At 64.2% G+C, this 52,452-nt stretch carries 66 protein-coding genes and 5 tRNA genes (1 of these 71 only partly in view); 11 read left to right on the top strand and 60 right to left on the bottom strand.

Annotation, left to right across the window (positions count from 1 at the left end):
• Positions 1–411 carry the 3' portion of an ORF6N domain-containing protein gene (locus tag EL388_RS02445; RefSeq protein ID WP_126459075.1) on the top strand. It extends 141 nt beyond the left edge of the window, so 411 of the gene's 552 nt are visible here — the last part of the coding sequence; its start codon lies beyond the left edge, outside the window; it ends in the stop codon at positions 409–411.
• The gene (locus tag EL388_RS02440; protein WP_126459072.1) at positions 404–1,135 is read left to right on the top strand and encodes a pseudouridine synthase; all 732 of its coding nucleotides are present in this window, start codon (positions 404–406) and stop codon (positions 1,133–1,135) included. The genes EL388_RS02445 and EL388_RS02440 overlap by 8 nt, the downstream gene beginning before the upstream one ends.
• Here EL388_RS02440 and EL388_RS02435 read toward each other — a convergent pair.
• From EL388_RS02435 to rpoB, 36 genes are all read right to left on the bottom strand, one after another.
• Positions 1,132–1,881: an SAM hydrolase/SAM-dependent halogenase family protein gene (locus tag EL388_RS02435; protein ID WP_126459069.1), complete on the bottom strand. Its 750-nt coding sequence runs from the start codon at positions 1,879–1,881 to the stop codon at positions 1,132–1,134. The genes EL388_RS02440 and EL388_RS02435 overlap by 4 nt on opposite strands.
• Before the next feature lie 57 nt (positions 1,882–1,938).
• Positions 1,939–2,328: a 50S ribosomal protein L17 gene (gene rplQ, locus EL388_RS02430; protein ID WP_126459066.1), complete on the bottom strand. Its 390-nt coding sequence runs from the start codon at positions 2,326–2,328 to the stop codon at positions 1,939–1,941.
• A 30-nt stretch (positions 2,329–2,358) separates the two neighbouring features.
• On the bottom strand, positions 2,359–3,348 hold the full coding sequence (locus EL388_RS02425) for a DNA-directed RNA polymerase subunit alpha (protein ID WP_126459063.1): 990 nt from the start codon (positions 3,346–3,348) through the stop codon (positions 2,359–2,361).
• A 26-nt stretch (positions 3,349–3,374) separates the two neighbouring features.
• Positions 3,375–4,001 carry a 30S ribosomal protein S4 gene (gene rpsD / locus EL388_RS02420; protein ID WP_126459060.1) on the bottom strand — a complete coding sequence of 209 codons (627 nt, stop codon included), beginning with the start codon at positions 3,999–4,001 and terminating at the stop codon, positions 3,375–3,377.
• A gap of 16 nt (positions 4,002–4,017) precedes the next feature.
• A complete protein-coding gene (gene rpsK / locus EL388_RS02415) occupies positions 4,018–4,410 on the bottom strand; it encodes a 30S ribosomal protein S11 (protein WP_126459057.1) in 393 nt (130 codons plus the stop codon).
• Between the two features lie 11 nt (positions 4,411–4,421).
• Entirely contained in the window at positions 4,422–4,784 is a 363-nt protein-coding gene (gene rpsM / locus EL388_RS02410; protein ID WP_126459054.1) for a 30S ribosomal protein S13, read from the bottom strand.
• A gap of 63 nt (positions 4,785–4,847) precedes the next feature.
• Positions 4,848–4,961 (bottom strand): 50S ribosomal protein L36, encoded by a 114-nt coding sequence (gene rpmJ, locus EL388_RS02405; protein WP_126459051.1) that lies wholly within the window; start codon positions 4,959–4,961, stop codon positions 4,848–4,850.
• A 20-nt stretch (positions 4,962–4,981) separates the two neighbouring features.
• The gene (infA, locus tag EL388_RS02400; RefSeq protein WP_126459044.1) at positions 4,982–5,200 is read right to left on the bottom strand and encodes a translation initiation factor IF-1; all 219 of its coding nucleotides are present in this window, start codon (positions 5,198–5,200) and stop codon (positions 4,982–4,984) included.
• Between the two features lie 5 nt (positions 5,201–5,205).
• Positions 5,206–6,501 carry a preprotein translocase subunit SecY gene (gene secY / locus EL388_RS02395; RefSeq protein WP_126463977.1) on the bottom strand — a complete coding sequence of 432 codons (1,296 nt, stop codon included), beginning with the start codon at positions 6,499–6,501 and terminating at the stop codon, positions 5,206–5,208.
• 42 nt (positions 6,502–6,543) lie between these two features.
• Positions 6,544–6,981, bottom strand: coding sequence for a 50S ribosomal protein L15 (gene rplO / locus EL388_RS02390; protein WP_126459042.1), 438 nt, complete (start codon positions 6,979–6,981; stop codon positions 6,544–6,546).
• On the bottom strand, positions 6,982–7,164 hold the full coding sequence (gene rpmD / locus EL388_RS02385; RefSeq protein WP_126459039.1) for a 50S ribosomal protein L30: 183 nt from the start codon (positions 7,162–7,164) through the stop codon (positions 6,982–6,984).
• A 3-nt stretch (positions 7,165–7,167) separates the two neighbouring features.
• On the bottom strand, positions 7,168–7,680 hold the full coding sequence (gene rpsE, locus EL388_RS02380) for a 30S ribosomal protein S5 (RefSeq protein WP_126459037.1): 513 nt from the start codon (positions 7,678–7,680) through the stop codon (positions 7,168–7,170).
• A gap of 12 nt (positions 7,681–7,692) precedes the next feature.
• Positions 7,693–8,046: a 50S ribosomal protein L18 gene (gene rplR, locus EL388_RS02375; RefSeq protein ID WP_126459034.1), complete on the bottom strand. Its 354-nt coding sequence runs from the start codon at positions 8,044–8,046 to the stop codon at positions 7,693–7,695.
• A gap of 15 nt (positions 8,047–8,061) precedes the next feature.
• Positions 8,062–8,595 (bottom strand): 50S ribosomal protein L6, encoded by a 534-nt coding sequence (rplF, locus tag EL388_RS02370; RefSeq protein WP_126459031.1) that lies wholly within the window; start codon positions 8,593–8,595, stop codon positions 8,062–8,064.
• Between the two features lie 8 nt (positions 8,596–8,603).
• Positions 8,604–8,999 carry a 30S ribosomal protein S8 gene (gene rpsH / locus EL388_RS02365; protein ID WP_126459028.1) on the bottom strand — a complete coding sequence of 132 codons (396 nt, stop codon included), beginning with the start codon at positions 8,997–8,999 and terminating at the stop codon, positions 8,604–8,606.
• Positions 9,000–9,011: 12 nt separating this feature from the next.
• Positions 9,012–9,317, bottom strand: a complete 306-nt coding sequence (rpsN, locus tag EL388_RS02360; RefSeq protein ID WP_126459025.1) for a 30S ribosomal protein S14 — start codon at positions 9,315–9,317, stop codon at positions 9,012–9,014.
• A gap of 7 nt (positions 9,318–9,324) precedes the next feature.
• Entirely contained in the window at positions 9,325–9,864 is a 540-nt protein-coding gene (gene rplE / locus EL388_RS02355) for a 50S ribosomal protein L5 (protein WP_126459022.1), read from the bottom strand.
• 10 nt (positions 9,865–9,874) lie between these two features.
• Positions 9,875–10,189: a 50S ribosomal protein L24 gene (gene rplX / locus EL388_RS02350; protein ID WP_126459019.1), complete on the bottom strand. Its 315-nt coding sequence runs from the start codon at positions 10,187–10,189 to the stop codon at positions 9,875–9,877.
• An 11-nt stretch (positions 10,190–10,200) separates the two neighbouring features.
• Positions 10,201–10,569, bottom strand: a complete 369-nt coding sequence (gene rplN / locus EL388_RS02345) for a 50S ribosomal protein L14 (protein WP_126459016.1) — start codon at positions 10,567–10,569, stop codon at positions 10,201–10,203.
• Positions 10,570–10,721: 152 nt separating this feature from the next.
• A complete protein-coding gene (rpsQ, locus tag EL388_RS02340) occupies positions 10,722–10,994 on the bottom strand; it encodes a 30S ribosomal protein S17 (protein WP_126463976.1) in 273 nt (90 codons plus the stop codon).
• Between the two features lie 10 nt (positions 10,995–11,004).
• Positions 11,005–11,205, bottom strand: coding sequence for a 50S ribosomal protein L29 (rpmC, locus tag EL388_RS02335; protein WP_126459013.1), 201 nt, complete (start codon positions 11,203–11,205; stop codon positions 11,005–11,007).
• 2 nt (positions 11,206–11,207) lie between these two features.
• Positions 11,208–11,624, bottom strand: a complete 417-nt coding sequence (rplP, locus tag EL388_RS02330) for a 50S ribosomal protein L16 (protein WP_126459010.1) — start codon at positions 11,622–11,624, stop codon at positions 11,208–11,210.
• Entirely contained in the window at positions 11,608–12,315 is a 708-nt protein-coding gene (rpsC, locus tag EL388_RS02325; RefSeq protein WP_126459007.1) for a 30S ribosomal protein S3, read from the bottom strand. Before rpsC ends, rplP begins: the two co-directional genes overlap by 17 nt.
• Before the next feature lie 9 nt (positions 12,316–12,324).
• Entirely contained in the window at positions 12,325–12,654 is a 330-nt protein-coding gene (rplV, locus tag EL388_RS02320; protein ID WP_126459005.1) for a 50S ribosomal protein L22, read from the bottom strand.
• A gap of 11 nt (positions 12,655–12,665) precedes the next feature.
• Positions 12,666–12,944 (bottom strand): 30S ribosomal protein S19, encoded by a 279-nt coding sequence (gene rpsS / locus EL388_RS02315; protein ID WP_126459002.1) that lies wholly within the window; start codon positions 12,942–12,944, stop codon positions 12,666–12,668.
• 13 nt (positions 12,945–12,957) lie between these two features.
• Entirely contained in the window at positions 12,958–13,785 is an 828-nt protein-coding gene (gene rplB / locus EL388_RS02310; RefSeq protein WP_126458999.1) for a 50S ribosomal protein L2, read from the bottom strand.
• A 3-nt stretch (positions 13,786–13,788) separates the two neighbouring features.
• Positions 13,789–14,100, bottom strand: a complete 312-nt coding sequence (gene rplW / locus EL388_RS02305; protein ID WP_126458996.1) for a 50S ribosomal protein L23 — start codon at positions 14,098–14,100, stop codon at positions 13,789–13,791.
• A complete protein-coding gene (rplD, locus tag EL388_RS02300) occupies positions 14,097–14,720 on the bottom strand; it encodes a 50S ribosomal protein L4 (protein WP_126458993.1) in 624 nt (207 codons plus the stop codon). Before rplD ends, rplW begins: the two co-directional genes overlap by 4 nt.
• On the bottom strand, positions 14,720–15,364 hold the full coding sequence (rplC, locus tag EL388_RS02295) for a 50S ribosomal protein L3 (protein WP_126458990.1): 645 nt from the start codon (positions 15,362–15,364) through the stop codon (positions 14,720–14,722). Before rplC ends, rplD begins: the two co-directional genes overlap by 1 nt.
• Positions 15,365–15,475: 111 nt before the next feature.
• Entirely contained in the window at positions 15,476–15,787 is a 312-nt protein-coding gene (gene rpsJ, locus EL388_RS02290; protein ID WP_126458987.1) for a 30S ribosomal protein S10, read from the bottom strand.
• An 11-nt stretch (positions 15,788–15,798) separates the two neighbouring features.
• Positions 15,799–16,989 carry an elongation factor Tu gene (gene tuf / locus EL388_RS02285; protein ID WP_126458950.1) on the bottom strand — a complete coding sequence of 397 codons (1,191 nt, stop codon included), beginning with the start codon at positions 16,987–16,989 and terminating at the stop codon, positions 15,799–15,801.
• Positions 16,990–17,001: 12 nt separating this feature from the next.
• A complete protein-coding gene (gene fusA, locus EL388_RS02280) occupies positions 17,002–19,092 on the bottom strand; it encodes an elongation factor G (RefSeq protein ID WP_126458983.1) in 2,091 nt (696 codons plus the stop codon).
• 17 nt (positions 19,093–19,109) lie between these two features.
• Positions 19,110–19,580, bottom strand: coding sequence for a 30S ribosomal protein S7 (gene rpsG / locus EL388_RS02275; protein ID WP_126458980.1), 471 nt, complete (start codon positions 19,578–19,580; stop codon positions 19,110–19,112).
• 23 nt (positions 19,581–19,603) lie between these two features.
• Positions 19,604–19,981, bottom strand: a complete 378-nt coding sequence (rpsL, locus tag EL388_RS02270; protein WP_126458978.1) for a 30S ribosomal protein S12 — start codon at positions 19,979–19,981, stop codon at positions 19,604–19,606.
• 125 nt (positions 19,982–20,106) lie between these two features.
• A complete protein-coding gene (gene rpoC, locus EL388_RS02265; RefSeq protein WP_126458975.1) occupies positions 20,107–24,303 on the bottom strand; it encodes a DNA-directed RNA polymerase subunit beta' in 4,197 nt (1,398 codons plus the stop codon).
• Positions 24,304–24,370: 67 nt separating this feature from the next.
• Positions 24,371–28,480 carry a DNA-directed RNA polymerase subunit beta gene (gene rpoB, locus EL388_RS02260; RefSeq protein WP_126458972.1) on the bottom strand — a complete coding sequence of 1,370 codons (4,110 nt, stop codon included), beginning with the start codon at positions 28,478–28,480 and terminating at the stop codon, positions 24,371–24,373.
• A gap of 39 nt (positions 28,481–28,519) precedes the next feature.
• Here rpoB and EL388_RS02255 point away from each other — a divergent pair, with 39 nt between their 5' ends.
• The gene (locus EL388_RS02255; RefSeq protein ID WP_126458969.1) at positions 28,520–28,717 is read left to right on the top strand and encodes a hypothetical protein; all 198 of its coding nucleotides are present in this window, start codon (positions 28,520–28,522) and stop codon (positions 28,715–28,717) included.
• On the opposite strand, the gene rplL is transcribed toward EL388_RS02255, so the two are convergent.
• The 11 genes from rplL to EL388_RS02200 form a co-directional block, all read right to left on the bottom strand.
• The gene (gene rplL, locus EL388_RS02250; protein ID WP_126458966.1) at positions 28,710–29,090 is read right to left on the bottom strand and encodes a 50S ribosomal protein L7/L12; all 381 of its coding nucleotides are present in this window, start codon (positions 29,088–29,090) and stop codon (positions 28,710–28,712) included. The genes EL388_RS02255 and rplL overlap by 8 nt on opposite strands.
• Positions 29,091–29,123: 33 nt before the next feature.
• Positions 29,124–29,621 carry a 50S ribosomal protein L10 gene (rplJ, locus tag EL388_RS02245; protein ID WP_126458964.1) on the bottom strand — a complete coding sequence of 166 codons (498 nt, stop codon included), beginning with the start codon at positions 29,619–29,621 and terminating at the stop codon, positions 29,124–29,126.
• A gap of 272 nt (positions 29,622–29,893) precedes the next feature.
• Positions 29,894–30,589: a 50S ribosomal protein L1 gene (gene rplA / locus EL388_RS02240; protein WP_126458961.1), complete on the bottom strand. Its 696-nt coding sequence runs from the start codon at positions 30,587–30,589 to the stop codon at positions 29,894–29,896.
• A gap of 1 nt (position 30,590) precedes the next feature.
• Complete coding sequence (gene rplK / locus EL388_RS02235; protein ID WP_126458958.1) at positions 30,591–31,022, bottom strand: 50S ribosomal protein L11; 432 nt, start codon at positions 31,020–31,022, stop codon at positions 30,591–30,593.
• Between the two features lie 125 nt (positions 31,023–31,147).
• A complete protein-coding gene (gene nusG, locus EL388_RS02230) occupies positions 31,148–31,681 on the bottom strand; it encodes a transcription termination/antitermination protein NusG (RefSeq protein ID WP_126458956.1) in 534 nt (177 codons plus the stop codon).
• On the bottom strand, positions 31,681–32,028 hold the full coding sequence (gene secE, locus EL388_RS02225; protein ID WP_126458953.1) for a preprotein translocase subunit SecE: 348 nt from the start codon (positions 32,026–32,028) through the stop codon (positions 31,681–31,683). Before secE ends, nusG begins: the two co-directional genes overlap by 1 nt.
• Positions 32,029–32,075: 47 nt before the next feature.
• Positions 32,076–32,151: transfer RNA gene (locus EL388_RS02220), tRNA-Trp, on the bottom strand.
• A gap of 66 nt (positions 32,152–32,217) precedes the next feature.
• Positions 32,218–33,408: an elongation factor Tu gene (gene tuf, locus EL388_RS02215; protein WP_126458950.1), complete on the bottom strand. Its 1,191-nt coding sequence runs from the start codon at positions 33,406–33,408 to the stop codon at positions 32,218–32,220.
• A 54-nt stretch (positions 33,409–33,462) separates the two neighbouring features.
• Positions 33,463–33,537: transfer RNA gene (locus tag EL388_RS02210), tRNA-Thr, on the bottom strand.
• Positions 33,538–33,561: 24 nt separating this feature from the next.
• A tRNA-Gly gene (locus tag EL388_RS02205) sits at positions 33,562–33,635 on the bottom strand.
• Positions 33,636–33,662: 27 nt separating this feature from the next.
• Positions 33,663–33,747, bottom strand: a tRNA-Tyr gene (locus EL388_RS02200).
• 279 nt (positions 33,748–34,026) lie between these two features.
• Between EL388_RS02200 and EL388_RS02195 the strand changes: the two genes are divergently transcribed.
• Genes EL388_RS02195 through EL388_RS02170 form a run of 6 tightly spaced genes read left to right on the top strand, consistent with a single transcriptional unit; the run spans position 34,027 to position 39,196 of the window.
• On the top strand, positions 34,027–35,619 hold the full coding sequence (locus tag EL388_RS02195) for a tetratricopeptide repeat protein (RefSeq protein ID WP_126458947.1): 1,593 nt from the start codon (positions 34,027–34,029) through the stop codon (positions 35,617–35,619).
• A 14-nt stretch (positions 35,620–35,633) separates the two neighbouring features.
• Positions 35,634–36,782: a hypothetical protein gene (locus EL388_RS02190; RefSeq protein WP_126458945.1), complete on the top strand. Its 1,149-nt coding sequence runs from the start codon at positions 35,634–35,636 to the stop codon at positions 36,780–36,782.
• Positions 36,783–36,810: 28 nt separating this feature from the next.
• Entirely contained in the window at positions 36,811–37,353 is a 543-nt protein-coding gene (locus EL388_RS02185) for a GTP-binding protein (RefSeq protein WP_126458942.1), read from the top strand.
• 3 nt (positions 37,354–37,356) lie between these two features.
• A complete protein-coding gene (locus EL388_RS02180) occupies positions 37,357–37,992 on the top strand; it encodes a roadblock/LC7 domain-containing protein (protein WP_126458939.1) in 636 nt (211 codons plus the stop codon).
• 44 nt (positions 37,993–38,036) lie between these two features.
• Complete coding sequence (locus EL388_RS02175) at positions 38,037–38,399, top strand: roadblock/LC7 domain-containing protein (protein WP_126458936.1); 363 nt, start codon at positions 38,037–38,039, stop codon at positions 38,397–38,399.
• 47 nt (positions 38,400–38,446) lie between these two features.
• Positions 38,447–39,196 (top strand): phosphate/phosphite/phosphonate ABC transporter substrate-binding protein, encoded by a 750-nt coding sequence (locus tag EL388_RS02170; RefSeq protein ID WP_126458933.1) that lies wholly within the window; start codon positions 38,447–38,449, stop codon positions 39,194–39,196.
• 12 nt (positions 39,197–39,208) lie between these two features.
• On the opposite strand, the gene ychF is transcribed toward EL388_RS02170, so the two are convergent.
• The 8 genes from ychF to EL388_RS02130 form a co-directional block, all read right to left on the bottom strand.
• Positions 39,209–40,300, bottom strand: a complete 1,092-nt coding sequence (gene ychF, locus EL388_RS02165; protein WP_126458930.1) for a redox-regulated ATPase YchF — start codon at positions 40,298–40,300, stop codon at positions 39,209–39,211.
• A complete protein-coding gene (gene pth, locus EL388_RS02160) occupies positions 40,297–40,905 on the bottom strand; it encodes an aminoacyl-tRNA hydrolase (RefSeq protein WP_126458927.1) in 609 nt (202 codons plus the stop codon). The genes ychF and pth overlap by 4 nt, the downstream gene beginning before the upstream one ends.
• A 12-nt stretch (positions 40,906–40,917) precedes the next feature.
• Complete coding sequence (locus EL388_RS02155; protein WP_126458925.1) at positions 40,918–41,538, bottom strand: 50S ribosomal protein L25/general stress protein Ctc; 621 nt, start codon at positions 41,536–41,538, stop codon at positions 40,918–40,920.
• A gap of 144 nt (positions 41,539–41,682) precedes the next feature.
• Positions 41,683–42,633 (bottom strand): ribose-phosphate pyrophosphokinase, encoded by a 951-nt coding sequence (locus tag EL388_RS02150; RefSeq protein WP_126458922.1) that lies wholly within the window; start codon positions 42,631–42,633, stop codon positions 41,683–41,685.
• Positions 42,634–42,724: 91 nt separating this feature from the next.
• Positions 42,725–42,799, bottom strand: a tRNA-Gln gene (locus EL388_RS02145).
• 24 nt (positions 42,800–42,823) lie between these two features.
• Positions 42,824–43,678: a 4-(cytidine 5'-diphospho)-2-C-methyl-D-erythritol kinase gene (ispE, locus tag EL388_RS02140; protein ID WP_126458919.1), complete on the bottom strand. Its 855-nt coding sequence runs from the start codon at positions 43,676–43,678 to the stop codon at positions 42,824–42,826.
• Positions 43,663–44,232 (bottom strand): lipoprotein insertase outer membrane protein LolB, encoded by a 570-nt coding sequence (gene lolB, locus EL388_RS02135; protein ID WP_126458916.1) that lies wholly within the window; start codon positions 44,230–44,232, stop codon positions 43,663–43,665. Before lolB ends, ispE begins: the two co-directional genes overlap by 16 nt.
• Positions 44,232–45,983: a tetratricopeptide repeat protein gene (locus EL388_RS02130; protein WP_126458914.1), complete on the bottom strand. Its 1,752-nt coding sequence runs from the start codon at positions 45,981–45,983 to the stop codon at positions 44,232–44,234. The genes lolB and EL388_RS02130 overlap by 1 nt, the downstream gene beginning before the upstream one ends.
• Positions 45,984–46,070: 87 nt before the next feature.
• Here EL388_RS02130 and mutM point away from each other — a divergent pair, with 87 nt between their 5' ends.
• The gene (mutM, locus tag EL388_RS02125) at positions 46,071–46,886 is read left to right on the top strand and encodes a bifunctional DNA-formamidopyrimidine glycosylase/DNA-(apurinic or apyrimidinic site) lyase (protein ID WP_126458911.1); all 816 of its coding nucleotides are present in this window, start codon (positions 46,071–46,073) and stop codon (positions 46,884–46,886) included.
• Between the two features lie 35 nt (positions 46,887–46,921).
• Here mutM and EL388_RS02120 read toward each other — a convergent pair whose 3' ends face one another.
• The 5 genes from EL388_RS02120 to EL388_RS02100 form a co-directional block, all read right to left on the bottom strand.
• Positions 46,922–47,173, bottom strand: a complete 252-nt coding sequence (locus EL388_RS02120) for a YfhL family 4Fe-4S dicluster ferredoxin (protein WP_126458908.1) — start codon at positions 47,171–47,173, stop codon at positions 46,922–46,924.
• An 18-nt stretch (positions 47,174–47,191) separates the two neighbouring features.
• Positions 47,192–47,677: a pantetheine-phosphate adenylyltransferase gene (coaD, locus tag EL388_RS02115; RefSeq protein WP_126458905.1), complete on the bottom strand. Its 486-nt coding sequence runs from the start codon at positions 47,675–47,677 to the stop codon at positions 47,192–47,194.
• 16 nt (positions 47,678–47,693) lie between these two features.
• Positions 47,694–48,302 (bottom strand): 16S rRNA (guanine(966)-N(2))-methyltransferase RsmD, encoded by a 609-nt coding sequence (rsmD, locus tag EL388_RS02110; protein ID WP_126458902.1) that lies wholly within the window; start codon positions 48,300–48,302, stop codon positions 47,694–47,696.
• Complete coding sequence (locus EL388_RS02105) at positions 48,283–49,581, bottom strand: M16 family metallopeptidase (protein WP_232019158.1); 1,299 nt, start codon at positions 49,579–49,581, stop codon at positions 48,283–48,285. Before EL388_RS02105 ends, rsmD begins: the two co-directional genes overlap by 20 nt.
• A 127-nt stretch (positions 49,582–49,708) precedes the next feature.
• Entirely contained in the window at positions 49,709–51,079 is a 1,371-nt protein-coding gene (locus EL388_RS02100) for a M16 family metallopeptidase (protein WP_126458900.1), read from the bottom strand.
• 85 nt (positions 51,080–51,164) lie between these two features.
• On the opposite strand from EL388_RS02100, the gene ftsY reads away from it, so the two are divergent.
• Positions 51,165–52,133, top strand: a complete 969-nt coding sequence (gene ftsY, locus EL388_RS02095) for a signal recognition particle-docking protein FtsY (protein WP_420856661.1) — start codon at positions 51,165–51,167, stop codon at positions 52,131–52,133.
• The last annotated feature ends 319 nt before the right edge of the window (positions 52,134–52,452 follow it).

Raw genomic sequence — 52,452 nt, 5'->3', positions numbered from 1 at the left:
CAGGTCCGGCGTAACCGGGACCGCTTTCCGCCCGACTTCATCTTCGAGCTGAGCCAGGATGAATATGCCAACTTGAAGTCGCAAATTGCGACTTCAAGTTGGGGTGGCCGCCGCAAGCCTCCGCTGGTATTTACCGAGCATGGCGCGATCATGGCTGCCACGGTGCTCAATTCGCCCCGCGCCGTGGAAATGAGCGTCTACGTCGTGCGCGCCTTCGTCCAACTGCGTGAGATGCTGGCCGGCAACAAGGAATTGGCCAAGCGGCTGGATGAACTGGAACGGCGGGTCGAGGCCAAGCTTCAGACCCATGACCAAGCCATCGCCGGTTTGATCCAGACCATCCGGGAACTGATGAAACCACCACAAACCAAGAAACGCCCCATCGGATTCGTCACGCCGAAAGATGACTGAACTCATCCGCCTGTCCAAACTCATGGCCGAACGCGGGCTGTGCTCGCGGCGCGAAGCCGACGCTTACATCGAGCGCGGCTGGGTCTTTGTCGACGGCCTCAAGGTCGACGTGCTCGGCACCAAGGTCGCCCCCGATTGCGAGATCCGGCTTGCCCAGCAGGCCGACCAACAACAGCAGCGCCGGGTAACCATATTGCTGCACAAACCGGTGGGCTATGTCTCCGGCCAGCCGGAGCCGGGCTTCACGCCCGCGCTGGCCTTGATCCAGCGCGACACCCAATGGCAGGAGAGCCGCGGCCCGGCCTTCAGCCCGGCCATGCTGAAAGGCCTGGCCCCGGCCGGCCGTTTGGACATCGATTCCACAGGCTTGTTGGTGCTCACTCAGGACGGACGCATCGCCCGGCACCTGATCGGCGACGACTCCCAGGTGGAAAAGGAATATCTGGTGCGGGTGGAGGGGCGGCTCGACGAGAAAGGCCTGGCCCTGCTCAACCACGGCCTGTCGCTCGACGGCCACAAGCTCAGGCCGGCCAAGGTCAGCTGGCAAAACCGCGACCAGTTGCGCTTCATTCTGAAGGAAGGCCGCAAGCGCCAGATCCGCCGCATGTGCGAGTTGGTCGGGCTCAAGGTGGTGGGGCTCAAGCGCGTGCGCATCGGCCGCGTGCGCCTGGGCGAGCTGCCCCTGGGCCAGTGGCGCTATTTGCGCGAGGACGAGCGCTTCTAGTGCAGCGCCTCGGCGGCCGGCCCGGCCAGGCCGACCTTGTCCCCGATCTTCAGGCCCAGCAGCTCAGCCGCGCTGGTCCGGTTGGCCGCGATCTCGACCAGGCCCGAGCTGTTCACATGCCAGAAGGCCTCGCCCTTGCCGGCCTCGCCGAAGGTGCGGAAATAGCGCAGCGCCTGCCCCTTCACCTCCAGCGCCGTCTGCCCGGTCATGAGGCCGCCACGCAGACCGGTCCAGGCATTGCCGTAATGGTCGATGTAGATGATCCGCGCCAGGTCGGCCGGGTCGAACTGCACCTCGAGCTGGGCGATGGGCTTGAGCTTGTCTTCAGGGAAACGGCCGGCGGCGATCCAGGCGGCGATCGGCGCGAACAGGTCGCGGCCGTGAAAGGTGTCGGACAGGTTTTCTGGCCGCCAGGTGATCTGCCAGTAGCGTACTTGGCGGGCCCGGGCGGCCACTACCGAGAGCAGGCCGTTGTCCGGGCCGACGAACCAGCGGCCGTCGGCATCGAGCACCACGGCCTGGCGCGGCCCGCCGACGCCGGGATCGACCACGCAGAAGAACACGCTGCCTTCAGGGAAGGCGCGACACAGGGCGTCGAGCAGCTGCGCCCCGGCATGGGCGTTGAAGTCCGGCGCGCCGTGCAGCAGGTCGATGACCGGTACAGCCGGGGCCTCGCGGGCCAGCACGGCCTTGACCTGGCCGACATAGGGGTCGGCCCAGCCGTAATCGGTGAATAGCGCAATCATCGCGGGAAATGAAAAAAGGCCGGCAATGCCGGCCTTTTTACCACAGCTTGCGCCGCTTTATTCAGCCGCCGCAGAACCTTCCTGCGCTTCGGGCCGGTCCACCAGCTCCACCAGGGCCATGGGCGCGTTGTCGCCCTTGCGGAAGCCGGCCTTGAGGATGCGCAGGTAGCCGCCGGGACGGGCCATGAAGCGCGGGCCCAGATCGTCGAACAGCTTGGCCACGATGTCGCGATCGCGCGTCCGGTCGAAGGCGAGACGGCGGTTGGCCAGGCTCGGCTTCTTGCCCAGGGTGATCAGGGGCTCGGCCACGCGGCGCAGTTCCTTGGCCTTGGGCAGGGTGGTGCTGATCACCTCGTGACGCAACAGGGCGTTGGTCAGGTTGCGCAGCATCGCGGAGCGATGGCTGCTGGTGCGGTTCAGTTTGCGGTTGGACAGGCGATGACGCATTTTGTATTACCTCTTTGTTCGAGCCGCGGCTTAGGGCTTTTCCAAGCCAACGGGCGGCCAGTTTTCCAGCTTCATGCCCAGGGTCAGACCGCGCGCGGCCAGCACGTCCTTGATCTCGTTCAGGGACTTGCGGCCCAGGTTGGGGGTCTTGAGCAATTCGTTCTCGGTGCGCTGGATCAGATCACCGATGTAGTAGATGTTCTCGGCCTTCAGGCAGTTGGCGGAGCGCACGGTCAGTTCCAGCTCGTCCACCGGACGCAGCAGGATCGGATCGATCTGGGCACCGCTGGCGGCGCTGGGCTGCTCGGACGACAGGCTGACGCCCTTCAGGTCGGCGAACGGCATCAGCTGCTCGATCAGCAGGCGGGCGGCGCCGCGCACGGCCTCTTCCGGTTCGATCACGCCGTTGGTCTCGACCTCGAGCACCAGCTTGTCCAGGTCGGTGCGCTGCTCGACGCGGGCGCTGTCGACGCTGAAGCTGACCTTCTTCACCGGGCTGTACAGGGCATCCATCATGATCACGCCGACCGGACGGGTCTCGTCCTTGACCGTGCGCGCGGTGACCGGCACATAGCCGCGGCCCGCCTCGATCTTGACTTCCATGTCGAGCTTGCCACCCTTGGTGACATGGGCGATGACATGATCCGGGTTCAGGATCTCGACATCGTGGCCACCCTGCAGGTCGCCGGCGGTGACCACGCCCTCGCCTTCCTTCTTCACGCTCAGGGTGGCTTCGTTGCGGCTGTTCAGCTTGACCGACAGGCCCTTGAGGTTGAGCAGGATGTCGACGACGTCTTCCTGCACGCCCTCGATGGTGGAGTACTCGTGCACGACGCCGGCAATGCGGATCTCGGTCGGCGCGTAGCCCTGCATGGAAGACAGCAGGATACGGCGCAGGGCGTTGCCCAGAGTGTGACCGTAGCCACGCTCGAACGGCTCCAGCGTAACCCGCGCCTGACGCGGGGAAATGCTGTTGACCTCGACGATACGGGGTTTCAGCAACTCGCCAGTGTTCGACATATGTTTTAGACCTTTAGGCGGACGGATTACTTGGAATACAGTTCGATCACGAGGTGCTCGTTGATCGTCGGCGGCAACTCGGAGCGCTGCGGGCGCGCCTTGTAGACACCCTTCATGGCCTTGGCGTCGACCTCGACCCACTCGGGGAAGCCGCGACCCTCGGCCGCTTCCAAGGCACCCTTGATGCGCAGCTGGCCCTTCGAGCGCTCGGCCACTTCGACCACATCGCCCGGCTTGACCTGGTAGGAGGGGATGTTCACCCGCTTGCCGTTGACCAGGATGCTGTTGTGCCGCACGACCTGACGGGCCTCGGAGCGGGAGGCGGCAAAGCCCATGCGATAGGTCACGCTGTCCAGACGGGATTCCAGCAGTTGCAGCAGGTTCTCGCCGGTCACGCCGCGGCGCCGATCGGCCTCTTTGTAGGTCAGACGGAACTGGCCTTCCAGCACGTTGTAGATACGGCGAATCTTCTGCTTCTCGCGCAGCTGGGTGCCGTAGTCGGACAGACGCACCTGCTTGGCGCCATGCTGGCCGGGGGCGTGCGCGCGGCGCTCCATGGCGCACTTGTCGGTGAAGCACTTTTCGCCCTTCAGGAACAGCTTCTCGCCTTCCCGACGGCACTGACGGCATTTGGGTCCAATGTAATGAGCCACTTTGCTGTACTCCTAATTAGATCCGACGCTTTTTGGGAGGACGGCAGCCGTTGTGCGGCATCGGCGTCACATCGGAAATGCTGGTGATCTTGAAGCCAAGATTGTTCAGCGCACGGACGGAAGACTCGCGACCCGGGCCCGGACCCTTGATCCGCACTTCCAGGTTCTTGACACCGTATTCCTGGGCCAGCTTGCCGGCGGTCTCGGCGGCAACCTGAGCGGCGAACGGCGTGCTCTTGCGCGAGCCCTTGAAGCCGGCCGCACCGGAAGCACCCCAAGCCAGGGCATTGCCCTGCCGGTCGGTGATGGTGATGATGGTGTTGTTGAAGGAGGCGTGGATGTGGGCGATGCCCTCAGCCACGTTCTTCTTGACCTTTTTGCGCACTCGCGTCGCTTGAGCCTTAGCCATGTCGCTTTACCTTATTTCTTGATTTGCTGCTGCTTGCGCGGGCCCTTGCGGGTACGCGCATTGGTGCGGGTGCGCTGGCCACGCACGGGCAGGCCCTTGCGATGACGCAGACCGCGGTAGCAGCCCAGATCCATCAGACGCTTGATGTTCATGGTCACTTCACGGCGCAGGTCACCCTCGACCGTGAACTTGCCCACCAGGTCGCGCAGCTTGTCGACCTCGGCGTCAGTCAGATCCTTCATTTTGGTCGACGGCACGACGCCAGCCTCGGCACAGATGAGGCGGGCGCGGGCGCGACCAATACCATAGATCGCCGTCAGGGCGATCTCCGCATGTTTGTGGTTGGGGATGTTCACCCCGGCGATGCGGGCCATGAAAAACTCCCAGCAAAAGAAAGCTAAAAATTATAACAATTGAAGCTTGCGCAATGCAAGTCTTCAGCCCTGGCGCTGCTTGTGACGCGCCTCGCTGCAGATGACGCGCACCACACCCTTGCGGCGCACGATTTTGCATTTGCGGCAGATCTTCTTCACAGAGGCTTGAACACGCATGTTCGGCTCCTTCTAAAAACTCATTTCGCCCGGAAAACGATCCGAGCCCGGGAGAGATCGTACGGCGTCATCTCCACGGTGACCTTGTCACCCGGCAAAATCCGGATGTAGTGCATCCGCATCTTGCCGGAAATATGCCCCAACACGATGTGACCGTTTTCCAACTTCACCCGGAAGGTAGCGTTGGGAAGCATTTCCAATACTTCCCCCTGCATCTGTATTACGTCTTCTTTCGACATACCCCTCAGCGCCCGACCAAGCCGCCTTTGAAGTTGGCCTTCTTCAGCAGACTCTCATACTGGTGGGTCATGATGTAGGCCTGAACCTGGGCCATGAAGTCCATGGTCACCACCACAATAATCAGGAGCGAGGTGCCGCCAAAATAGAACGGCACATTCCAGTTCACGATCAGGAACTCAGGCAGCAGACAGACCAAGGTGATGTAGATGGCACCCACCAGGGTCAGCCGCGTCATGATCTTGTCGATATAGCGGGCGGTCTGTTCACCGGGGCGGATTCCTGGCACGAAGGCGCCGCTCTTCTTCAGGTTGTCTGCCGTCTCCCGGGGATTAAACACCAAGGCGGTATAGAAGAAGCAGAAGAACAGGATCGCCGCCGCATAAAGCAGGACATAGACCGGCTGACCGGGCGACAGCGCCGCGGCGATGTCTTTCAGCCAGTACATGCTCTCATGGCTACCAAACCAGCCGGCCAAGGTAGCCGGGAACAGGATGATGCTGGAGGCGAAAATTGGCGGAATCACGCCGGCCATATTGATCTTCAGCGGCAGGTGCGAGGTCTGTCCACCATACAGCTTGTTACCGACCTGGCGCTTGGCATAGTTAACCAGAATCTTGCGCTGACCGCGCTCGACGAAGACAACCAAGGCGGTCACCAGCAGGGCGCCGACGAACAGCATCAGCACCAGGGGGATGGAGAAGGCACCAGTGCGGGTCAGCTCAAGAGTGCCGCCGATGGCATGAGGCAGGCCCGCCGCGATACCGGCGAAGATGATGATCGAGATACCGTTGCCGATGCCGCGCTCAGTGATCTGCTCGCCCAGCCACATCAGGAACATGGTACCGGCAACCAGGGTGACCACCGCGGTCAGACGGAATTCGAGACCGGGTGCATGGACCAGACCAGCCTGACCTTCCAAGGCAATGGAGATGCCCAGGGCCTGGAAGAGGGCGAGGGCCACCGTGCCGTAGCGGGTGTACTGGGTGATCTTGCGCCGGCCCGCCTCGCCTTCCTTCTTCAGCGCTTCCAACTGCGGCGACACCACCGTCATCAACTGCATGATGATGGAAGCGGAGATGTAGGGCATGATGCCCAGGGCGAATACGGAGAAGCGCGACAGGGCGCCGCCGGAGAACATGTTGAACATGCCCAGGATGCCGCCCTGCTGGCTCTTGAACAGCTGGTCCATGACAGCGAGATCGATCCCCGGCACCGGCACGAAGGTGCCGATCCGGTAGACGATCAAGGCCCCCAGCAGAAACCAAAGGCGACGCTTAAGGTCGCCCATCTTGCTGGTCATGCCGAAGAGGTTGCCTGCCGCTGTGCTCAAGGACGCTCCCGCTTAGGCCTCGACGATGCTGCCGCCGGCCGCCTCGATGGCAGCCTTGGCGCCCTTGGTCACGCCGATGCCGACGACCTTGATCGCACGCTCGATCTTGCCCGACAGGATGATCTTCACGGTGTTGGCCATCTGGGGCACGACACCGGCCTGCTTCAGCGCCAGCAGATCGACGTTGTCGATCGGCAGCTTGTTCAGATCGGACAGGGTCACCTCGGCCTTGAACGCCCGGTTCAGCGAGATGAAGCCACGCTTGGGCAGACGACGAGCCAGCGGCATCTGGCCGCCCTCGAAACCGACCTTGTGGAAGCCGCCGGCGCGGGACTTCTGGCCCTTGTGACCGCGACCCGCAGTCTTGCCCAGACCGGAGCCGATGCCACGGCCGACACGCTTCTTGGCGTGGGTGCTGCCGACAGCGGGTTTCAGATTGTTCAGTTGCATTTAGATCACCTCGCTCTTCACCAGATAGCGCACCTGGTTGATCATCCCGCGCACGGACGGGGTGTCTTCCAGGACCACGCTCTGATTCAGCCGCTTCAGACCCAGACCACGCACGCTCTCGCGGTGGTTCTGCTTGGTACCGATCACGCTCTTGACCAGAGTCACTTTGATCTTGCCGCTCATGGCTTACTCCAGGATTTCGGCCACGGTCTTGCCGCGCTTGGCAGCAACTTCACTGGGGGTCATCATCTGGGACAGACCGTCCAGCGTGGCACGCACCACGTTGTAGGGATTGGTTGAACCGATGCACTTGGCCAGCACGTTGTGCACGCCCATCACTTCGAAGATCGCGCGCATCGGACCGCCGGCGATGATGCCGGTACCTTCGGAGGCCGGCTGGATCAGCACCTTGGAGGCGCCATGGCTGCCGACCACCGAGTGGTGGAAAGTGCCGTTCTTGAGCGGCACCTTGATCATCTTCTTGCGCGCCTCTTCCATGGCCTTCTGCACGGCGACCGGCACTTCGCGGGCCTTGCCCTTGCCCATGCCGATGCCGCCGTCGCCGTCACCGACCACGGTCAGGGTGGCGAAACTCAGAATGCGGCCGCCCTTCACCACCTTGGTGACGCGGTTGACCGCAATCATCTTTTCCTTGAGGCCGTCGCTGCGCTCGTCCTGCTGCTGTTCGACTCTAGCCATCTTAATCCTCGCTTAGAAACTCAGTCCGTGCTCGCGCGCCGCCTCGGCCAGGGCCTTGACCCGGCCATGATAGGCATTGCCGCCACGGTCGAAGGCAACGGCGCTGACGCCGGCCTGCTTGGCCTTTTCGGCGATACGCTGGCCGACCAGCTTGGCCGCCTCGACGTTGCCGCCATTCTTGATCTGGCCGCGCACGTCCTTCTCGACGGTGGAAGCGCTGGTAAGCACGCGACCGCCGGTCGGATCGATGATTTGCGCATAAATGTGGCTATTGGTGCGATGCACGCACAGACGGGCCACAGCCAGTTCTGCAATCTTGGCGCGGGTTTTGCGCGCCCTGCGCAGACGCCGGATATTCTTGTCCATTTCAAGCGCTCCAGGTTACTTCTTCTTGGTCTCTTTCAAGACCACAACTTCGTCGGCATAGCGAATGCCCTTGCCCTTGTAGGGCTCGGGGCTGCGGTAGGCGCGGACATCGGCCGCCACCTGACCGACCTTCTGCTTGTCGGCGCCCTTGATCACGATCTCGGTCTGGCTCGGGGTCTCGACCTTGATCCCCTCGGGCATCACGTGCTCGACCGGGTGGGAGAAGCCCAGGCTCAGGTTCAGCTTGTTGCCCTGGGCCTGCGCACGGTAGCCGACGCCGACCAGGGTCAGCTTGCGCTCGAAGCCCTTGGACACCCCTTGGACCATGTTGGCCAGCAGGGCGCGGGTGGTGCCGGACATGGCGTTGGCCTCGCGGCTGTCGTCGACCGCGGCGACCTGCAGCTTGCCCTCGGCCTGGCTCACCTTGACGCGACCGGTCAGCGCCTGTTTCAAAGTGCCCAGCGGGCCCTTGACGGAAATCGCGTCGGCAGCGATGGAAACCTCCACGCCGGACGGCACCGCAATCGGATTCTTAGCAACTCGAGACATCGCTTACCTCACGCCACAACGCACAGGACCTCGCCGCCCACGCCCAGAGAGCGGGCCTTGCGGTCGGTCATCACACCCTTGGAGGTGGAAACGATCGCCACACCCAAGCCGTTCATCACGCGAGGCAGGTCGCCCTGGCCTTTATAGACGCGCAGACCGGGCTTGCTGATGCGCTCGATCTTCTCGATCACCGGACGGCCGGCGTAGTACTTCAGGGCCACTTCCATCTCGGGCAGGCCGTTGCTCTCGCGCACGGCATAGTCCTCGATGTAGCCCTCGTCCTTCAGAACCTGGGCAATCGCCTTCTTCAGCTTGGAAGCCGGCATCCGGACACTGGCCTTCTCAGTCATCTGGCCGTTGCGGATGCGGGTCAGCATGTCGGCAATGGGATCACTCATACTCATATCGTCTCTCCCTTACCAGCTGGCCTTGACCACACCCGGGATCTCGCCACGCATGGCGATCTCACGGATCTTGTTACGGCACAGGCCGAACTTGCGGAACACGCCGCGCGGACGGCCGGTCAGCTGGCAGCGGTTGCGCAGCCGGATCGGGCTGGCGTTGCGCGGCAGCGCGTGGAATTTCTCACGGGCAGCCATCCGCTCCTCGTCGGAACGGCTGGCGTCGTTAATGATCGCTTTCAGCTCTGCACGCTTGGCCTCGTACTTCTTGACCATGCGGCGGCGCTTGTCTTCACGGTTGATCAACGCGGTCTTGGCCATGTCAACCTCAGCTCTTGAACGGAAATTTGAACGCAGCCAGGAGCGCGCGGGCTTCGGCGTCGGTCTTGGCCGTGGTGGTGATGGTGATGTTCATACCACGCAGGGCATCGATCTTGTCGTACTCGATCTCGGGGAACATGATCTGTTCCTTGACGCCCATGTTGTAGTTGCCACGACCATCGAAGCCCTTGCCGCCGATGCCGCGGAAGTCGCGGATCCGGGGAATGGCAATGTTGACCAGACGATCGAGGAACTCGTACATCCGGTCACGACGCAGGGTCACCTTGCAGCCGATCGGGTAGTTGTCGCGGATCTTGAAGCCGGCAATCGACTTGCGGGCCTTGGTCACCACGGGCTTCTGGCCGGCGATCTTGGTCAGGTCGCCGACGGCGAATTCCATGACCTTCTTGTCACCGACGGCCTCGCCGACGCCCATGTTCAGGGTGATCTTCTCGATCCGGGGCACTTCCATCACCGACTTGTAGCCGAACTGCTTGGTCAGCTCGGCAACCACGGTGTCCTTGTAGTAATCGTACAAACGCGCCATGGCTCAGTCCTCACGCATCCACGACTTCGCCGTTGGACTTGAAGAAGCGCACCTTGCGCCCGTCCTCCAGCGTTTTGATACCGACGCGATCACCCTTGCCGGTGGCGGTGTTGAACAGCGCCACGTTGGAGATGTCGATCGGCATGTCCTTGTCCATGAAACCACCGGTCGTGCCCTTCATGGGGTTGGGCTTCACCGCGCGCTTGACGCGATTGACGCCTTCCACGACCACATGGCTCTCCAGCACGCGCAGCACGGTGCCACGCTTGCCTTTGTCCTTGCCGGTCAGGACGATGACCTCGTCACCTTTGCGAATCTTACGCATGACCAGACTCCTTACAGAACCTCGGGCGCCAGGGAGACGATCTTCATGAACTTCTCCGTGCGCAGCTCGCGGGTGACCGGCCCGAAGATACGGGTGCCGATCGGCTCGAGCTTGTTGTTGAGCAACACGGCTGCGTTGCCGTCGAATTTGATCAAGGAGCCGTCGGGACGACGCACGCCCTTGGCCGTACGCACGACCACGGCGTTGTAGACATCGCCCTTCTTGACGCGACCGCGCGGGGCCGCATCCTTGATGCTCACCTTGATAATGTCGCCTACGCTGGCATACCGGCGCTTGGAACCACCCAGCACCTTAATGCACATCACGGTACGCGCGCCGGTGTTGTCGGCCACGTCCAGCATGGACTGCATTTGAATCATGATCTAACTCCAATCCAACTTGACCCGGCGGCGCCGAGCAGTTTTGGATCCCGAAGGGTTTTGCGCCAAGGCTCTGAGAACCAACCCACAGCCCAAGACACGGTGAAAAGTCCGCGATTCTACCTGCGGACCTTCCGGTTTGCAAGCACAAATTAAACGATGCGCGCCTTCTCGACGAGCTTGCTCACAGTCCAGGCCTTGGTCTTGGACAGCGGGCGGCACTCCTCGATCTGAACCATATCGCCCTCGCGATACTCGTTCTTCTCATCGTGGGCGTGGTACTTCTTGGACAGGCGGATCACCTTGCCGTAGAGCGGGTGCTTGACCTTGCGCTCGACCAGCACGGTGACGGTCTTGTCCATCTTGTCGCTCACGACCTTGCCGGTCAGCGTGCGAACGTTCTTGGCTTTTTCCTGCTCGGCCATCATCTACCTCTCAGTTGCCGGCCTTGAGCTTCGATTCGTGCATGATGGTGCGCACACGGGCGATATCCCGGCGCACCTTGCGAAGCTCGTGGGTTTTGTTGGTCTGCTGGGTGCCAAGCTGCATGCGCAGGCTGAACTGGGCGCGCAGCAGGTCCATGAGCTCCTTCTGCAGCTCATCCTGGCTCTTGGTTCTCAACTCGTTTGCTTTCATGATCAGCCCCCGATCTGACGGGTCACAAACATGGTGGGAATGGGCAGCTTGGCAGCGGCCAGCTTGAACGCCTCACGCGCCAGCTCCTCGCTGATGCCTTCCATCTCGTACAGCATCTTGCCCGGCTGAATCTCGGCGACGTAGTACTCGGGCGAGCCCTTGCCGTTACCCATCCGCACTTCGGCCGGCTTCTGGGAAATCGGCTTGTCCGGGAAGATGCGGATCCAGATGCGGCCGCCCCGCTTGATGTGGCGGGTCATGGCGCGACGCGCAGCCTCGATCTGACGGGCGGTAATCCGGCCACGGCCGATCGCCTTCAGGCCGAATTCGCCGAAGCTCACCTTGGCGCCGCGGGTGGCGACGCCGGTGTTACGGCCCTTCTGCTCCTTGCGGTATTTCCTTCTAGCCGGCTGCAGCATGTTTCACTCCTGACTTCTTGCCACGTTTCTCGGGCTCAGGGGCGGCGACAGGCTTCTCGCCGCGGCCCATGTTTTCGCCCTTGTAGACCCAAACCTTGATGCCGATCACGCCGTAGGTGGTATTGGCCTCGGCAAAACCGTAGTCGATGTCGGCGCGCAGGGTGTGCAGGGGCACACGACCTTCGCGGTACCACTCGGTACGGGCGATCTCGGCGCCGTTCAGACGACCGGAGCTCATGATCTTGATGCCCTGGGCGCCGAAGCGCATGGCATTCTGCATGGCCCGCTTCATCGCGCGGCGGAACATGATCCGTTTTTCCAGCTGGTTGGCAATGGAGTCGGCGATGATCTGGGCATCGGTCTCGGGCTTGCGCACCTCCTCGATGTTCAGGGTCACCGGCACGCTCATCATGGCCTGCACCTGCTTACGCAGGTTCTCGATGTCCTCGCCCTTCTTGCCGATCACCACGCCCGGGCGCGCCGAGAACAGGGTGATGCGGGCGTTCTTGGCCGGACGCTCGATCTGGATGCGGCTCAGGGAAGCATGGTTGAGCTTCTTTTTCAGGAAGTCGCGCACCTTGATGTCCTCGATCAGGGTGCCGCCGAAGCCCTTGCTGTTGGCAAACCACTTGGAGGACCAGTTGCGGGTCACGCTCAGGCGGAAGCCGGTCGGATGAATCTTCTGTCCCATGTCTATTCCTCAGTCGCCGACGGTCACGGTGATGTGACAGGTGGGCTTGGTAATCCGGTTGCCACGGCCCTTGGCACGCGCGGTGAAGCGCTTGAGCACAGGACCTTCGTCGACGAAGATCGTGGCGACCTTCAGGGTGTCGATGTCGGCGCCCTCATTGTGCTCGGCGTTGGCGATCGCCGACTCCAGAACCTTCTTGATCACGCCGGCACCCTTGTTCGGGGTGAAGGCGAGAATGCTCAGGGCCTTGTCCACGGGCTTGCCGCGGACCAAGTCAGCCACCAGGCGGGCCTTCTGGGCGGAAAGCCGAGTACCGCGCAGTACGGCAGAAACTCTCATCTTTTCGCTCCTTACTTCTTCTTGGCCTTCTTGTCGGCGGCATGACCCTTGAACGTCCGGGTCAGCGAGAATTCGCCGAGCTTGTGGCCAACCATGTTTTCCGTGACATACACGGGGATGTGCTGCTTACCGTTGTGCACGGCGATGGTCAGGCCGATAAAATCGGGCAGGACCGTCGAACGACGCGACCAGGTCTTGATCGGGCGCTTGTCACCGGCGGAGGTAGCCGCTTCCACTTTCTTCATCAGATGCCCGTCGACGAACGGGCCCTTTTTTACTGAACGAGCCATATCAACTCACCCCTTACGCTTTGTGACGGCGGCGCACGATCATATTGTCGGTACGCTTGTTGCTGCGGGTACGATAACCCTTGGTCGGCTGACCCCACGGCGACACGGGCACGCGGCCCTCGCCGGTGCGGCCCTCGCCACCACCATGCGGGTGATCGACCGGGTTCATCGCGACACCACGCACCGTCGGGCGGATACCGCGCCAGCGGATGGCGCCGGCCTTGCCGTAGGAACGCAGGTTGTTCTCTTCATTGCCGACCTCGCCGATGGTGGCGCGGCAATCAACGTGGACCTTGCGGATCTCGCCGGAACGCAGGCGCAGCTGGGCGTAGCTGCCTTCGCGGGCCAGCAGCTGGACGCTGGTGCCGGCGGCACGGGCCAACTGGGCGCCCTTACCCGGCTGCATCTCGATGCAGTGGACGGTGCTACCGACCGGGATGTTGCGCAGCGGCAGGGTGTTGCCCGGCTTGATCGGGGCCTCGGCACCGCTCACCACCTGGGCGCCGGCCTCGAGGCCGCGCGGGGCGATGATGTAGCGACGCTCGCCGTCGGCGTAGCAGAGCAGAGCAATGTGGGCACTGCGGTTCGGGTCGTATTCGATACGCTCGACCTTGGCCACGATGCCGTCCTTATCGCGCTTGAAGTCGACGATCCGGTAATGATGCTTGTGGCCACCGCCCTTGTGCCGGGTGGTGATGTGGCCGTTGTTGTTGCGGCCGGCCTTCTGCTTCTGCTTCTCCAGCAGGGCAGCGTGGGGGGCACCCTTGTGCAGGCCAGGCGTGACCACCTTGACCACGGCGCGACGGCCGTTGGAAGTCGGTTTAACTTTTACCAGAGCCATGGCTTATTCCCCTGCCACAAAATTCAGTTCCTGGCCCGGCTTCAGGCAGACATACGCCTTCTTCCAGTTGTCACGGCGACCGAAGAAGCGACCGAAGCGCTTCACCTTGCCTTTGACGTTGGCCACTTTGACATCCTTGACCTCGACCTTGAACAGCAGCTCGACCGCGGCCTTGATCTCGGGCTTGGTGGCGTCCGGCGCCACCTGGAACACGACCTGCTCGTTCTGGTCAGCCACGCGCGTGCTCTTCTCGGAGATCACCGGCGCGAGGATGACCTGCATCAGGCGCTCCTCGTTCATCTTCACGGCATTCATGCGTACATCTCCTCGAACGACTTCACCGCATCGCGGGTCAGCAGGACATGGTCGAAGCGGACCAGGCTCCAAGGATCGGCCTGGTGCGGCTCCAGCACCAGCACGTTGTGCAGGTTGCGGGAGGACAGCCACAGGTTGTCATCGATCTCGGGGGTGATGATCAGCACCCGGTTGCTCATGCCCATATCCTTGATCTTGGCGGCCATCAGCTTGGTCTTCGGCGCCTCGACGCTGAAGCCGTCGACCACTTTCAGGCGACCGTCGGCAGCCAGCTTGGACAGAATGGAGGCCATGCCGGCACGGTACATCTTGCGGTTCACCTTCTCGGTGAAGTTCTCGTCCGGGCTGTTCGGGAAGATGCGACCGCCTCCGCGCCACAGCGGGCTGGAGGTCATGCCGGCGCGGGCGCGGCCGGTACCCTTCTGGCGGAACGGCTTCTTGGTGCTGTGTTTGACCTGCTCGCGGTCCTTCTGGGCACGGGTACCCTGGCGGGCGTTGGCCAGGAAGGCCTTGACCAGCTGGTGGACCAGGGCTTCGTTGTACTCGCGGCCGAACAGGGTGTCGGCGGCCGAGACGGCGCCGGCATCGGCACCCTTGGCGTTAATCAGCTTCAATTCCATTATGCGCCCCCTTTCACGGCCGGACGCACGACGACGTCGCCACCCTTGGGACCGGGCACGGCACCCTTGACCAGCAGCAGCTGGCGCTCGCTGTCGACGCGGACCACTTCCAGGTTCTGGATGGTGCGGTTGACGGCACCCATGTGGCCGGACATGCGCTTGCCGGGGAAGATTCGGCCCGGGTCCTGCGCCTGACCGATCGAGCCGGGCACGTTGTGCGAGCGGGAGTTGCCATGGCTGGCGCGCTGGGAGGCGAAGTTATGCCGCTTGATGGTGCCGGCGAAGCCCTTACCCTGGGTCACGCCGGAGACATCGACCATCTGGCCAGCCTGGAAGATTTCGACAGTCACGCTGGCGCCCGCCTGGTACTGGCTGGCGACATCAGCGGCAACGGGGAATTCGGTCATGCCTGCCGCCGCCTCGATGCCCGCCTTGGCGAAGTGGCCCGCCATGGGCTTGGCCACGCGGTTGGGCTTGCGGCTGCCGTAAGCGAGCTGAACGGCATCGTAGCCATCCGTCGCCACGGTCTTGACTTGGCTGACGCGGTTGTTCGACATGTCCAGCACGGTCACCGGCACGGCACTGCCGTCGTCGGTGAAAATGCGGGTCATGCCGATCTTGCGACCGACAAGGCCTAGACTCATTTTTCGTTTCCTCTTAAGGCGCCGACTTCAATTGGCCGGCGGTTTCAAATTCAAGCTCACCAAGACCGCCGGCCGGGAAACGGGTTCCGGCCGGCGGAAAAGCGGGCAATGTTACTGCAGTTTGATCTCTACGTCCACACCCGCAGGCAGATCCAGCTTCATCAGGGCATCCACGGTCTTGTCCGTGGGGTCGATGATGTCCATCAGGCGCTTGTGGGTGCGCATTTCCAGCTGGTCGCGCGAGGTCTTGTTGACGTGCGGCGAACGCAGCAGGTTGAAGCGCTCGATCGAGGTGGGCAAGGGCACGGGGCCCTTGACTACGGCGCCGGTCCGCTTGGCGGTGTCCACGATTTCCATGGCCGACTGATCGATCAGCTTGTAGTCATACGCCTTCAGGCGGATGCGGATTTTCTGGCTCTGCATGATTTGCCTTCTTACTCAATAATCTTCGCCACGACGCCGGCGCCGACGGTACGACCGCCTTCGCGCACGGCAAAGCGCAGGCCTTCCTCCATCGCGATCGGCGCGATCAGGCTCACCGTGATCGACACGTTGTCGCCAGGCATCACCATCTCGGTGCCAGCCGGCAGGTCGATCGAGCCAGTCACGTCGGTCGTACGGAAGTAGAACTGCGGACGGTAGCCGTTGAAGAACGGGGTGTGACGACCACCCTCTTCCTTCGACAGCACATAGATCTCGGCGCTGAACTTGGTGTGCGGGTTGATCGAGCCCGGCTTGGCCAGCACCTGGCCACGCTCGACTTCTTCCCGCTTGGTGCCGCGCAGCAGCACGCCGACGTTGTCACCGGCCTGACCCTGGTCCAGCAGCTTGCGGAACATCTCGACCCCGGTGCAGGTGGTCTTGATCGTGGGCTTGATGCCAACGATCTCGATTTCGTCGCCGACCTTGATGATGCCGCGCTCGACACGGCCGGTCACCACGGTGCCGCGACCGGAGATGGAGAACACGTCTTCCACCGGCATCAGGAAGGTGCCGTCCACGGCACGCTCAGGAGTCGGGATGTAGCTGTCCAGGGCCTCGGCCAGACGGAAGATGGAGGGCTCGCCGATCTCGGACTGGTCGCCTTCCAGGGCCTTCAGAGCGGAACCCTTGATGATCGGGGTGTCGTCGCCAGGGAAGTCATACTTGGACAAGAGCTCGCGCACTTCCATCTCGACCAGCTCCAGGAGCTCGGCGTCGTCGACCATGTCGGCCTTGTTCATGTAGACGATGATGTAGGGCACACCCACCTGGCGGGCCAGCAGGATGTGCTCGCGGGTCTGCGGCATCGGGCCGTCGGCCGCGCTTACCACCAGGATGGCGCCGTCCATCTGGGCGGCGCCGGTGATCATGTTCTTCACGTAGTCGGCGTGACCCGGGCAGTCAACGTGGGCATAGTGACGGTTCGCCGTCTCGTACTCGACGTGGGCGGTGTTGATGGTAATACCCCGCGCCTTCTCTTCCGGGGCGGAGTCGATCTGGTCGTAACCTTTCGCCTCACCACCGTACTTCTTCGACAGAATCGTCGTGATCGCCGCCGTCAGCGTGGTCTTGCCATGGTCCACGTGACCAATCGTACCCACGTTTACGTGCGGTTTCGTCCGCTCAAATTTTTCCTTGGCCATGACTCAATAACCTCACTTCTTGTTGATGATGGCATCCGCGACGTTCTTGGGCGCCTCGGAGTAGTGTTTAAATTCCATGGTGTAGGTCGCACGGCCCTGGGTCAGCGAACGCAGCTGGGTCGAATAGCCGAACATCTCGGACAGCGGCACCTCGGCCTTGATCGCCTTGCCGCCGGGCAGGTCCTCCATGCCCTGGATCATGCCGCGACGGGAGGACAGATCGCCCATGACGTCACCCATGTAGTCCTCAGGGGTCTCGACCTCGACCGCCATCATCGGCTCAAGCAGGACCGGGTTGGCCTTGCGCATGCCTTCTTTGAAGGCCATGCTGGCGGCCATCTTGAAGGCCTGTTCGGAGGAGTCCACCTCGTGGTAGGAGCCGTCGAACAGGGTGATCTTGACGTCTTCCACCGGGAACCCGGCCAGCACGCCATTCGGCAGGGAATCCCTCAGGCCCTTGTCGACCGCGGGGATGTATTCGCGCGGCACCGAGCCGCCCTTGATGGCATCGACGAACTCGTAGCCCTTGCCGGCCTCGTTCGGCTCCATCTTGATCCAGACGTGGCCGTACTGCCCCTTGCCACCGGACTGCTTGACGAACTTGCCCTCGACCTCGACCGACTTGCGAATGGCTTCGCGGTAGGCCACCTGCGGGGCGCCGACGTTGGCTTCAACGCCGAACTCGCGCTTCATGCGGTCGACGATGATCTCCAAGTGCAGCTCGCCCATGCCGGAGATGATGGTCTGACCGGATTCCTCGTCGGTGCGAACACGGAAGGACGGGTCTTCCTGGGCCAGACGGTTCAGGGCCAGGCCCATCTTCTCCTGGTCGGCCTTGGTCTTCGGCTCGACGGCGACGTGAATCACCGGCTCGGGGAATTCCATGCGCTCAAGAATGATTGGCTTGTCCAGCGAGCTCAAGGTATCGCCGGTGATGGCCTCTTTCAGGCCCACAGCGGCGGCGATGTCGCCCGCGCGCACTTCCTTGATCTCTTCCCGGTTGTTGGCGTGCATCTGCAGGATACGCCCCAGACGCTCTTTCTTGCCCTTGACCGAGTTGTAGATGGTGTCGCCCGAGTTCACCACGCCGGAATAGACCCGGAAGAAGGTGAGCTGACCGACATAGGGGTCGGTCATGATCTTGAACGCCAATGCGGAGAACGGCTCGGCATCGTCAGCCTTGCGCTCGTCCGGCTCGCCGTTTTCTTTCTCGCCCTTGACCGGCGGAATATCGACCGGCGACGGCAGGTAGTCGACCACGGCGTCCAGCATGGCCTGGACACCCTTGTTCTTGAAGGCGGAACCGCACAGCATCGGCACGATCTCACCGGCGATGGTGCGCTGACGCAGGGCCTTCTTGATTTCCTCTTCCGGCAGATCGCCTTCCTCAAGGTATCTGTTCATCAGGTCTTCACTGGCCTCAGCAGCCACCTCGACCATCTTCTCGCGCCACTCCTTGCAGGTGTCAACCAACTCGGCCGGGATCTCGCGGTACTCGAATTTCATGCCCTGAGACGCCTCGTCCCAGTAGATCGCCTTCATCTTGACCAGGTCAACCACGCCGGCAAAATTGTCCTCGGCGCCGATCGGCACCTGCAACAGAACCGGGTTGGCCTTCAGCCGGGCGCGCATCTGATCGTAGACCTTGAAGAAATTGGCGCCGGAACGGTCCATTTTGTTGACGAAGGCCAGGCGGGGCACACCGTACTTGTTGGCCTGACGCCAGACAGTCTCGGACTGGGGCTGAACGCCACCCACCGCGCAGTAGACCATGCAAGCACCGTCGAGCACGCGCATGGAACGCTCCACCTCGATGGTGAAATCGACGTGGCCCGGGGTGTCGATGATGTTGATGCGATGCTCGGGATACTTGCCATCCATGCCGCGCCAAAAGGCGGTAGTCGCAGCGGAGGTGATGGTAATGCCACGCTCCTGCTCCTGCTCCATCCAGTCCATGGTGGCGGCGCCGTCATGCACCTCGCCGATCTTGTGCGACTTGCCGGTATAGAACAGGACGCGTTCGGTCGTGGTGGTCTTGCCGGCGTCGATGTGCGCCGAAATGCCGATGTTGCGATAGCGTTCGATGGGGGTGGTACGGGCCACTTTACTTCACCTTGTTATTAGAAACGGAAATGGCTGAAGGCCTTGTTCGCCTCGGCCATACGGTGCACTTCCTCGCGCTTCTTCATGGCGCCGCCGCGGCCCTCGGCCGCGTCGATCAGTTCGCCAGCCAGACGGGCGCCCATGGACTTTTCGCCACGCTTGCGAGCGGCCTCTTTCAGCCAGCGCATCGCCAGGGCCAGACGGCGGGCCGGGCGCACCTCGACCGGGACCTGGTAGTTGGCGCCGCCGACGCGACGGCTCTTCACCTCGACCACGGGTTTGATGTTGCCCAGGGCCTGGGAGAAGACCTCCAGGGGGTCCTTCCCGCTCTTCTTGCTGATCTGGTCGAAGGCGCCATAGACGATGCGCTCGGCGACCGACTTCTTGCCGCTGCTCATGATCACGTTCATGAACTTGGCAACCTCTTGGTTGCCGAATTTCGGATCCGGCAGGATCTCGCGCTTGGGTACTTCACGACGACGTGGCATAGCTCTCTATCCTCAATCCAGCATTAGGCCGCTTTCGGGCGCTTGGCGCCGTACTTCGAGCGAGACTGCTTCCGGTCCTTGACGCCCTGGGTATCCAGGCTGCCACGGACGATGTGGTAACGCACACCCGGTAGGTCCTTGACCCGGCCGCCCCGCACCAGCACCACCGAGTGCTCCTGCAGGTTGTGACCCTCGCCGCCGATGTAGCCGATCACCTCGAAACCGTTGGACAGACGAACCTTGGCCACTTTACGCAGCGCCGAGTTCGGCTTCTTCGGGGTGGTGGTATAGACACGGGTGCAGACGCCGCGTTTCTGCGGGCAGGCCTCCATGGCCGGTACCTTGCTCTTGTCAATCGGGGCCTTGCGCGCCTTGCGCACAAGCTGGTTAATGGTTGGCATGGGTTGCGCCTTCTCGAAAAATCAGCTCACTAAAATCCGTTTTGCCTGTACAAACGGCCCGCGAGTCGCCTCGCAGGCCGCAGCAAGAAAAAGACCGCGGATTGTATGGTCTCGGCCAAGGGCTGTCAAGCCTCCTCGCCGCCCGCACTCTCCACCGTCACTTCCTCGACTCCGGTCTCCATTTCCATGGCCTCCATCGCCGCCCGCTGCTGGCGGTTGCGGTGGTGGGCCAAGCCAGTACCGGCCGGGATCAGGCGGCCGACAATGACGTTTTCCTTGAGGCCACGCAGATCGTCCTTCTTGGCCATGATCGCCGCCTCGGTCAGCACACGGGTGGTCTCCTGGAAGGAGGCCGCCGAGATGAAGGAGTCGGTCGACAGCGAGGCCTTGGTGATACCGAGCAGCACGTCGTCATAGGTCGCCGGCTGCTTGCCCTCGGCGATCAGACGATCGTTCTCCTCCAGCAGATCGGAACGCTCGACCTGCTCACCCGGGATGAAGCGGGAATCGCCAGCATCGGCCACGGTGACCCGGCGCAGCATCTGCCGGACCACGACCTCGATATGCTTGTCGTTGATCTTCACGCCCTGCAGGCGGTAGACGTCCTGCACCTCGTTGATGATGTAGCGGGCCAGCGCCTCGACCCCCTGCAAACGCAGGATGTCGTGCGGGTCGGCCGGACCGTCGACGATGGTCTCGCCCTTCTGCACCACCTGGCCGTCGTGCACGGTGACGTGCTTGTCCTTCGGGATCAGGTATTCGTGGGCGATGCCATCCATGTCGGTCAGCACCAGGCGTTGCTTGCCCTTGGTGTCCTTGCCGAAGCTCACCGTGCCGGTGATCTCGGCCAGCATGCCGGCATCCTTCGGGCTGCGGGCCTCGAACAACTCGGCCACACGCGGCAGACCACCGGTAATGTCGCGGGTCTTCGAGGTCTCCTGCGGGATCCGCGCCAGCACGTCGCCGACATTGACCTCTTGGCCGTCCTTCACGGTGATCAGGGAGCCGACCTGGAAGCCGATGTTGACGGTGATGTCGGTGCCGGCCACCTTGACTTCCTTGCCGTCGGCACCGATCAGCTTGACCTGCGGGCGCAAGCCCTTGCTGGCTGCGCTGCCGCGGCGCTTGGCGTCGATGACGATCAGGGTGGACAGGCCGGTCACCTCGTCGATCTGCTTGGCGACGGTGACGCCTTCTTCCACGTTTTCGAACTTCACCCGGCCCGCGTACTCGGTGATGATCGGGCGGGTATGCGGGTCCCAGGTGGCCAGGGCGGTGCCGGCCTTGAGCGCAGCGCCATCCTTGACGCCGAGGGTGGCACCGTAAGGCACCTTGTGCCGTTCGCGCTCGCGCCCGTTGTCGTCGACGATCAGCACCTCGCCGTTACGGGAAATGACCACCTGCTCGCCACGGACGTTGGTCACATAGCGCATGGTCGGCGCAAAGCGCGCGGTACCGGCGGATTTACATTCGACCTGGCTGGCCGAGGCGGCACGCGAAGCGGCACCACCGATGTGGAAGGTCCGCATGGTCAGCTGGGTACCCGGCTCGCCGATCGACTGGGCGGCGATGACGCCGACCGCCTCGCCCGAGTTGACCAGGTGCCCGCGGCCGAGATCGCGGCCATAACACTTGGCACACAGGCCCCAACGGGTTTCGCAGGTCAGCGGGGTGCGGACCTTGACCTCGTCGATGCCCTGTTGCTCGATCAGGTCGACCATGGCCTCGTCGAGCAGGGTGCCGGCGTCGATCACGGTCTCGCCGGTATCCGGGCTCACCACATCGCTTGCCGCCACACGGCCGAGAATCCGCTCGCGCAGAGGCTCGATCACATCGCCGCCCTCGACCAGGGCCTTCATGAGCATGCCGTTGCCGGTACCGCAATCGTCCTCGGTGATCACCAGATCCTGGGTCACGTCGACCAGACGCCGGGTCAGGTAGCCGGAGTTCGCAGTCTTCAGCGCGGTATCGGCCAGACCCTTACGGGCGCCGTGGGTCGAGATGAAGTACTGCAGAACGTTCAGACCCTCGCGGAAGTTCGCGGTAATCGGGGTCTCGATGATGGAGCCGTCCGGCTTGGCCATCAGGCCGCGCATGCCGGCGAGCTGGCGGATCTGCGCGGCAGAGCCGCGAGCGCCGGAGTCGGCCATCATGTAGATGGAGTTGAACGACTCCTGCTTGACCTTCTCGCCCTTGGCGTTGACCACCTCTTCGTGCGACAGCTGCTCCATCATGGCCTTGGCCACCTTGTCGCCGGCCTGGCCCCAGATGTCGACCACCTTGTTGTAGCGCTCGCCCTGGGTGACCAAGCCGGAGATGTACTGCTCCTCGATCTCCTTCACCTCGGCCTCGGCCGCGGACAGGATGTCGTGCTTCTGCGGCGGCATGAGCATGTCCTGCATGCAGATGGAGATGCCGCCGCGGGCAGCCATGGAGAAGCCGGTGTACATCAGCTTGTCGGCGAAGATCACGGTCTCTTTCAGGCCGCACTTGCGGAAGCTGGAGTTGATCAGGCGCGAGATCTCCTTCTTCTTCAGCACCTTGTTCACGTGGGCGTAGGACAGACCGGGCGGCAGGATCTCGGACAACATGGCACGGCCGGCCACGGTTTCGTAGCGGCTGACCTTCTCGACCAACTGGCCATTTTCGTCATGCAGCCGCTCGCGGATGCGGACCACGACCTTGGCGTTGAGGTCGACCAGGCCGGACTGCCAGGCGCGGCGCAACTCACCGACATCGGCGAACAGCATGCCCTCGCCCTTGGCGTTGATCCGCTCGCGCGTCATGTAGTACAGGCCGAGCACGATGTCCTGCGAGGGCACGATGATCGGCTCGCCGTTGGCGGGCGACAGCACGTTGTTGGAAGCCAGCATCAGGGTGCGCGCTTCCAGCTGGGCCTCGAGCGAGAGCGGCACGTGCACTGCCATCTGGTCGCCGTCGAAGTCGGCGTTGAAGGCGGTACACACCAGGGGATGCAGCTGGATCGCCTTGCCCTCGATCAGCACCGGCTCGAAGGCCTGGATGCCGAGGCGGTGCAGGGTCGGCGCCCGGTTCAGCATGACCGGATGCTCGCGGATGACCTCTTCCAGGATGTCCCAGACCACCGGCTCCTGGGCCTCGACCATGCGCTTGGCGGCCTTGATCGTGGTGGCCAGGCCCATCACCTCCAGGCGATGGAAGATGAAGGGCTTGAACAGCTCCAGCGCCATCAGCTTGGGCAGGCCACACTGGTGCAACTTCAGGGTCGGGCCGACCACAATGACCGAACGGCCGGAGTAGTCGACGCGCTTGCCCAGCAGGTTCTGCCGGAAGCGGCCGCCCTTGCCCTTGATCATGTCGGCCAGCGACTTGAGCGGGCGCTTGTTGGCGCCGGTCATGGCCTTGCCGCGCCGGCCGTTGTCGAGCAGGGAGTCGACCGCCTCCTGCAGCATGCGCTTCTCGTTGCGCACGATGATCTCCGGCGCCTTCAGCTCCAACAAACGCTTGAGCCGGTTGTTGCGGTTGATGACCCGACGGTACAGATCGTTCAGGTCGGAGGTGGCGAAACGGCCGCCGTCCAGCGGCACCAGGGGACGCAGCTCGGGCGGCAGCACCGGCAGCACCTCCAGAATCATCCAGTCGGGGTGGATGCCGGACTTCTGGAAGGCCTCGAGCACCTTCAGGCGCTTGGCGATCTTCTTGATCTTGGTGTCGGAGCTGGTCTTGTCCAGCTCGGCACGCAGCTTCTCGATCTCGCTGTCGAGGTCGAGGTTGCGCAGCAGGTCACGGATACCCTCGGCGCCCATGTTGGCCTTGAACTCGTCGCCGTACTCTTCCAGCTTGGCCAGATAGTCGTCCTCGGTCAGCAGCTGGCCACGCTCGAGCGGGGTCATGCCCGGCTCGGTCACCACGAAGCCCTCGAAGTAGAGCACGCGCTCGATGTCGCGCAGGGTCATGTCCAGCACCATGCCCAGGCGGCTGGGCAGCGACTTCAGGAACCAGATGTGGGCGACCGGGCTGGCCAGCTCGATGTGGCCCATGCGCTCGCGGCGCACCTTGCTCTGGGTCACCTCGACGCCGCACTTCTCGCAAATCACGCCGCGGTGCTTCAGGCGCTTGTACTTGCCGCACAGGCACTCGTAGTCCTTGATCGGGCCGAAGATCTTGGCGCAGAACAGGCCATCCCGCTCCGGCTTGAAGGTGCGGTAGTTGATGGTCTCCGGCTTCTTGACCTCGCCGTAGGACCAGGAGCGGATCTTCTCCGGCGACGCCAGGCCGATCTTGATGGCGTCGAACTCCTCGTCCTGGGTCACCTGTTTGAACAGATCAAGCAGTGCTTTCATCGTGCAATACCCCCGTTAGGGTTAAATCGTGTGCAGAAACGTGCCTTGCGGCGCTCTTCTTGCCAAATCAATAACGCTCGAGATCGATGTCGATCGCCAGGGAGCGGATTTCCTTCACCAGCACGTTGAAGGATTCCGGCATGCCGGCATCGATCTTGTGCTCGCCCTTGACGATGTTCTCGTAGACCTTGGTCCGGCCCGAGACGTCGTCCGACTTGACCGTCAGCATCTCCTGCAGCGTGTAGGAGGCGCCGTAGGCTTCCAGCGCCCAGACTTCCATCTCGCCGAAGCGCTGGCCGCCGAACTGGGCCTTGCCGCCCAGCGGCTGCTGGGTGACCAGGGAGTATGGGCCGGTCGAGCGGGCATGCATCTTGTCGTCGACCAGGTGGTGCAGCTTGAGCATGTGCATGATGCCCACGGTCACCGGGCGGTCGAACATCTCGCCGGAGCGGCCGTCGTACAGGCGGACCTGGGTCTTGGCCGGAGTGAAGCCCACCTTCCTGGTGTGCTCCGCATCGTCCGGATAGGCCAGGTCGAGCATAGCCTTGATCTCGCTCTCGTGCGCGCCGTCGAACACCGGCGAGGCGAAGGGCACGCCACGGCTCAGGTTCTCGGCCAGCTCCTTGACCTCGTCGTCGGTCAGGCTGGCGATGTCCTCTTTCTTGCCGGAAGTGTTGTAGATCTTGTCCAGCAGCTTGCGTAGATCGGCGATCTTGGCCTGCTGCTGCAGCATCTCGCCAATGCGCAGGCCTAGGCCGCGCGAGGCCCAGCCCAGATGGGTTTCCAGAATCTGGCCGACGTTCATCCGCGACGGCACGCCCAAGGGGTTCAACACGATGTCGACCGGGGTGCCGTCGGCCATGAACGGCATGTCCTCGACCGGAACGATCTTCGACACCACGCCCTTGTTACCGTGGCGGCCGGCCATCTTATCGCCGGGCTGCAGGCGGCGCTTGACCGCCAGGTAGACCTTGACCATCTTGATCACGCCGGGCGACAGCTCATCGCCGGAGGTCAATTTCTTCTTCTTGATCTCCAGCATGCGGTCGAACTCTTCGCGCACCTTGGCCAGCGACTCCTTGACGCCTTCCATCTGGCGGGCAACATCCTCGTTGGACAAGCGGATGTCGAACCAGTCGTGCGGGTTCAGGCTGTCCAGGTAGTCATTGGTGACCTTGGCGCCCTTGGCCAGCTTCTTCGGGCCGCCCTTGGCCTCCTTGTTCAGGATCAGCTTGCGCAGGCGGGCGAAGGCGTCGTGCTCGACGATGCGCATCTGGTCGGCCAGGTCCTTCTGGTACTTGCGCAGATGGTCGTCGATGATCTGGTTGGCGCGGGAATCGCGCTCGATGCCTTCCCGGGTGAAGACCTGGACGTCGATCACGGTGCCGCTCATGCCGGTCGGCACGCGCAGGCTGGTGTCCTTCACGTCGGAGGCCTTCTCGCCGAAGATGGCGCGCAGGAGCTTCTCTTCCGGGGTCAGCTGGGTCTCGCCCTTCGGGGTGACCTTGCCGACCAGCACGTCGCCGGCCTCGACCTCGGCACCGATGTGCACGATGCCGGCCTCGTCCAGGCGGCCCAACTGCTGCGGCGCCAAGTTGGAGATATCCTTGGTGATCTCTTCCGGGCCCAGCTTGGTGTCACGGGCGACGACCGACAGCTCCTCGATGTGGATCGAGGTGTAGCGGTCCTCGGCCACGACGCGCTCGGAGATCAGGATCGAGTCCTCGAAGTTGTAACCGTTCCAGGGCATGAAGGCGACCAGCATGTTCTGGCCCAGCGCCAGTTCGCCCTTGTCGGTCGAGGCGCCGTCGGCGACCACGTCGCCTCGGGCCAGCTTGTCGCCCACCTTCACCAGCGGCCGCTGGTTGATATTGGTGTTCTGGTTGGAACGCTGGTACTTGGTCAGGGTGTAGATGTCGACACCGACCTCGCCCGGGGCAGTCTCGTCGTCGTTGACGCGGACCACGATCCGGCTGGCGTCGACATAGTCGACCACGCCGCCGCGGCGGGCGGTGACCACGGTGCCGGAGTCGACCGCGGCGGTGCGCTCGATGCCGGTGCCGACCAGCGGCTTGTCCGGACGCAGGCAGGGCACGGCCTGACGCTGCATGTTCGAACCCATCAGGGCGCGGTTGGCGTCGTCATGCTCGAGGAAGGGGATCAGCGAGGCGGCCACCGAGACGATCTGCGATGGGGCGATGTCCATGTACTGGATCTTGTCCGCGGTCGACAGGGCGAATTCGTTGTGGTGACGGGCCGAGATCAGATCGTCGGTGAAGCGGCCCTTGGCGTCGAGCGCCGAGTTGGCCTGGGCGATGACGTACTGGCCTTCCTCGATCGCCGACAGGTAATCGATCTGGTCGGTCACCTTGCCGTCCACCACCTTGCGATACGGGGTCTCGATGAAGCCGTACTCGTTGGTCCGGGCGTACAGGGCCAGGGAGTTGATCAGACCGATGTTCGGACCTTCCGGGGTCTCGATCGGGCAGACCCGGCCGTAGTGGGTCGGATGCACGTCGCGCACCTCGAAGCCGGCGCGCTCGCGGGTCAGGCCGCCCGGACCGAGGGCGGAAATCCGCCGCTTGTGCGTGATCTCGGACAGCGGGTTGGTCTGGTCCATGAACTGCGACAGTTGGGAGGAGCCGAAGAACTCCTTGATCGCGGCCGAGATCGGCTTGGCGTTGATCAGGTCGTGCGGCATCAGGTTCTCGCTCTCGGCCTGGTTCAGGCGCTCCTTGACCGCGCGCTCGACGCGGACCAGGCCGGCGCGGAACTGGTTCTCGGCCAGTTCGCCGACCGAGCGCACCCGACGGTTGCCCAGGTGGTCGATGTCGTCGACCTCGCCGCGGCCATTGCGCAGTTCGACCAGGATCTTGATCACCGCGACGATATCCTCGCGGGTCAGGGTACCGGCACCGGTCAGCTCATCGACGCCGATGCGGCGGTTGAACTTCATGCGGCCGACCTTGGACAGGTCGTACGACTCTTCACTGAAGAACAGGCGCTGGAACAGGGCCTCGACCGCATCCTCGGTCGGCGGCTCGCCCGGACGCATCATGCGGTAGATGGCGACGCGCGCGGTCCACTGGTCCACCGTCTCGTCGCTGCGCAGGGTCTGCGAAATGTAAGCGCCGTGATCCAGCTCGTTGGTATACAGGGTCTCGAACTTGGCGATGCCGGCGGCCTGCAGCTTATCCAGCAGGGCCTCGGTGATCTCGTCGTTGGCGCGGGCGATGACCTCGCCGGTCTCCTTGTCGACGATGTTGGCCGCCACGATCCGGCCGAGCATGAACTCGCCGTCGACCGTCAGCTTCTTGACACCGGCGGCCTCCATGTCGCGGATGTGCTTGGCAGTGATCCGCTTGTCCTTGGCGACGATGACCTTGCCATCCTTGCCGACGATGTCGAAACGGGCGGTCTCGCCCTTCAGGCGCTCAGGCTTGATCTCGTACTCGATGCCCTTCTTGGTCAGATGGAAGGTCTCGAACTCGAAGAACATGGCCAGGATCTCTTCGGCGCTGTAGCCCAGGGCCTTGAGCAGGACGGTGACCGGCATCTTGCGCCGACGATCGACCCGGAAGAAGACGAAGTCCTTGGGATCGAACTCGAAATCGAGCCAGGAGCCGCGGTAGGGGATGATCCGGGCCGAGAACAAGAGCTTGCCCGAGCTGTGGGTCTTGCCGCGGTCGTGTTCGAAGAAGACGCCGGGCGAGCGGTGCAGCTGGGAGACGATGACGCGCTCGGTGCCGTTGATGATGAAGGAACCGGTCGGAGTCATGAGCGGAATCTCGCCCATATAGACCTCCTGCTCCTTCACTTCCTTGATCTTCTCCTTGGTGCTCTCGCGGTCGAGGATGACCAGGCGCACCTTGGCCCGCAGGCTGGCGGCGAAGGTCAGGCCGCGCTGCTGGCACTCGACGATGTCGAACACCGGCTGGCCCAGGGTGTAGCTGACGTATTCCAGGCGGGCACCGCCGTTGTGGCTGGTGATCGGGAAGATGGACTTGAACGCCGCCTGCAGGCCGACATCCTTGCGCTGATCGGCAGGGGTATGCTCCTGGAGGAACTCGTAGAAGGACTCAAGCTGGGTGGTCAGCAGGTAGGGCACCGGCAAGACGCTGACGCGCTTGGCGAAGTTCTTGCGGATGCGTTTTTTCTCGGCGAATGTGTAGCTCATGGCGACCCCTTATCAGGAGAAGGAGATCAAGGAACGGAAATGGACCATTTCCTGCGCAAAAGACAGGTGAGAGAAGGTCTTGCGGCTTGCGACTTCTTTCATCTGGCTTCTGCCTCCACTGACAACGAACGAATTTTTCAAAACCAAAAGGCCGGCGGGCCGGGCCTGCTTTCCACAGACCCGGGTCCACCAGCCACAAACACCGGTTCTAGCCCGGCGCACGCCGAAATTACTTGATCTCGGCAGTGGCGCCAGCTTCGGTGAGCTGCTTCTTGATGTCCTCGGCCTCGGCCTTGGGGCAGCCTTCCTTGACGGTCTTGGGCGCGCCGTCGACCAGGTCCTTGGCTTCTTTCAGGCCCAGGCCGGTCACCGCACGGACGACCTTGATGACGTTGACCTTGTTGGCGCCAGCGCTGGCCAGGACCACGTCGAACTCGGTCTTCTCTTCGGCGGCAGCACCACCGGCGGCGGCACCGCCGGCCGGAGCGGCCACAGCCAGGGCGGCAGCGGAAACGCCGAACTTCTCTTCGAACGCCTTGACCAGGTCGTTCAGTTCCATCACGGTCATGGCGCCTACGGCTTCCAGGATGTCTTCTTTGGTAACAGCCATTTCAATTACTCCTAAATCAGATATACGTGACGATTAAGCCGCGGCTTCTTCGCGCTGCTTGGCCAGGGCGGCCAGGGCGCCGGCAAAGCCGGATACCGGCGCCTGCATGACGCCGAGCAGCTTGGCGAGCAGCTCGTCGCGGCTGGGGATCGAGGCCAGAGCCTGCACACCCGCCTTGTCGAGCACCTTGCCGGCATAGGAGCCGACCTTGAGCACCAGCTTGTCGTTGCCCTTGGCGAACTCGTTCAGCACCTTGGCCGCCGCCACCGGATCCGCGGAAATGCTGTAGATCAGGGGGCCGGTCATTTGCTCGGCCAGCGGCGCGAACGGCGTATCCGCCACGGCGCGACGGACCAGGGTGTTTTTCAGCACGCGCAGGTAAACGCCAGACTGCCGGGCCTTGACGCGCAGGGCAGTCAGGTCTTCCACCTGAATGCCGGCGTACTCGGCCAGGACGAGGGTCTGGGCGTTGGCCAACTGCGCCGACACCTCAGCCACGACGGCTTTTTTGTCTTCCAGATTGAGACCCATGAGGTCCTTCCTCCATTCAAGCCACACACGATGCCGGCCCTATCGGGCTGACATCACCCATACGGCGACCTGATTCAGGAGCAACTTGCGTTAAACCTGTTCCGGGTGACGCCGTCTGCGTAGACAGGGATCGGTGCTCAGGAATCAGGGACAAAAACCCCGAAACCCCAGCCATCCTCCAATTAAGCCTTTCGGCATCTACGGTCTTGGACAACCTGCCCGCCCCGAGCGGGCGGCGGGCAGCCCAAAATTCCTTGCTACTTCAAAATCCCTTACTGGACCAGACTCGCCTGATCCACACGGACACCGACACCCATGGTCGAGGAAATAGCCAGCTTCTTCATGTAGATGCCCTTGGCGCCGGTCGGCTTGGCCTTGTTCAGGGCCTCGACCAGAGCGGCCAGGTTTTCCTTCAGGGCATCGACGCCGAAAGAGGCGCGGCCGATGGTGGCGTGGACGATACCGGCCTTGTCGGTGCGATACTGGACCTGACCGGCCTTGGCGTTCTTCACCGCCTCGGTCACGTTCGGGGTCACGGTGCCGACCTTGGGGTTAGGCATCAAGCCGCGCGGACCGAGGATCTGACCCAGCTGGCCGACCACCTTCATGGCGTCCGGGGTGGCAATGACCACGTCGAAGTCCATCTTGCCGGCCTTGACCTCGGCGGCCAGGTCGTCGAAGCCGACGATGTCAGCGCCGGCGCCCTTGGCCGCCTCGGCAGCAGCACCCTGGGCGAACACGGCGACGCGCACGGTCTTGCCGGTGCCACGGGGCATGACCACGGAGCCACGGACCACCTGGTCGGATTTACGGGGGTCGACGCCCAGGTTCACGGCGACGTCGATCGATTCGTCGAATTTGGCGGTGGCCGCCTCTTTCACCAGGGACAGCGCCTCGTCCACGGCGTAGAGCTTGTTGCGGTCAACCTTGGCCTTCAGGGCCTGTACGCGTTTGGATTGCTTGGCCATCTCACACCCCCTCCACATTCAGGCCCATGCTGCGGGCGCTGCCGGCGATCGTGCGCACGGCGGCATCCATGTCCGCGGCGGTCAGATCGGGCATCTTGGTCTTGGCGATCTCTTCCAGCTGGGCGCGGGTCACCTTGCCCACCTTGTCGGTATGCGGCTTGGGGCTGCCCTTGTCGATACCGGCCGCCTTCTTCAGGAGAATGGTGGCAGGCGGGGTCTTCATCACGAAAGTGAAGGACTTGTCCGCATAGGCGGTGATCACCACGGGGATCGGCAGGCCCGGCTCGACACCCTGGGTTTGGGCGTTGAAGGCCTTGCAGAATTCCATGATGTTGAGGCCGCGCTGACCCAGCGCGGGGCCGATCGGCGGCGAGGGATTGGCCTTGCCGGCCGGCACTTGCAGCTTGATGTAGCCGATAATCTTCTTTGCCATGTTTCACTCCAGTAAACGGGTTGTAACGGGACTGGCCGTCCCTCCCCAATCGGCCCGGTCGCCCGGGCCACCTAAACTCAGGCCTTTTGGCTCTCGCCGAAAAGCTTAAGCCCGCATAAGCGAACTTAAGCTTTCTCGACCTGAGCGAATTCCAATTCCACCGGCGTCGCCCGACCGAAGATGGTCACGGACACGCGCAGCTTGCTCTTCTCGTAGTTGACCTCTTCCACCGTGCCGTTGAAGTCGGTGAAGGGGCCGTCGATCACACGCACCATCTCGCCGGCCTCGAAGGTGATCTTCGGCTTCGGCTTCTCCACGCCCTCCTGGATCTGCTGCATGATGGCGTCGACTTCGCGCTGGCTGATCGGCGAAGGCTTGTTCGGGGTGCCGCCGACGAAGCCGGTCACCTTCGGCGTGCTTTTGACCAGGTGCCAGGTGGCATCGTTCATTTCCATCTGGACCAGGACGTAGCCGGGATAGAACTTGCGTTCGGTGATGCTCTTCTGGCCGCCCTTCATCTCGACGACCTCTTCCACGGGCACCATGATCTCGCCGAACATGTCCTGCATGCCGGCACGCTCGATCCGCTCCTTCAGCGCACGTTGCACGCTTTTCTCGAAGCCCGAGTAGGCGTGCACCACATACCACTGTTTCGCCATCAGTTCCCTCTGCCCATTAGCAGTTTGACAAGCCACAACAGCACACCGTCCACCAGCCACAGGAACAGCGCCATGACCACCACGAACAGGATGACCACGCCGGTCATCTGCAAGGTTTCCTTCCGAGTCGGCCAGACGACCTTGCGCGCCTCGTCGATCGACTCGCGGCTAAAACCGAAAAAGGCGCGGCCGGCCTCGGTGAACCAAGCCACGACCAGCGCCAAGCCAATGCCCGCCAGCACGGCCAGCACCCGGACCACGGTCGGGCTATCCGCCAGCAGGTAGAAACCGGCAATGCCCGCCACCACCAGGAGGCCGGCAATCAGCAACTTGATCTTATCCGCCATCTAAACTCGTTTCTGGCCTAACCCCGTTTGGTTGTTCATCTCAAAAATGGCAGGGGCAGAGGGAATCGAACCCCCAACCTTCGGTTTTGGAGACCGACGCTCTGCCAATTGAGCTATGCCCCTGCGGCAGAGACACCAAAGCGCCCAACGCGGGGCGCTTTGGCTTGGAACACCTTTTAGATCACGCGCTTACTCAATAATCTTCGCCACGACGCCGGCGCCGACGGTACGACCGCCTTCGCGCACGGCAAAGCGCAGGCCTTCCTCCATCGCGATCGGCGCGATCAGGCTCACCGTGATCGACACGTTGTCGCCAGGCATCACCATCTCGGTGCCAGCCGGCAGGTCGATCGAGCCAGTCACGTCGGTCGTACGGAAGTAGAACTGCGGACGATAGCCGTTGAAGAACGGGGTGTGACGACCACCCTCTTCCTTCGACAGCACATAGATCTCGGCGCTGAACTTGGTGTGCGGGTTGATCGAGCCCGGCTTGGCCAGCACCTGGCCACGCTCGACTTCTTCCCGCTTGGTGCCGCGCAGCAGCACGCCGACGTTGTCACCGGCCTGACCCTGGTCCAGCAGCTTGCGGAACATCTCGACCCCGGTGCAGGTGGTCTTGATCGTGGGCTTGATGCCAACGATCTCGATTTCGTCGCCGACCTTGATGATGCCGCGCTCGACACGGCCGGTCACCACGGTGCCGCGACCGGAGATGGAGAACACGTCTTCCACCGGCATCAGGAAGGTGCCGTCCACGGCACGCTCAGGAGTCGGGATGTAGCTGTCCAGGGCCTCGGCCAGACGGAAGATGGAGGGCTCGCCGATCTCGGACTGGTCGCCTTCCAGGGCCTTCAGAGCGGAACCCTTGATGATCGGGGTGTCGTCGCCAGGGAAGTCATACTTGGACAAGAGCTCGCGCACTTCCATCTCGACCAGCTCCAGGAGCTCGGCGTCGTCGACCATGTCGGCCTTGTTCATGTAGACGATGATGTAGGGCACACCCACCTGGCGGGCCAGCAGGATGTGCTCGCGGGTCTGCGGCATCGGGCCGTCGGCCGCGCTTACCACCAGGATGGCGCCGTCCATCTGGGCGGCGCCGGTGATCATGTTCTTCACGTAGTCGGCGTGACCCGGGCAGTCAACGTGGGCATAGTGACGGTTCGCCGTCTCGTACTCGACGTGGGCGGTGTTGATGGTAATACCCCGCGCCTTCTCTTCCGGGGCGGAGTCGATCTGGTCGTAACCTTTCGCCTCACCACCGTACTTCTTCGACAGAATCGTCGTGATCGCCGCCGTCAGCGTGGTCTTGCCATGGTCCACGTGACCAATCGTACCCACGTTTACGTGCGGTTTCGTCCGCTCAAATTTTTCCTTGGCCATGACTCAATACCTCTCAGCAAAATCAACACTGAAAACAACAATCACAAAAACTCGTGGTGCCCATGGCCAGGATCGAACTGGCGACCTCTCCCTTACCAAGGGAGTGCTCTACCACTGAGCCACATGGGCATATTCATTTCGCGCGCCAAGCCCTGGAGCGGGTGATGGGAATCGAACCCACGTCATCAGCTTGGAAGGCTGAGGTTCTACCATTGAACTACACCCGCATTCAGCCTTTTCGCGCTTAACAACCTTGGTGGAGGGGGAAGGATTCGAACCTTCGAAGGCAGTGCCGTCAGATTTACAGTCTGATCCCTTTGACCGCTCGGGAACCCCTCCGCGAAAGCGCGGAATTATCCTAATCTGCGCAATTGATGTCAATCAGGCTTTTGGTTTTATCCGCAATCCGCTGCCGAAAATAGCTCTCGGCCGGGTCTCGCTTATACCCCCATAAACAGAATCACTCGCACCGGCAGCGCATCCGACCGCCCCCACCGCGCAGGCCGATGGTATGCTTTTGCCACTTTTGGCCCAACTAGAAACTGCACAGATAAGCAGAGGGAGACACTGGTTACGCCAATCCGGTCACCGGCCGGCTGCTTGCCCACTCGCCCGCTCATGATGCCGTACGAAGCCCCCTGGAACGCCGTCCTGCTGCGCCTTAGCCGTGAACTGCCCGATCTACCCTGGGCCGCCGGCATCGGCCAGCCGGTGTCTTTTGCGCTCCTGGTCATCGCCGCCCTCATCCTGATCTGGCTATTGCTGCGCCTGCGCCGGCATCGCCGGCGTTCGACCACCCAGGCTGACCGCATCGAGATTTATATCCCGGACTCCGCCTTAAGCAATGGCCCGCACGCCCTCGCTCCCGCAGCCGCCTCCGAGCCGGAGCCGGGCATCCCCTGGGATGGCACCCCAGGCTACGGCAGCCGGCAATACAATGCCCGCCATGCCGCGGAAACCTATGACTTCGACGACGAGGCCGCCGGCAGCGACGCGATTACGGTGTCCGAGGCCGACCCCCTGGCCGAAGCCTCGATCTTCATCATGTACGGCTATCACGACCGCGCCGCCGAACTGCTGCGCTGGTACCTGGATGACGCGGGCGAGGCGCAAGCCCAGGTCCTGCAAATGCTGGGCGACGCCTACCTCAAGCTGGAGCGGGTGGACGACTTCGCCGACATCCTCGAACGCCTGCTGCTCCTGTCCGGGCCGGGCGAGACGCAGCGCCAAGCCTTGCTCGAAGGCCTGAAAATCGACCCGGAGAATCTGCAACTGCGGGTGCTCGCCATCAATTACTTCGGACTCGATGTCGACCAGATCAATGCCCTGCTCGGCCTCGAGCCGGTGGCACCGGTCCCGATCGACGCGCCGGCCAGGCCGCCCGTGCCAGCCGCGGCAGACAGCGAGCCCGGCGCGCCGGCCGCAAGCCCTGGCGAGCAAACATCAGGCAACCTGCGCCTGATCGAGGGGCGGGGCCCGATCGCGCCGCTCAGTCAAACCGAAAAACTGGTCGTCCGCAGCTTTCTGCCCCCGGCCCAGGCGGCCAGGTTGCACCTGGCCATGCACAACCACGACGAGGCCATCGCCGCGCTGCACCGGGCCCTGCGCAAGCAACCCAATGCCCTGGTCCATTTCACCGAGCTGCTCAAGATCCACCACGGCCGCCGCAATGTCGACGAGTACGCCCGCACCCTCTGGCATTTGTACGCGGCCCTGGGCAATGCCGGCCAGTCCCTGAAAGAGCGCCTGCTGGCCCAGGGCTTCAGCCTCGGCCCCCATCCCCTGTTCGAGGCCCTGGCCCAGGCCAGGGAACGCGGCCAGATCGAGGCGATCGGCCGCCAGTTCGGTTTCCATGCCGCAGACGTCATGCCCATGCCCAAAAACCCCCTGGTCGAGATCAGCGGCACCAGCCGGCCGACGCTCGATCAAGCCGGCGGCGACGTCCTCCAGGAAGTCGACAGCTATCTCGAGTTCGGCCAAATCGACCAGGCGGTCGAGGCGCTGGAGTCGGCCATCCTGGCCGACCCTGCGGCGATCCACCTCTACCCGCCGCTGCTTGAGCTTTATGAACGCATGGACGATCTTCGCCGGCTGACCGAACTGGCCAGCGGAATCAAGCGCCGCGCCCAGCGCCCGCCCGAAGAGGTGGTCGCCATGATGACCGGTCTGTTCCAACGCATGAAAAGCCGCAGAGAACGACTCGCTGCATAAATCAAGGTGAGGCCATGAGCGATCCCCAACCGCCCCAGAAAACCGTCAACGTCATGACCGTCGGCATGGACAGCCGCAAACAGGCGATCTTCCGCATGGCCTTCAAGATGCACACCCTGCATCACTACCGCCTGCTCGAGGACCAGCCGGACGAACCGCCGCATCTGGCCATCTTCGACCTCGACCGGCCGGATGCCGATTCGGCCTGGCAGACCTTTCGCAGCGAGCACCCGAGCCTGCCGACCTTGATCGTCACGGTCGAAACGCCGGCAAGCCCGCCGGCGCCGGTCCTGCTCAAGCCAATCCGGGTCGAAAGCCTGTTCCCCCGCCTGCGCCAACTGCTCACCGGCGGCGAGGCAGCGATCGTCCCGCCGGCCCAAACGGCTCGGCCGAACGAACTACCGCCCCCGGCGCAATCCCAGGACACCCCGCCCCAGCCGACTGCCTCGCCCCAGCCCGCCGCGGTTCGCCCGGCCCCGGCCGGCGCCACCTGGCCCGACAACATCGAGTATTTCGATCCGCGCCAGGGCCTGCTCGGCGCCTTGCTGCAGGCACGCCGCACCCGCACCCCCTGCGTGATCAGCCTCGCCGGCAGCAAGGCCTTGATCGTGCTGCCCGAACTCGACCGGGTCATCGCCCTGCATAACGAACGGCAACTGCAGGCGGCCTGCCTGGATGACGCCATTGCCGTCAGCAGCCAGCCACTCACGGCCGAAGACACCACCAACGCCGAACCCGCCAACCTGACCGCACTGACCTGGCAAGTCGCCCTCTGGACCTCCCACGGTCGCCTGATCGCCGGCTTCCCCGACCAGGCCCCGATCCGGCTGCGGCACTGGCCCAATCTCACCCGGCTCGCCCCGGTTCCGAACGGCATGCGCATTGCCGCCTTCTGGTCGCGCGCGCCCGCCAACCTGCGGCTCACCGTGCGCATGCTCGGTCTGCCGGCCGAACAGGTCTTCAGCTTCCTGGCGGCGAGCTACAGCATCGGCATCCTCGATTCCAGCCTGCTCAAGGGTGCGGGCAAGGCCGCCCAGCAGCCGGACGCGGCGCCCGCTGCCACAACGCCGGCGCAGCCGGACGCCCGTGTCGGCGCCGATGCCGGCAGCGCCGAGCGCAGCGGCTTCCTTTCGCGCTTGCTGAAGAAAGTCGCCGGCCTCTAGGCCGATCACAATACTGAGGAGACAAGACTTGAAACGGCTCGACAACAAAATCATCTTCACCGGCCCGGTCGGCGCGGGCAAGACCACGGCCATCGGCTCGATCAGCGACGTCCCGCCGATCAAGACCGATGCCGCCGCCTCCGACATGACCCTGCACCGCAAAAGCCACACCACGGTGGCGCTGGACTACGGCGTGCTCAACCTCGACGGCGGAGCCAAGGTCCACCTTTATGGCACGCCGGGCCAGGAACGCTTCGACTTCATGTGGGACATCCTCAGCACTGGCGGCATCGGCCTGATCCTGCTGCTCGACAACAGCCGGCCGAATCCGATGAAGGACATGCAGTTCTTCATGAATGCCTTCAAGGATTTTCTGCGCGATGCGCCGCTCGTGATCGGGGTGACCAAGACCGACCTCAAACCCTCGCCCAGCGTGAAGAACTACGCCGAGATCCTGGCCCGGGTCGATCAGCGGCCGCCCATTTTCGAGATCGACGGCCGCAGCCGCGACGATGTGAAGAACCTGGTCATGGCCCTGCTCTTCTCCATCGATCCGGGCCTGGAAGGCTGATCCATGTCCGAACGCCTAAGCCTCAAGGAGGCGCTCTACGCCCAGATCACCGCGGCCGGCGCCTACTATGCCGTGGCCAGCCCAACCCCCGACCCCAGCCGCAAGCTGCTGATCAACATCATGAAGGAGGGGCACAAGGGCACCCTCAACCAAGGCCGGCTCATGGCCTGGACCGGCACCCGCTCGCTCGAGCAGGCCCTGCAATTGCTCTACCGCCTGCAACAGCTGGATTTCGTCCAGGGCGCCAGCGCCCCGAGCGCGCCGCCGCAGGACAACCTGGAGACCATGCTGCCCGCTTTGCTCGGCGGCCTGTCCCAGGCCGGTCGCGCCCTGCTGGCCGACGACAACGGCTTCTACCTCGGCAGCGCCGGCTTTCTGCACGAGGCGGCGGAGGAGATCGCCGCCCTGGCCGGCGACATCCTGTCGCTCAGCCAGCGCCATGCCCGCCTGCTGAAGAACAACCTGAACATCGGCAGCAGCGCCTGGGCCATCGCCGACCCCTCGGGCAACGCCGAGCTCGGTTTTTACCCTTTGCACGTCGGCAAGCAGTCCTTCGTCCTCATCATCGGCGGCACGCCGCAGCTACAAGGCGACGGCTTCGTCACCCTGGTGCAGGCGCTGAGCCGACGTTATGCCTGATCCGATCCCACCCATTCGTCACCCCCGCAATCAGGAGACAAACCATGCGTGAACAGATGCTCAAATCCATCCTCAGCGAGTTGAACGGCAGCTCGGCCGACATCGAGGCCTCCGCCGTGATCTCGGCCGACGGCCTGACCATGGCCGCCCTGCTGCCGCAGGACGTCGACGAGGACCGGGTCGGCGCCATGGCCGCCGCCATGCTCTCGCTCGGCGAGCGCACCGCGCGCGAGCTGGCCCGCGGCGACTTGGAACAGGTCATGGTCAAAGGCGAGGACGGCTACATCCTGATGAGTCACGCCGGCAAGGATGCGGTGCTCACCGTCATCGCCCGCAAGGATGCCAAGCTGGGCCTGATCTTCCTGGACGCCAAGCGCGCCGCCAAGGCGATCGCCGACATCCTCTGAACGCCGATCCCGCAAGCGCAAGCACATCACCAAAGGAGACGTCGCGCATGTACCAGCTCTCCGTCTGTCCGCACGACACGGCCAAGCACATGGTGGAGTGGTTCCAGTTCAACACCTATCTGCAACGCCAGCTGGATTGTCCCATCCACTTCGAGCCGATCGACAGCTTCATCCTGGAACAGACGGCGGTCCTCTCGGGCGGCTACCAGCTGTGCTACGCCAATCCGCTGAGTGCCTGCACCTATATCCAGGAGCTCGACTTCATCCCCATCGTCAAGCCGATCGGGCTCTATGACGAAACCCTGCTGGTGGCGCGCAAAAGCGCCGGCATTCCCGAGCAGCGGCCGCTCACCATCGCCACCGCCTCGGGCGAGCTGATCACCCACACCCTTGGCCTGAGCCTGCTCGAAGGCCTGAAGATCCCCCAGGCCGAATGCGAATTCAAGGTGGTCGATTCCCACATGCGTTCGATCCACAGCGTGCTCAAGGAGCAGGCCGCGCTCGCCTTCGTCTTCAACGACACCTGGCACAACCTGTCCGAGAGCACCCGCGCTCAGCTCGACATCCTGGCCGAGACCCGGGATCAGATCGCCTTTCACTGCTTCTTGATCGCGCCGGAACTGACCGAGCGCAAGGAGGAGATTCAGTCGCTGTTGGTGGCGATGAAAGAGGACCCCAAGGGCCGGCACATCCTGGAATCGCTCGGCCTGCAAGGCTTCGAACCGATCAGCGAGGACGCCATGGACACCCTGAAGACGCTGATGGCCTATTACCAGGCCCTGTACAACAGCGAATAGCCGGCGCCGGTCTCAGACGTTGAAACGGAAGTGCATGACATCGCCGTCCTGCACCACGTAGTCCTTGCCCTCCAGCCGCATCCTGCCCGCCTCCTTGGCACCCTGCTCGCCACCGTAGGCGATGAAGTCGGCGTAACTGATCACCTCGGCCCGAATGAAGCCTTTTTCGAAGTCGGTGTGGATAACCGCCGCCGCCTTGGGCGCGGTGTCGCCCTTGTGGATGGTCCAGGCCCGCACCTCCTTCACCCCGGCGGTGAAATAGGTCTGCAGGCCCAAGAGGTCGTAGGCGGCCCGGATCAGGCGGTTGAGGCCCGGCTCCTCCAGACCCATTTCGGCCAGGAATTCGGCCTTGTCGGCGTCGTCCAGATCGGCGATCTCGGCCTCGATCGCGGCGCACAGGGCCACCACCGGCGCCCCTTCCGCCTCGGCATGGGCGCGCAGTCGATCGAGATACGGATTGTTTTCGAAGCCGTCCTCGGCCACGTTGGCCACGTACATCGCCGGCTTGATGGTCAGCAGGCACAGGGGCTTGATCAGCTCCACCTCTTCCGCGGATAGCTGCAGGCTGCGCGCCGGCCTGGCCTGGTTCAGGTGCGGCAGCAACTTGTCGAGCACGGCGATCAGCTTCTGCGCCTCCTTGTCACCGGCGCGCGCCTTCTTCACGTCGCGGGCGTGGGCCTTCTCCGCCGTGGCCAGGTCGGCCAGGGCCAGCTCGGTGCCGATCACCTCGATATCGGCGATCGGGTCGACCTGGCCTGCCACGTGCACCACGTTGGCATCCTCGAAGCAGCGCACCACGTTGACGATGGCATCGGTCTCGCGGATGTTGGCCAGGAACTGGTTGCCCAGGCCCTCGCCCTTGGAGGCCCCGGCCACCAGGCCGGCGATGTCGACGAACTCGACGATGGCCGGCAGCACCTTCTGCGGCTGAACGATCTTGGCCAGTTCGGCCAGACGCGGGTCGGGCACCTCGACCACGCCGACGTTGGGCTCGATGGTGCAGAAGGGGTAGTTCTCGGCCGCGATGCCGGCGCGGGTCAGGGCGTTGAACAGGGTGGACTTGCCCACGTTGGGCAGGCCGACGATGCCGCATTTCAGACTCATTCTTCTGTCACCACTTTCTTTTCAGGTTTTGGCCGGATATTCAGCCGGCGCATGGCCAAATCAAATTCGCCCTTGAGCAGGGCCGGCAGGACCGGCACCGCGCGGTCGATGGCACCCTCGATCAGTTCGGCCTCGGCCCGGCCGGGCCGGTGCAGCACGAAATCGGAGACCTGCGACTTGTCGCCCGGGTGGCCGATGCCGATGCGCAGCCGCCAGTAGTCGGCGCCAAGCGCGGTGCTGATGTCGCGCACACCGTTGTGGCCGCCATGACCACCACCCAGCTTCAAGCGCAGCGCGCCGGGCGGCAGGTCCAGCTCATCATGGGCGACCAGGATCTGGCCGACCGGAATCTTGTAAAAATTGGCCAGCGCGGCGACCGCCCGGCCGCTGGCATTCATGTAGGTCGTGGGTTTCAGCAGCCAGAGGTCATTGCCGCTCACCTGGATGCGGCAGACCTCGCCGAAAAACTTGGCCTCAGAACGAAAAAGACCGGCGTGGCGCGAAGCCAGCCGGTCCAGCCACCAGCACCCGGCATTGTGCCGGGTGTCGGCGTATTCATTGCCCGGGTTGCCGAGGCCGACGATCAGCCGGATGCCGGCCTCCATACCCGCTCAGGCTCAGGCGCCCTCGGTCGGGGCAGCGGGGGCGGCAGCCTCGGCTTCCGCCTCGCCGCGCACGCCCAGGATGGTGGCGACGGTCGGATCCTCGCCGCGCTGCAGGGCGACGCACTCGACGCCCTTGGGCAGCTTGACGTGCGACAGGTGCACGGAGTGACCGGCGGCCAGCTCGGACAGGTCGACCTCGAGGTACTCGGGCAGCTCGTCGGCCAGGCAGCTCACCTCGACCTCGGTGATCACGTGGGACAGCACGCCACCCTGGAGCTTGACGCCGGGGGCGTTCTCGCCGTTCAGGAAGTGCAGGGGCACCTTCATGTGGATCTTGTGGGTCTTGTCGACGCGCTGGAAGTCGACATGCAGCACTTGGCGCTTGAACGGGTGCACTTGCACGTCGCGCAGCAGCACGGGCTCCTTCTCGCCGCCCACGTTCAGGGTCAGCACGGAGGAATGGAAGGCTTCCTTGCGCAGCTGCTGCAGCAGGTCGTTGTGGTCCATCTCCAGGGCCACGGCATCCTTGCCGGCGCCGTAGACGATGCCCGGCACCTTGCCAGCGTGACGCAGGCGGCGGCTCGCACCCGTGCCCTGTACATCGCGCTTGCTAGCGATCACTTCGAATTTCATGGTTCAACTCCTAAACAAACAAAAAAGCCGCCCGCGACCAGGCGGTTTCTATACTCCCCTCACACGATGAAAGAGGGGGCGGGTGGGTGATGGCATCGATTCCCTCACCCTACCCTCTCCCAGTGGGAGAGGGATTTTTTGAATTCACTCCACGAACAGCGAACTCACCGAATCTTCATTGCTGATGCGGCGGATGGTCTCCGCCAGCAGCTCGGCCACCGTCAGTTGCCGGATGCGGCCACAGGCCTTGGCCTCGTCCTGCAGGGGGATGGTATCGGTCACCACCAGCTCGTCCAGGGCGGAATTGTTGATCCGCTCGATCGCGCTGCCCGACAGCACCGGGTGGGTGCAATAGGCCAGTACCCGCTTGGCACCGTGCTCCTTCAGGGCACGGGCAGCCTCGCACAGGGTGTTGGCGGTGTCCACCATGTCGTCCATGATGATGCAGGTGCGGCCCGATACCTCGCCGATGATGTGCATCACCTTGGCCACGTTCGGCTTCGGCCGCCGCTTGTCGATGATGGCCAGGTCGCAGTCCAGGCGCTTGGCGAAGGCGCGGGCCCGGACCACGCCGCCGACATCGGGCGACACGATCATCAGCTTCTCGTAGTTCTGCTTCCAGACGTCGCCCAGCAGGATCGGCGCCGAGTAGATGTTGTCGACCGGGATGTCGAAGAAACCCTGGATCTGGTCCGAGTGCAGGTCCATGGTCAGCAGGCGGTCGACCCCGGCGGCGGTCAGCATGTCGGCCACCACCCGCGCGGTGATCGGCACCCGGGCCGAACGCACCCGGCGGTCCTGGCGGGCATAGCCGAAATAGGGGATCGCCGCGGTGATCCGGCCGGCCGATGCCCGGCGCAGGGCGTCCACCATCAACATGACTTCCATGAGGTTGTCGTTGGTCGGCATGCTGGTGGACTGAAGGACGAAGACGTCCTTGCCGCGCACGTTCTCCATGATCTCGACCATGGTCTCGCCGTCCGAGAAGCGGCCGACGGTCGCCCGGCCCAGACGGAGATTGAGGTGGCGGACCACATCTTCGGCAAGCCTGGGATTGGCATTGCCGGTAAACACCATCAAGCTGTCGTAACCCACGCGGAACCCCTGCGCTAAATTAAAGCGGCGCAATCAACAACGGCGCGCAAATAAAAAAGCGTGTAGAGACAGGGCTACACGCTTGATCTAGTGGCTGGGGAGGTAGGGATCGAACCTACGAATGCCGGAATCAAAATCCGGTGCCTTACCACTTGGCGACTCCCCAAGCGTTGCCGGACAGCGAACCGTCCTATGCCGCCCAACCCAGAAGCGGATGGGTATCGAGCCCATCGGCCACGAAACCGTTCATCCCATCCGGGCGAGCCGCGAAAACTCGCTCGGCCGTTGCGCGATCGGGAAACGCGGCGAACACACACGCCCCCGACCCGGTCATGCGGGCATCCCCGAACTGCCGCAGCCAGGCCAGATGTTCGGCCACCTGCGGGTAGAGATCGCAGACCACGGGCTCCAAGTCGTTATGACCGAAGCCCTCGGAAAAGACGCGCATTTTGACGGCTGGCGTATTTCGTGTCAATGCCGGCGAGGCGAAGATGGCCGGGGTGGAGACATGCACCGGCGGCACCAGCACCACGTAGCTGGCCGGCGCCAAGGCCACCGCCTGCAACCGTTCGCCCACCCCTTCGGCGAAGGCCGAGCGGCCGAAGACGAAGACCGGGACATCGGCCCCCAGTTCAAGGCCCAGCGCCTGCAATTCGGCCCGCGGCAGATCGAGCCCCCACAGGCGATTGAGCGCCAGCAACACGGTGGCGGCATCCGAACTGCCGCCGCCCAGGCCGCCGCCCATGGGCAGGCGCTTGTCCAGGCCGATTTCGGCGCCGAGCCGGCAGCCGGTGCGGGCTTTGAGCAGGCTGGCCGCCCGGTGGCAGAGGTCCTTTTCCTCGGGCACGCCCGGAATCGGCTGGCACAGGCGAATCCGACCGTCCGGCCGCGACTCGATGTGAAGGATGTCGCCGAAATCGAGGAAGCGGAACACCGTCTGCAGCAAGTGATAGCCGTCGGCCCGGCGGCCGACCACGTGCAGGAAGAGGTTGAGCTTGGCCGGGGCCGCATAGGCCGGGGCCTCGAGGGTCAGGGTGCCTGCCATGCGTCCACCACCAGACGGATTTCCAGATCGTCGCCGCGCCACGCTGTCAGCCGGCTGGGCAGGCCGGCCTCGGTCACACTGCCATATTCGATGCGCCAGCCGTCCTGCTCCAGGCTGGCCCAGCCGCCCTGGCCATCCGGAACACCGGCGAAGGGCCGAGCCGGATCGGGCCGGCCGCGCAGCCAATGGCCCAGCCCGGCCAGGGGCAGGGCCACGCCGATGGCCTCTTGCAGCAGGGCCTCGCCATCGGCCGCCTCGCGGACATTGCCCGCGCCATCGGTCAGGCTGGCGCCGGCCGGGCCGAGGCGCACCTCGGCCACGCCCTGGCCCAAAGGGGTGCGCAAGAGGATTTCCTGGCGCTCGCCCTGACGGGTCCAGACGATGCCACCAGCGAACTGCTGCCCAGCCGAACGCACCGACACCCGCCCCTCCAGGTGAAACGCCTCGGCTGTGGGCTGCGGTCTCGCCTCGGGGGCCGCCGCCTGAATCGGCGGCAACGGCGCGCAGGCGGTCAGCCACGCCAGGGCGCCAAGCCCAGCCAGCGCCCGCAGCATCAGGGCTTGAACCGCGAGACCGTCTCGCGCAGGGCTTCGTTATCGGGATCGGCCTTGAGCCCCGCCTCCCACAGCCGCCTGGCCTCGTCCTGCCGGCCCTGCTGCCAGAGCACTTCGCCCAGATGGGCAGCGATCTCGGGATCGGGCCGGGCGGCATAGGCCCGCTTGAGATAGCCCTCGGCCTCGGTCAAACGCCCGCCCCGGTACAGCGCCCAGCCCATGCTGTCCTGGATGAAGGGATCGTTCGGCGCCAGTTGCAGGGCCTTCTGCAGCAGCTCCATCGCCTCGGCCAGGCGCGGGGTGCGGTCGGCCAGGGTGTAGCCGAGCGCGTTGTAGGCGTGGGCGTGCTCCGGCTTCATCTGGATCAGCCGGCGCAGGTCTCGCTCAAGCTCCTCCAGTTTATTCAGGCGCTCGGCGACCATGGCCCGGTCGTAGAGCAGCTCGGGCGAATCCGGGTAGCGCGCCAGCGCCTCCGACAGCAATTGATAGGCTGCAGCGTAATCCTTGGCCCCACGCAACACCTGCGCCTCGGTCTGGCTGATCTGGATGCGCTCGGCCTCGCTGGCCGGCGACAGCCCCTGCAGAACCGCCCGCGCCTCGGCCACGCGGTTCAGCTTGCCCAACAGCAGACCGCGCAGCAGCTGAGCCTCAAGGTAGCGCGGCCCCTTGGCCACCTCGCCATACCAGCGCAAGGCGTCCTCCGGCCGATCCCGCGCCTCGCCGATCTGGCCCAGGTAGAGCTTCACCTGGTCCGACTCCGGGTGCTGCAATTCCAGCGCCTTGAGCAGATGCGTCTCGGCCGCGGCCAGATCGTTCGACTGCATGGCCAAGAGGCCCACGGCCAGATGTGCCTCGGGATTGCCGGCCGCCCCTTCGAGCAGACGCTCGAACTCCTGGCGGGATTCGGCATAGCGCCCCAGCATGGCCAGCCGTTTGGCATAGGCCAGGCGCACCTCGCGGGCCGCCGGGTAGCGGGCCAGATAATCGCGCCAATAGCCGAGCAGCACCTCTTCGCCGCGCGGCTGGAGCAGCTGACCCTTGAACAGGACCAGGGCCTCCCAGGTCGGTTTGATCTGAAGCGCCCGGTCCAGGGCCTGCTCCGCCTGCTCAGGCTGGTTGGCGCCCCAAGCGGCCTGGGCCACGGCCAGATGCGCCTCGGCCAGTTGGGGGTAGCCCAGGGCAAGGTCGCTGACCAGCGCAAGCGCCGCCCGGGGATCGACATTGCGGCCGAACAGGGAATGCAACTGCAGGAACACCGGCCCGGCCGAGGGTGCGGCCTTGAGCAGGGCCCCCAGGTAGGGCCGGGTCTCTTCGAGGCGGCCGTTCGCCGCAAGCAGGGAAATCCAGGTCTGCTGGGCCCGCTCCGAGGCCGGCTCCAGTTCGACCCAGAGTTTGGCCGACTGCACCGCCTGCGGGATCGCTTGGGCGAACAGGGCCAGTTCGGTGGCACGGCGGGCGATGCGGGCATCGCGCGTGCGCTGAGCCAGGTCGGCGTAGGCCTCGGCCGCCAGCTTGCGCTCGCCGCGCTGCCAAGCCACCTCGGCCAGCAAGAATTGATACAGCACCTGGCCGGTCAATTCCTGTGCCGGCAGACCGGCCGGCCTGACCGGCGCCTCGACCGTGGGCGCCTCGGCTACGGGGGCGGCGGGCGCAGCTGGCAGCGGAGCCGGTGCCGCGGGTACGACCGGGTTGCGGCTGCAGGCAGCCAGGCCGAGGACGGCGATGAAGGCAAATAGCGGATAGCGGATCATGAATTGGGAGCCTCTTCGACCGGCCCTTATCTGTTGTCGTGACAACGCATTATGCAAGACGACAGCAGCGCAAGCTATCATCGCGCCATGCCTGAACTGCCCGAAGTCGAGACCGTTCGCCGCGGACTCTCGCCCCACATCGTCGGCCATCGCCTGCGCGGGGCCCGCGTGCGCCACCCTCGGTTGCGCTGGCCGGTGCCGGCCGGGCTAGACCGCCTGGTCAAGGGCCAGCGCATCACCGCCCTCGAACGCCGGGGCAAATACCTCATCCTCGGCCTGGAGCACGGCGGCCTGCTCTTGCATCTCGGGATGTCGGGCAGCCTGCGCCTGGTCGCGGCCGCCACCCCGCCGGAAAAACACGACCACGTCGACCTGCTGCTGGATTCGGGCCAGGCCCTGCGCCTGCGCGACCCGCGCCGGTTCGGCGCGGTGTTGTGGAGCGAAGCACCCGCGGCGCATCCGCTGCTGGCCTCGCTCGGCATCGAACCCTTAAGCCGCGGCTTCGACGGCGAGGCGCTATACCGGCTGAGCCGGGGCAAGACGACGGCGATCAAGCACCTGATCATGGACGCCCACCTCATCGTCGGCGTCGGCAACATCTACGCCAACGAGGCCCTGTTTCAGGCCTGCATCCGGCCGACGCTGCGCGCCGACCAGTTGAGCCGGCCGCGCTGCCATCGCCTGGCCGAGGCGATCAAGGACACCCTGCGCCGGGCGATCAAGGCCGGCGGCAGCAGCCTGCGCGACTTCGTCAACGGCCACGGCGAACCGGGCTATTTCCAGCAGAGCTATTTCGTCTACGGCCGGGCCGGCGAGCCCTGCCGCCAGTGCGGCACGACCATCAAATCACTGCGGCAGGCCAACCGGGCAAGCCACTACTGCCCGAACTGCCAAAAGGGCTGACCTGCAGGAGCACCCCGGCCGCGCACAAAAGAGCTTTATTTCTTGCCGGTCAGCCGCTCGAATTTCGCCTGCAGCTGTTCCTTGGTTTCCACATAGTTCGGGTTAACCGGAATGCAATCGACCGGGCAGACTTCGCGGCACTGCGGCGTATCGTAGTGGCCGACGCACTCGGTGCACTTGTTGGGGTCGATGACGTAGATGTCCTCGCCCTGAGAAATGGCGTCGTTCGGGCACTCAGGCAGGCAAACGTCGCAGTTGATGCACTCGTCGGTGATCATCAAGGCCATGATGCAATTTCCTCAAACTCAAGCGTTAAAACGGGCGGCCAATCGCTCGGCCACCACGGGGTTCACGAACTGCCGAACATCGCCCTTGAGCCGGGCGATCTCCCGCACAATGCTGGCGGAGATGAACATGTACTGCTCGGACGGCGTCAGGAACACCGTCTCGATCTCCGGATTCTGGCTGCGGTTCATGCCGGCCAGCTGAAACTCGTATTCGAAGTCCGACACCGCGCGCAGGCCGCGCAGCAGCAGATTGGTCTGCTGCTCGGCCATGAACTGGATCAAGAGGCCGGAAAAGCCGACCACCTGGACGCCGGGCACGTCGGCCAAGGCCGCGCGCGCCATGTCCACCCGCTCGGCCAGGCTGAAGCAGGGCGCCTTGTTGGCGCTGTCGGCCACCGCGACCACCACTTGGTCGAAGATGCGCGCCGCGCGGCGCACCAGATCCTCATGACCACGGGTGATGGGGTCGAAGGTGCCCGGATAGATGATCTTCCTGACGTTCATAGCGCTTCCTTCACCCCTACCCTCTCCCAGAGGGAGAGGAGGACGTCGCGTCGCTGCGCGACAATGATTCGGACCATGCCCGCTCCAGCAGACAAAAATGCGATTGCCCGGCCCGGCCTTCGCGCAGCACCTGCCAGCCGTCGTCGGCGAGTTGGGTGCGCGTGAGCGAACCATCGTGTTCGAGATAGATTTTACCCCCGGCCGTGAGCCGTGTCGCCGCCAGCGCCAAGGCCTTGGCCCAGAGCCCTTCGGCGAACGGCGGGTCGATGAAGATGACATCGAAGGGGCCGCAATGGCCTTGAAGATAGGCCAGGCCGTCGGCCCGCACCACCTGGCCGCCGACCAGGCCGGCATTGCGTTCCAGCGCGGCACAGGCTTTGGCGTCGCGCTCGACCAGCACCACCTCGGCGGCCCCGCGCGAGACCGCCTCGAAGCCGAGCGCGCCGCTGCCGGCGAAGAGATCGAGACAGCGCAGCTCGTCCAACCGCTGGCCGAGCCAGTTGAACAGGGTCTCGCGCACCCGGTCCGGCGTCGGCCGCAGGCCGGGCACCGCCTGGAAGTGCAGCTTGCGGCCCCGGTGGCGGCCGCCAATGATGCGGACCTGGTTATTTGCCGGCTGCGCCATCGGCCTGGCCGCCCACGATCACGGTCTGCACGGCGGCCAGCGGCACCCGCTGGCGGAAGGCGCGCACGATGTCCTCGCGCGTCACCGCCGCCACCGCTTCGGGATAGCGATCCAGCCAATCGAGCGGCAACCGGTAGAAACCGATCACGCTGAGGTAGCCCATGATCTTCTTGTTGCTGTCCAGACGCAGCGGGAAGCCGCCGATCATGTTGTTCTTGGCCTGCGCCAGTTCGGCCTCGCTCGGGCCCTGCTCGATGAAGCCCTGCAGGGTCTCGCGCACCACCCGCACCGCCTCGTCGGTGCTCTCGCGCTTGGTCTGCAGCCCGATCTGGAACGGCCCCAGCTCGGCCATGGGCGAGAAATAGCTGTAGGTGCTGTAGGCCAGGCCGCGGCGCTGGCGCACCTCTTTCATCAGCCGGGAATCGAAACCGCCGCCGCCCAGGATGTAATTGCCGACCAGCAGCGGAAAGTAATCCGCATCGTCGCGTTTGAGGCCGGGCAGGCCCATGAACAGATGGCTCTGCGTCGCGTGGTGCGGCAGCACCTGCACCTTGCCGGCCGGGTTCGCCGCCACCGCCGGGATCGCTGCCGAGGCCGGGCCGGCAGGCAGACCTCGGGCCAGGCGCTCGGCCATGGCCTCGGCCTCGGCCCGGCTGACATCGCCCAGGATGGCGATGGACAGGTTCTGCGCCCGGTAGTGTTTGCGGTGGAACTCGACCAGGTCGGCGCGCGTCAGTTTGGCCACGCCGGCCTCGCTGACCCGGCTGGCCGCGGCATAGGGATGCGCGCCATAGATCGCGATCTGGAAGGCCTCGCCGCCGACCACCTCGGGCTGGGTGCGCGCCTCCTTCAGGCTGGCGATGGTACGGGCCTTTTCCCGTTCAAGCACGGCCTTGGAAAAATGCGGCTTTTGCAGCACCGCCTCCAGCACCGACAGGGCTTGCTCGCGTTCGGCCGGACTGCTCAGGGTGCGCAGCTCGAAGCCGCCCCGGTCGGCATCAAAGCTGCCGGAAAAGACGGCACCGACATCGGCCAGACGTTCGGCGATCCGGCGTTCGTTCCAGGGTCCGGCGCCGAGGCTCATCAAATGCCGGGTGAGGCTGGCCACGCCGTACTTGCCCGGCGGGTCATAGGCGCTGCCGGCGGCGAAATCGGCCGAGACGTCGAGGATGGGCAGGTCGTGGTTCTCGATGAAGACCACACGCGCCCCCTGGGACGTGAACCAGTGCTGGATGTCGAGCGCGGCCTGGGCCGGCAGGGCGATGAGGGCAAAGAGCAACGGCCATGCCAGTCTGCCGAGGGCACGGAAGAAACCTCTATCGTCATTCCCGCGGAAGCGGGAATCCAGGAAGTTACAGAAAAGGATGGATTCCCGCCTGCGCGGGAATGACGGCATGGTGTGATGTTTAGCGGACATGGCGAGCTCCCATCGAGGCCGGTTTCTCGGCTTGTCCTGCCGGCAGCGGCAGGGGATCGAGCACGGCCAGGGTCAGCTTGTCGTCGCTGAGATAACGCCGCGCCACTTCGCGCACCTGTTCGGCGGTCACCGCACGAATCTTTTCATAGCGCTGGTCGAGCAGGCGGTAATCGAGCCCGGCCGTGACCCACTGGCCGATCTGCATCGCCTGGTAGAACAGGGAATCGCGCTGGAACACCTGGCTTGCCAGCACCTGCGCCTTCACCCGCTGCAGTTCCTGCTGATCGACGCCCTCGCGCTGGACGCGCGCGAGTTCGGCCTTCAAGGCGGCGACCACCGCGTCCACGCTGTGGCCCTCGGCCGGCGTGGCGTCGAGCATGAACTGCACCGGGCCGCGGGCCGACTCGTCGTAGCCGGCGCCGACATCGGTGGCCAGCTTGCGCTCGCGCACCAGGCGCTGGGGCAGCCGGGCCGAGGCATTGCCGTCGAGCACCCCGGCCAGCACCTGGAGGGCATAAGGCTCCCAGTCCTGGGCCGGGTCGGCCAGCTTGGGCGCCGGCCAGGCCATGATCAGATAAGGCAGCTTGGCCGGGGCCCGCGTGACCACGCGCCGCATGCCCGCCTGTTCCGGCTCGGCCTGGGTCTTGCGCTCGGGCAGGGCGCGCGCCGGGATCGGACCGAAATACTTTTCCGCCAGGGCGAACACCGTCTCCGGTTCGACATCGCCCGCCACCACCAGGGTGGCGTTGTTCGGGGCATACCAGCGCTGATACCAGCTTCGGGCATCGGCCACGGTCATGTGCTTCAGATCGTTCATCCAGCCGATCACCGGATGCCGGTAGGGATGGGCCTTGAGCGCGGTGGCCATGAAATCCTCATAGAGCCGGGAACGCGGCTCGTCCTCGGTGCGCATGCGCCGCTCCTCCATCACCACCTGGATCTCCTTGGCGAATTCCTCGGGGGCGAGCGTGAGGTTGACCATGCGATCGGCCTCCAGCTTCAGGGCCAGTTCCAGCCGGTCTTTTTGCAGGGTCTGGAAATAGGCCGTGTGGTCGCGCGCGGTGAAGGCGTTCTCGCGCCCGCCGGCGGCCGCGATCAGGCGGGAAAACTCGCCGGCCGGCACCGTGGGCGTGCCCTTGAACATCATGTGCTCCAGGACATGGGCGACGCCGGTCTCGCCATAACCCTCGTCCATGCTGCCGGCGTGGTACCAGACCTGGCTCACCACCACGGGCGCCCGGGCGTCGGTCTTCACGATCACCCGCATGCCGTTGGCCAGGGTACGCTCGGCAATGCCCGCCTGGGCCAGCGGCGGAAGGGCTGCCAGCAGCAGCGGCAGCAGCCATCGAAAAAGACGCATATCGGTTCGACTCGTCGGAAAAGGCAATGGGGTCGGCATGATAGAATTTCCCGGCCATGGACGCACCTTCCGACTGCTGAATTTCGTGTTTAGTTTCTTCAAAAAAGACCCTGCCGCCGGTCCGGCCGAATCGACCAGGCCAGCCGCAAGCTGGTCCGAGCGCCTGAAGGCGGGCCTGTCGCGCACCCGAACGGCACTGACCCAGCCCTTCGCCAGCCTGTTCGCCGGCCATGCCCGGATCGACGAGGCGCTCTACGAGGAGCTGGAGACCATTTTGCTTTCCGCCGATGTCGGGGTCGAGGCGACGCAACACCTGCTCGCCGCCCTGCGCGCGCGGGTCAAGCGCGATGGCCTGACCGAGGTGGACCAGCTCAGGGGCGCGCTCAAGTCGGTGCTGACCGAACTGCTGGCCCCGCTGGAAAAGCCGCTCGTGCTTTCGGGGCACAAGCCCTTCGTCATCATGCTGGCCGGCGTCAACGGCGCCGGCAAGACCACCACCATCGGCAAGCTGGCCTGGCGCTTCCGCCAGGAAGGCAAGCGCGTCATGCTCGCCGCCGGCGACACCTTCCGCGCCGCCGCCCGCGAGCAGCTGGAGGAATGGGGGGCGCGCAACCAGGTCGAGGTGGTCGGTGGCTCGGGCGGCGACCCGGCGGCGGTGATCTATGACGCCATCCAGTCGGCCACCGCCCGCGGCATTGATGTCGTGCTGGCCGACACCGCCGGCCGCCTGCCCACCCAGCTGCATCTGATGGAAGAGCTGAAGAAGATCCGCCGGGTGATCCAGAAGGCCGAGCCCAGCGCCCCGCACGAGGTGCTGCTGGTGCTCGACGCCAACATCGGCCAGAACGCCCTCGCCCAGGCCCAGGCCTTCGACGAGGCCATCGGCGTCACCGGCCTGGTGCTGACCAAGCTCGACGGCACCGCCAAGGGCGGGGTGATCGCCGCCCTGGCCAAGCGCCGGCCGATCCCGGTCCGCTTCATCGGCGTCGGCGAGGGCCTGGAAGACCTGCAGCCGTTCCGGGTGGATGAATTCGTGGACGCTTTGTTCGCCTGAGGGGTACAGGCAAATTTGGCTTTCGCTATGGCTCACCTCTTCCCCCTCCCAACCTCCCCCATAAATGGGGGAGGGGTATTTGATGGGGCGTGCTTGGCCGTTTGCCCTGACCTCCCAATCTCCCCCATAAATGGGGGAGAGACACCCCCTCCCCTCTTGCGGAGAGGGCTGGCCGTGATGCACCTCGATCTCGGGGCCGTGAAAACCCCCTCCCCGCTTGCGGGGAGGGCTGGGGTGGGGAGCCACACACGTCGCCTGCTCGCCCCCAACAGCCATCCACAGCATCGGCATTGGACAGCGGCCAACCGGGCACTTAATC

It is taken from the genome of Sulfuritortus calidifontis (genome assembly GCF_003967275.1).
Classification (GTDB): Bacteria; Pseudomonadota; Gammaproteobacteria; order Burkholderiales; family Thiobacillaceae; genus Sulfuritortus; species Sulfuritortus calidifontis.
Note: the sequence above shows the minus strand (reverse complement) of the source record. Positions and strands in the feature narration are given on the sequence as shown.

What these genes read in the sequence shown, in the direction of transcription:
- EL388_RS02440 (WP_126459072.1), top strand. Translation starts at nt 404, where the DNA reads ATGACTGAACTCATCCGCCTGTCCAAACTCATGGCCGAACGCGGGCTG.
- EL388_RS02435 (WP_126459069.1), bottom strand. Translation starts at nt 1,881, where the DNA reads ATGATTGCGCTATTCACCGATTACGGCTGGGCCGACCCCTATGTCGGC.
- rplQ (WP_126459066.1), bottom strand. Translation starts at nt 2,328, where the DNA reads ATGCGTCATCGCCTGTCCAACCGCAAACTGAACCGCACCAGCAGCCAT.
- EL388_RS02425 (WP_126459063.1), bottom strand. Translation starts at nt 3,348, where the DNA reads ATGTCGAACACTGGCGAGTTGCTGAAACCCCGTATCGTCGAGGTCAAC.
- rpsK (WP_126459057.1), bottom strand. Translation starts at nt 4,410, where the DNA reads ATGGCTAAGGCTCAAGCGACGCGAGTGCGCAAAAAGGTCAAGAAGAAC.
- rpsM (WP_126459054.1), bottom strand. Translation starts at nt 4,784, where the DNA reads ATGGCCCGCATCGCCGGGGTGAACATCCCCAACCACAAACATGCGGAG.
- rpmJ (WP_126459051.1), bottom strand. Translation starts at nt 4,961, where the DNA reads ATGCGTGTTCAAGCCTCTGTGAAGAAGATCTGCCGCAAATGCAAAATC.
- infA (WP_126459044.1), bottom strand. Translation starts at nt 5,200, where the DNA reads ATGTCGAAAGAAGACGTAATACAGATGCAGGGGGAAGTATTGGAAATG.
- secY (WP_126463977.1), bottom strand. Translation starts at nt 6,501, where the DNA reads ATGACCAGCAAGATGGGCGACCTTAAGCGTCGCCTTTGGTTTCTGCTG.
- rplO (WP_126459042.1), bottom strand. Translation starts at nt 6,981, where the DNA reads ATGCAACTGAACAATCTGAAACCCGCTGTCGGCAGCACCCACGCCAAG.
- rpmD (WP_126459039.1), bottom strand. Translation starts at nt 7,164, where the DNA reads ATGAGCGGCAAGATCAAAGTGACTCTGGTCAAGAGCGTGATCGGTACC.
- rpsE (WP_126459037.1), bottom strand. Translation starts at nt 7,680, where the DNA reads ATGGCTAGAGTCGAACAGCAGCAGGACGAGCGCAGCGACGGCCTCAAG.
- rplR (WP_126459034.1), bottom strand. Translation starts at nt 8,046, where the DNA reads ATGGACAAGAATATCCGGCGTCTGCGCAGGGCGCGCAAAACCCGCGCC.
- rplF (WP_126459031.1), bottom strand. Translation starts at nt 8,595, where the DNA reads ATGTCTCGAGTTGCTAAGAATCCGATTGCGGTGCCGTCCGGCGTGGAG.
- rpsH (WP_126459028.1), bottom strand. Translation starts at nt 8,999, where the DNA reads ATGAGTATGAGTGATCCCATTGCCGACATGCTGACCCGCATCCGCAAC.
- rpsN (WP_126459025.1), bottom strand. Translation starts at nt 9,317, where the DNA reads ATGGCCAAGACCGCGTTGATCAACCGTGAAGACAAGCGCCGCCGCATG.
- rplE (WP_126459022.1), bottom strand. Translation starts at nt 9,864, where the DNA reads ATGGCGCGTTTGTACGATTACTACAAGGACACCGTGGTTGCCGAGCTG.
- rplX (WP_126459019.1), bottom strand. Translation starts at nt 10,189, where the DNA reads ATGCGTAAGATTCGCAAAGGTGACGAGGTCATCGTCCTGACCGGCAAG.
- rplN (WP_126459016.1), bottom strand. Translation starts at nt 10,569, where the DNA reads ATGATTCAAATGCAGTCCATGCTGGACGTGGCCGACAACACCGGCGCG.
- rpsQ (WP_126463976.1), bottom strand. Translation starts at nt 10,994, where the DNA reads ATGGCCGAGCAGGAAAAAGCCAAGAACGTTCGCACGCTGACCGGCAAG.
- rpmC (WP_126459013.1), bottom strand. Translation starts at nt 11,205, where the DNA reads ATGAAAGCAAACGAGTTGAGAACCAAGAGCCAGGATGAGCTGCAGAAG.
- rplP (WP_126459010.1), bottom strand. Translation starts at nt 11,624, where the DNA reads ATGCTGCAGCCGGCTAGAAGGAAATACCGCAAGGAGCAGAAGGGCCGT.
- rpsC (WP_126459007.1), bottom strand. Translation starts at nt 12,315, where the DNA reads ATGGGACAGAAGATTCATCCGACCGGCTTCCGCCTGAGCGTGACCCGC.
- rplV (WP_126459005.1), bottom strand. Translation starts at nt 12,654, where the DNA reads ATGAGAGTTTCTGCCGTACTGCGCGGTACTCGGCTTTCCGCCCAGAAG.
- rpsS (WP_126459002.1), bottom strand. Translation starts at nt 12,944, where the DNA reads ATGGCTCGTTCAGTAAAAAAGGGCCCGTTCGTCGACGGGCATCTGATG.
- rplB (WP_126458999.1), bottom strand. Translation starts at nt 13,785, where the DNA reads ATGGCTCTGGTAAAAGTTAAACCGACTTCCAACGGCCGTCGCGCCGTG.
- rplW (WP_126458996.1), bottom strand. Translation starts at nt 14,100, where the DNA reads ATGAATGCCGTGAAGATGAACGAGGAGCGCCTGATGCAGGTCATCCTC.
- rplD (WP_126458993.1), bottom strand. Translation starts at nt 14,720, where the DNA reads ATGGAATTGAAGCTGATTAACGCCAAGGGTGCCGATGCCGGCGCCGTC.
- rplC (WP_126458990.1), bottom strand. Translation starts at nt 15,364, where the DNA reads ATGAGTCTAGGCCTTGTCGGTCGCAAGATCGGCATGACCCGCATTTTC.
- rpsJ (WP_126458987.1), bottom strand. Translation starts at nt 15,787, where the DNA reads ATGCAGAGCCAGAAAATCCGCATCCGCCTGAAGGCGTATGACTACAAG.
- tuf (WP_126458950.1), bottom strand. Translation starts at nt 16,989, where the DNA reads ATGGCCAAGGAAAAATTTGAGCGGACGAAACCGCACGTAAACGTGGGT.
- rpsG (WP_126458980.1), bottom strand. Translation starts at nt 19,580, where the DNA reads ATGCCACGTCGTCGTGAAGTACCCAAGCGCGAGATCCTGCCGGATCCG.
- rpsL (WP_126458978.1), bottom strand. Translation starts at nt 19,981, where the DNA reads ATGCCAACCATTAACCAGCTTGTGCGCAAGGCGCGCAAGGCCCCGATT.
- rpoC (WP_126458975.1), bottom strand. Translation starts at nt 24,303, where the DNA reads ATGAAAGCACTGCTTGATCTGTTCAAACAGGTGACCCAGGACGAGGAG.
- rpoB (WP_126458972.1), bottom strand. Translation starts at nt 28,480, where the DNA reads ATGAGCTACACATTCGCCGAGAAAAAACGCATCCGCAAGAACTTCGCC.
- EL388_RS02255 (WP_126458969.1), top strand. Translation starts at nt 28,520, where the DNA reads ATGGACCATTTCCTGCGCAAAAGACAGGTGAGAGAAGGTCTTGCGGCT.
- rplL (WP_126458966.1), bottom strand. Translation starts at nt 29,090, where the DNA reads ATGGCTGTTACCAAAGAAGACATCCTGGAAGCCGTAGGCGCCATGACC.
- rplJ (WP_126458964.1), bottom strand. Translation starts at nt 29,621, where the DNA reads ATGGGTCTCAATCTGGAAGACAAAAAAGCCGTCGTGGCTGAGGTGTCG.
- rplA (WP_126458961.1), bottom strand. Translation starts at nt 30,589, where the DNA reads ATGGCCAAGCAATCCAAACGCGTACAGGCCCTGAAGGCCAAGGTTGAC.
- rplK (WP_126458958.1), bottom strand. Translation starts at nt 31,022, where the DNA reads ATGGCAAAGAAGATTATCGGCTACATCAAGCTGCAAGTGCCGGCCGGC.
- nusG (WP_126458956.1), bottom strand. Translation starts at nt 31,681, where the DNA reads ATGGCGAAACAGTGGTATGTGGTGCACGCCTACTCGGGCTTCGAGAAA.
- secE (WP_126458953.1), bottom strand. Translation starts at nt 32,028, where the DNA reads ATGGCGGATAAGATCAAGTTGCTGATTGCCGGCCTCCTGGTGGTGGCG.
- tuf (WP_126458950.1), bottom strand. Translation starts at nt 33,408, where the DNA reads ATGGCCAAGGAAAAATTTGAGCGGACGAAACCGCACGTAAACGTGGGT.
- EL388_RS02195 (WP_126458947.1), top strand. Translation starts at nt 34,027, where the DNA reads ATGATGCCGTACGAAGCCCCCTGGAACGCCGTCCTGCTGCGCCTTAGC.
- EL388_RS02190 (WP_126458945.1), top strand. Translation starts at nt 35,634, where the DNA reads ATGAGCGATCCCCAACCGCCCCAGAAAACCGTCAACGTCATGACCGTC.
- EL388_RS02180 (WP_126458939.1), top strand. Translation starts at nt 37,357, where the DNA reads ATGTCCGAACGCCTAAGCCTCAAGGAGGCGCTCTACGCCCAGATCACC.
- EL388_RS02175 (WP_126458936.1), top strand. Translation starts at nt 38,037, where the DNA reads ATGCGTGAACAGATGCTCAAATCCATCCTCAGCGAGTTGAACGGCAGC.
- EL388_RS02170 (WP_126458933.1), top strand. Translation starts at nt 38,447, where the DNA reads ATGTACCAGCTCTCCGTCTGTCCGCACGACACGGCCAAGCACATGGTG.
- ychF (WP_126458930.1), bottom strand. Translation starts at nt 40,300, where the DNA reads ATGAGTCTGAAATGCGGCATCGTCGGCCTGCCCAACGTGGGCAAGTCC.
- pth (WP_126458927.1), bottom strand. Translation starts at nt 40,905, where the DNA reads ATGGAGGCCGGCATCCGGCTGATCGTCGGCCTCGGCAACCCGGGCAAT.
- EL388_RS02155 (WP_126458925.1), bottom strand. Translation starts at nt 41,538, where the DNA reads ATGAAATTCGAAGTGATCGCTAGCAAGCGCGATGTACAGGGCACGGGT.
- ispE (WP_126458919.1), bottom strand. Translation starts at nt 43,678, where the DNA reads ATGGCAGGCACCCTGACCCTCGAGGCCCCGGCCTATGCGGCCCCGGCC.
- lolB (WP_126458916.1), bottom strand. Translation starts at nt 44,232, where the DNA reads ATGCTGCGGGCGCTGGCTGGGCTTGGCGCCCTGGCGTGGCTGACCGCC.
- EL388_RS02130 (WP_126458914.1), bottom strand. Translation starts at nt 45,983, where the DNA reads ATGATCCGCTATCCGCTATTTGCCTTCATCGCCGTCCTCGGCCTGGCT.
- mutM (WP_126458911.1), top strand. Translation starts at nt 46,071, where the DNA reads ATGCCTGAACTGCCCGAAGTCGAGACCGTTCGCCGCGGACTCTCGCCC.
- EL388_RS02120 (WP_126458908.1), bottom strand. Translation starts at nt 47,173, where the DNA reads ATGGCCTTGATGATCACCGACGAGTGCATCAACTGCGACGTTTGCCTG.
- coaD (WP_126458905.1), bottom strand. Translation starts at nt 47,677, where the DNA reads ATGAACGTCAGGAAGATCATCTATCCGGGCACCTTCGACCCCATCACC.
- rsmD (WP_126458902.1), bottom strand. Translation starts at nt 48,302, where the DNA reads ATGGCGCAGCCGGCAAATAACCAGGTCCGCATCATTGGCGGCCGCCAC.
- EL388_RS02100 (WP_126458900.1), bottom strand. Translation starts at nt 51,079, where the DNA reads ATGCGTCTTTTTCGATGGCTGCTGCCGCTGCTGCTGGCAGCCCTTCCG.